The organism is Lysinibacillus sp. IITD104, assembly GCF_036698265.2.
GTDB lineage: Bacteria > Bacillota > Bacilli > Bacillales_A > Planococcaceae > Lysinibacillus > Lysinibacillus boronitolerans.
In genome coordinates, this window is the sequence record NZ_JBAHYH020000001.1 from 464,323 (window position 1) to 510,777 (window position 46,455).

At 36.4% G+C, this 46,455-nt stretch carries 43 protein-coding genes (1 of these 43 only partly in view); 33 read left to right on the top strand and 10 right to left on the bottom strand.

The annotated features are described in order from the left end of the window. The 5 genes from V1L66_RS02405 to V1L66_RS02425 form a co-directional block, all read left to right on the top strand. Window positions 1-941, top strand: partial view of an AI-2E family transporter gene (locus V1L66_RS02405; protein WP_333004732.1) — the 3' portion only. It extends 157 nt beyond the left edge of the window; the window shows 941 of its 1,098 coding nt (coding positions 158-1,098); its start codon lies beyond the left edge, outside the window; the stop codon is at window positions 939-941. Between the two features lie 11 nt (window positions 942-952). After that, the gene (locus tag V1L66_RS02410) at window positions 953-1,576 is read left to right on the top strand and encodes an NUDIX domain-containing protein (RefSeq protein ID WP_036079462.1); all 624 of its coding nucleotides are present in this window, start codon (window positions 953-955) and stop codon (window positions 1,574-1,576) included. A 133-nt stretch (window positions 1,577-1,709) separates the two neighbouring features. Further along, the gene (locus tag V1L66_RS02415) at window positions 1,710-2,174 is read left to right on the top strand and encodes a hypothetical protein (protein ID WP_036079460.1); all 465 of its coding nucleotides are present in this window, start codon (window positions 1,710-1,712) and stop codon (window positions 2,172-2,174) included. Between the two features lie 22 nt (window positions 2,175-2,196). Then, the gene (locus V1L66_RS02420) at window positions 2,197-2,388 is read left to right on the top strand and encodes a hypothetical protein (protein WP_004231917.1); all 192 of its coding nucleotides are present in this window, start codon (window positions 2,197-2,199) and stop codon (window positions 2,386-2,388) included. Window positions 2,389-2,405: 17 nt separating this feature from the next. Continuing rightward, complete coding sequence (locus V1L66_RS02425) at window positions 2,406-3,014, top strand: alpha/beta hydrolase (RefSeq protein ID WP_036079458.1); 609 nt, start codon at window positions 2,406-2,408, stop codon at window positions 3,012-3,014. Between the two features lie 46 nt (window positions 3,015-3,060). On the opposite strand, the gene V1L66_RS02430 is transcribed toward V1L66_RS02425, so the two are convergent. The 3 genes from V1L66_RS02430 to V1L66_RS02440 all read right to left on the bottom strand — a co-directional run bounded on the left by V1L66_RS02430 (window position 3,061) and on the right by V1L66_RS02440 (window position 6,936). Next, entirely contained in the window at window positions 3,061-5,172 is a 2,112-nt protein-coding gene (locus V1L66_RS02430; protein ID WP_333004734.1) for an MMPL family transporter, read from the bottom strand. A 105-nt stretch (window positions 5,173-5,277) separates the two neighbouring features. Further along, window positions 5,278-6,294, bottom strand: a complete 1,017-nt coding sequence (locus V1L66_RS02435) for an inorganic phosphate transporter (protein ID WP_036079454.1) — start codon at window positions 6,292-6,294, stop codon at window positions 5,278-5,280. A 21-nt stretch (window positions 6,295-6,315) separates the two neighbouring features. After that, window positions 6,316-6,936, bottom strand: a complete 621-nt coding sequence (locus V1L66_RS02440; protein WP_004231927.1) for a DUF47 domain-containing protein — start codon at window positions 6,934-6,936, stop codon at window positions 6,316-6,318. A 425-nt stretch (window positions 6,937-7,361) separates the two neighbouring features. Between V1L66_RS02440 and V1L66_RS02445 the strand changes: the two genes are divergently transcribed. Then, window positions 7,362-8,048, top strand: coding sequence for an ABC transporter ATP-binding protein (locus V1L66_RS02445; RefSeq protein WP_004231931.1), 687 nt, complete (start codon window positions 7,362-7,364; stop codon window positions 8,046-8,048). A 1-nt stretch (window position 8,049) separates the two neighbouring features. After that, complete coding sequence (locus V1L66_RS02450; protein ID WP_333004736.1) at window positions 8,050-9,369, top strand: FtsX-like permease family protein; 1,320 nt, start codon at window positions 8,050-8,052, stop codon at window positions 9,367-9,369. Between the two features lie 34 nt (window positions 9,370-9,403). Here the strand turns inward: V1L66_RS02450 and V1L66_RS02455 are convergent, their stop codons facing one another. Continuing rightward, window positions 9,404-10,564 carry an SAM-dependent methyltransferase gene (locus V1L66_RS02455; protein WP_312123947.1) on the bottom strand — a complete coding sequence of 387 codons (1,161 nt, stop codon included), beginning with the start codon at window positions 10,562-10,564 and terminating at the stop codon, window positions 9,404-9,406. A 198-nt stretch (window positions 10,565-10,762) separates the two neighbouring features. On the opposite strand from V1L66_RS02455, the gene putP reads away from it, so the two are divergent. The 12 genes from putP to V1L66_RS02515 all read left to right on the top strand — a co-directional run bounded on the left by putP (window position 10,763) and on the right by V1L66_RS02515 (window position 24,319). Next, complete coding sequence (gene putP, locus V1L66_RS02460) at window positions 10,763-12,250, top strand: sodium/proline symporter PutP (RefSeq protein WP_016995390.1); 1,488 nt, start codon at window positions 10,763-10,765, stop codon at window positions 12,248-12,250. A gap of 133 nt (window positions 12,251-12,383) precedes the next feature. After that, window positions 12,384-13,670 carry a GTPase HflX gene (hflX, locus tag V1L66_RS02465; protein WP_016995391.1) on the top strand — a complete coding sequence of 429 codons (1,287 nt, stop codon included), beginning with the start codon at window positions 12,384-12,386 and terminating at the stop codon, window positions 13,668-13,670. 412 nt (window positions 13,671-14,082) lie between these two features. Next, the gene (locus tag V1L66_RS02470) at window positions 14,083-15,570 is read left to right on the top strand and encodes a peptide MFS transporter (RefSeq protein ID WP_036079448.1); all 1,488 of its coding nucleotides are present in this window, start codon (window positions 14,083-14,085) and stop codon (window positions 15,568-15,570) included. Window positions 15,571-15,777: 207 nt separating this feature from the next. Continuing rightward, window positions 15,778-16,923 (top strand): M20 peptidase aminoacylase family protein, encoded by a 1,146-nt coding sequence (locus V1L66_RS02475; protein ID WP_016995394.1) that lies wholly within the window; start codon window positions 15,778-15,780, stop codon window positions 16,921-16,923. After that, complete coding sequence (locus V1L66_RS02480; protein ID WP_036079445.1) at window positions 16,923-17,747, top strand: GNAT family N-acetyltransferase; 825 nt, start codon at window positions 16,923-16,925, stop codon at window positions 17,745-17,747. Before V1L66_RS02475 ends, V1L66_RS02480 begins: the two co-directional genes overlap by 1 nt. A 21-nt stretch (window positions 17,748-17,768) precedes the next feature. Beyond that, window positions 17,769-18,875 carry an o-succinylbenzoate synthase gene (gene menC / locus V1L66_RS02485; RefSeq protein WP_312123948.1) on the top strand — a complete coding sequence of 369 codons (1,107 nt, stop codon included), beginning with the start codon at window positions 17,769-17,771 and terminating at the stop codon, window positions 18,873-18,875. A 51-nt stretch (window positions 18,876-18,926) separates the two neighbouring features. Continuing rightward, entirely contained in the window at window positions 18,927-19,979 is a 1,053-nt protein-coding gene (locus V1L66_RS02490; protein WP_016995398.1) for a hypothetical protein, read from the top strand. Between the two features lie 285 nt (window positions 19,980-20,264). Next, the gene (locus tag V1L66_RS02495; RefSeq protein ID WP_016995399.1) at window positions 20,265-21,215 is read left to right on the top strand and encodes an ABC transporter permease; all 951 of its coding nucleotides are present in this window, start codon (window positions 20,265-20,267) and stop codon (window positions 21,213-21,215) included. Further along, window positions 21,208-22,161 carry an iron chelate uptake ABC transporter family permease subunit gene (locus V1L66_RS02500; RefSeq protein ID WP_016995400.1) on the top strand — a complete coding sequence of 318 codons (954 nt, stop codon included), beginning with the start codon at window positions 21,208-21,210 and terminating at the stop codon, window positions 22,159-22,161. Before V1L66_RS02495 ends, V1L66_RS02500 begins: the two co-directional genes overlap by 8 nt. Beyond that, the gene (locus V1L66_RS02505; protein WP_016995401.1) at window positions 22,158-22,919 is read left to right on the top strand and encodes an ABC transporter ATP-binding protein; all 762 of its coding nucleotides are present in this window, start codon (window positions 22,158-22,160) and stop codon (window positions 22,917-22,919) included. The genes V1L66_RS02500 and V1L66_RS02505 overlap by 4 nt, the downstream gene beginning before the upstream one ends. A gap of 64 nt (window positions 22,920-22,983) precedes the next feature. Beyond that, window positions 22,984-24,003 carry a siderophore ABC transporter substrate-binding protein gene (locus V1L66_RS02510; protein WP_333006627.1) on the top strand — a complete coding sequence of 340 codons (1,020 nt, stop codon included), beginning with the start codon at window positions 22,984-22,986 and terminating at the stop codon, window positions 24,001-24,003. Window position 24,004: 1 nt separating this feature from the next. Then, complete coding sequence (locus V1L66_RS02515; protein ID WP_312123950.1) at window positions 24,005-24,319, top strand: antibiotic biosynthesis monooxygenase; 315 nt, start codon at window positions 24,005-24,007, stop codon at window positions 24,317-24,319. Window positions 24,320-24,972: 653 nt separating this feature from the next. On the opposite strand, the gene V1L66_RS02520 is transcribed toward V1L66_RS02515, so the two are convergent. Then, a complete protein-coding gene (locus tag V1L66_RS02520; protein ID WP_016992693.1) occupies window positions 24,973-25,518 on the bottom strand; it encodes a hypothetical protein in 546 nt (181 codons plus the stop codon). Window positions 25,519-25,858: 340 nt separating this feature from the next. Here V1L66_RS02520 and V1L66_RS02525 point away from each other — a divergent pair, with 340 nt between their 5' ends. The 8 genes from V1L66_RS02525 to zupT all read left to right on the top strand — a co-directional run bounded on the left by V1L66_RS02525 (window position 25,859) and on the right by zupT (window position 32,978). Further along, window positions 25,859-26,761 (top strand): polyprenyl synthetase family protein, encoded by a 903-nt coding sequence (locus V1L66_RS02525; protein ID WP_036079437.1) that lies wholly within the window; start codon window positions 25,859-25,861, stop codon window positions 26,759-26,761. Window positions 26,762-26,773: 12 nt separating this feature from the next. Beyond that, window positions 26,774-26,932 carry a competence pheromone ComX gene (gene comX, locus V1L66_RS02530; protein WP_016994779.1) on the top strand — a complete coding sequence of 53 codons (159 nt, stop codon included), beginning with the start codon at window positions 26,774-26,776 and terminating at the stop codon, window positions 26,930-26,932. 17 nt (window positions 26,933-26,949) lie between these two features. Next, on the top strand, window positions 26,950-29,226 hold the full coding sequence (locus V1L66_RS02535; RefSeq protein ID WP_333006628.1) for an ATP-binding protein: 2,277 nt from the start codon (window positions 26,950-26,952) through the stop codon (window positions 29,224-29,226). Next, entirely contained in the window at window positions 29,210-29,821 is a 612-nt protein-coding gene (locus V1L66_RS02540; RefSeq protein ID WP_238543007.1) for a response regulator transcription factor, read from the top strand. Before V1L66_RS02535 ends, V1L66_RS02540 begins: the two co-directional genes overlap by 17 nt. Before the next feature lie 423 nt (window positions 29,822-30,244). Beyond that, a complete protein-coding gene (locus tag V1L66_RS02545) occupies window positions 30,245-31,144 on the top strand; it encodes a hypothetical protein (RefSeq protein ID WP_036079426.1) in 900 nt (299 codons plus the stop codon). Window positions 31,145-31,183: 39 nt separating this feature from the next. Then, window positions 31,184-31,315, top strand: coding sequence for a hypothetical protein (locus V1L66_RS02550; protein WP_333006629.1), 132 nt, complete (start codon window positions 31,184-31,186; stop codon window positions 31,313-31,315). 85 nt (window positions 31,316-31,400) lie between these two features. Then, window positions 31,401-32,009, top strand: a complete 609-nt coding sequence (locus V1L66_RS02555) for a phosphatase PAP2 family protein (protein ID WP_016992735.1) — start codon at window positions 31,401-31,403, stop codon at window positions 32,007-32,009. 159 nt (window positions 32,010-32,168) lie between these two features. Continuing rightward, window positions 32,169-32,978, top strand: a complete 810-nt coding sequence (gene zupT, locus V1L66_RS02560) for a zinc transporter ZupT (protein WP_016992734.1) — start codon at window positions 32,169-32,171, stop codon at window positions 32,976-32,978. A 55-nt stretch (window positions 32,979-33,033) separates the two neighbouring features. On the opposite strand, the gene V1L66_RS02565 is transcribed toward zupT, so the two are convergent. The 3 genes from V1L66_RS02565 to thrC form a co-directional block, all read right to left on the bottom strand. Next, a complete protein-coding gene (locus V1L66_RS02565; protein ID WP_333006630.1) occupies window positions 33,034-33,720 on the bottom strand; it encodes a 2-hydroxy-3-keto-5-methylthiopentenyl-1-phosphate phosphatase in 687 nt (228 codons plus the stop codon). 99 nt (window positions 33,721-33,819) lie between these two features. Further along, window positions 33,820-34,734 carry a homoserine kinase gene (gene thrB, locus V1L66_RS02570; RefSeq protein ID WP_016992732.1) on the bottom strand — a complete coding sequence of 305 codons (915 nt, stop codon included), beginning with the start codon at window positions 34,732-34,734 and terminating at the stop codon, window positions 33,820-33,822. Continuing rightward, window positions 34,731-35,783 (bottom strand): threonine synthase, encoded by a 1,053-nt coding sequence (gene thrC / locus V1L66_RS02575; RefSeq protein WP_016992731.1) that lies wholly within the window; start codon window positions 35,781-35,783, stop codon window positions 34,731-34,733. The genes thrB and thrC overlap by 4 nt, the downstream gene beginning before the upstream one ends. Window positions 35,784-35,987: 204 nt before the next feature. Between thrC and V1L66_RS02580 the strand changes: the two genes are divergently transcribed. Both V1L66_RS02580 and V1L66_RS02585 read left to right on the top strand, forming a co-directional pair. After that, window positions 35,988-37,217 (top strand): MFS transporter, encoded by a 1,230-nt coding sequence (locus tag V1L66_RS02580; protein WP_052125401.1) that lies wholly within the window; start codon window positions 35,988-35,990, stop codon window positions 37,215-37,217. Between the two features lie 317 nt (window positions 37,218-37,534). Beyond that, window positions 37,535-38,401, top strand: a complete 867-nt coding sequence (locus tag V1L66_RS02585; protein WP_016992730.1) for a MurR/RpiR family transcriptional regulator — start codon at window positions 37,535-37,537, stop codon at window positions 38,399-38,401. 110 nt (window positions 38,402-38,511) lie between these two features. On the opposite strand, the gene V1L66_RS02590 is transcribed toward V1L66_RS02585, so the two are convergent. Further along, on the bottom strand, window positions 38,512-39,315 hold the full coding sequence (locus V1L66_RS02590; protein ID WP_312126223.1) for a GNAT family N-acetyltransferase: 804 nt from the start codon (window positions 39,313-39,315) through the stop codon (window positions 38,512-38,514). 465 nt (window positions 39,316-39,780) lie between these two features. Between V1L66_RS02590 and V1L66_RS02595 the strand changes: the two genes are divergently transcribed. Next, window positions 39,781-40,707, top strand: coding sequence for a manganese-dependent inorganic pyrophosphatase (locus V1L66_RS02595; RefSeq protein ID WP_016992728.1), 927 nt, complete (start codon window positions 39,781-39,783; stop codon window positions 40,705-40,707). A gap of 38 nt (window positions 40,708-40,745) precedes the next feature. Here V1L66_RS02595 and V1L66_RS02600 read toward each other — a convergent pair whose 3' ends face one another. After that, window positions 40,746-42,125, bottom strand: a complete 1,380-nt coding sequence (locus tag V1L66_RS02600) for an FAD-dependent oxidoreductase (protein WP_016992727.1) — start codon at window positions 42,123-42,125, stop codon at window positions 40,746-40,748. 125 nt (window positions 42,126-42,250) lie between these two features. Between V1L66_RS02600 and V1L66_RS02605 the strand changes: the two genes are divergently transcribed. The 3 genes from V1L66_RS02605 (at window position 42,251) to V1L66_RS02615 (ending at window position 46,426) form a co-directional block, all read left to right on the top strand. Further along, window positions 42,251-42,958, top strand: coding sequence for a DsbA family protein (locus V1L66_RS02605; RefSeq protein ID WP_016992726.1), 708 nt, complete (start codon window positions 42,251-42,253; stop codon window positions 42,956-42,958). A gap of 178 nt (window positions 42,959-43,136) precedes the next feature. Next, window positions 43,137-43,763: an FMN-dependent NADH-azoreductase gene (locus V1L66_RS02610; RefSeq protein ID WP_258860758.1), complete on the top strand. Its 627-nt coding sequence runs from the start codon at window positions 43,137-43,139 to the stop codon at window positions 43,761-43,763. A 302-nt stretch (window positions 43,764-44,065) separates the two neighbouring features. Then, a complete protein-coding gene (locus tag V1L66_RS02615) occupies window positions 44,066-46,426 on the top strand; it encodes a bifunctional 2',3'-cyclic-nucleotide 2'-phosphodiesterase/3'-nucleotidase (RefSeq protein WP_016992724.1) in 2,361 nt (786 codons plus the stop codon). The last annotated feature ends 29 nt before the right edge of the window (window positions 46,427-46,455 follow it).

Sequence of the window (46,455 nt, forward strand, 5' to 3'; positions counted from 1 at the left end):
ATTATGTAACTGAGCCAATTCAGAGGTTTTTAGAAAAACGTGGATTTCCTCGATGGGGAAGTATATTGACGATTGTGTTCGGACTAATAGCAATGGTAGGTATTTTTGGCTGGATAATTGGTAACCCAATTGCCGAGCAGGTCAATAAATTAGTGAAGAATGCTCCTATGATTAGTACGAGTATTAGCACGAGCATTCAGCAACTGACAGACTATGTAACGCAAAATAAGGATAACTTCCCTCAGCAATTAAATGATGTTATCGAAAAAATGGCGAATTCGGTACAAGATATTGCAGTAGTGGCGAGTAAAGGATTTGTGTCCTTTTTACAATCCATTGTATCTGTGTCGTTATTAGCCATTTTAATTCCATTCTTCTTTATTTTTATGCTGAAGGATCATGAGAAGTTTGCTCCATCCATCTATAAATACTTCAGTGGTGAACGTCAGCAATGGGTAAAGAAAACGTTAAGTGAAATTGATGATGTATTACGTACCTACATTCAGGGCCAACTGCAAATTAGCTTTTTATTAGCACTAATAATGTATGTAGGCTATTTAATTATCGGATTAGACTATTCGCTATTACTAGTGATTTTTGCATTCTTTATGAATATGATTCCATTTATTGGGCCTTGGATTGCCTTTGCGCCAGCCCTGATTGTGGCAGTTATTCAAGATCCAATTTTAGTGGTGTGGGTTTCGGTTGTGACGCTGGTCGCTCAGCAAATAGACAGCAACTTTATTACACCGAATGTCATGGGGAAATCACTTGATATCCATCCCCTTACCGTTATTACAATTATTTTAGCGGCAGGTAATATAGCAGGTTTTATTGGCATTATTATCGCTGTACCATTTTATGCAGTCTTAAAGGTTATCGTATCCAATATTTATGATCAACGTAATGCGATTAAGAAAAAAGCGACGAAGTCAGTATAGGAGTCGAAACAATGGAACAAGAAATTGTAAAGGTATTTAATGAACAGCATGAGCAAATTGGGACAGCTACGAGAGCGGAAGTACATGAAAAAGGGCTTTGGCATGAGACTTTTCATTGCTGGCTTGTCAATGAAGACTATATTTATTTTCAAGTACGTAGTTCACAGAAAAAGGATTATCCAGGGTTGCTTGATATTACAGCAGCAGGGCATCTTTTAGCGATTGAGACTGTAGAGTCAGGTATTCGAGAAGTAAAAGAAGAATTGGGACTCAATATTGATGTCCATGAGGTAGTCAAAATGGGCATGACCTCTTGTAGTATCGTTTCTGAAAATATGATCGACAATGAATTTTGCCATGTCTACATATATCCTTTCAAGCATGATTGGGATTCCTTTGCTTTGCAGTATGAGGAAGTATCAGGTGTAGTAAGAGCGAGGCTAAATGAGGCGGAGGCTTTCTTCTTGGGGGAAACGACGACGCTTAATATTGAAGGATATGAATATTTCCCAGATGGTCAACGTGTGAGAATTGTCAGACCAGTTGGTACTGCACAATTTGTTCCTTATCGGGAATTGTATGTTGCACAGGTGATAAAATTCACACGTGAAAAAATATTTAATCAAACCTCATAAGTTTAAATAGGATAAGCTATAAAATTAGCTTGTCCTATTTTCTTGTGCAAAATGATTTAGAAACAACACGATATAATAGGAAAAAATGAGTTATACTGTTAGATAGATTGTAAAGAAAAGGAGCATTTTTTATATGCTAACATTTGAACAAAAACAAGCGATTATTGAATCGTTTTCTGAGCTAACAAAAAAAGAAATTTCTTTAAAGCGCCTAAATTATCATTACATGGACAGTCTTTACGAAAAGACGATTGTAGTGGAGAAATTACATCCAAATGGCAATGGCTTTGTCTTTGTGGGAGATTTATTGCGCTATGAGAATGAGGCTAACGATAAAGGATTAGTTAATATCCGCGATTATGATGAACTACAGCTTCGTGAAATTATTGAAGACGCTATCCAATATTTATCTGAAGAAGTAGAAGAGCAGGAGCCAATTGTAGAGATTTGGAATAGCCGAGATGGTAGTCAGTTACAGCTAGCTTTTGAGCAGCGTTCTTGGAACGTGTATCATGGAGACAATCTTGAAGAGGCATTTGGTACGTATGAGGCAGCAAAGGAATATTTACTAGAAGAAGGCTTTCGTACAAAGAAATAAGAAATACGGGGGATCATGATAGATGAACGGAAAGAAATTAGTGGGAATTGTTATTGTTGTTGTGATTGCGGCATGTTTATTTTCAGTTTATACCATTACTAATTTTTATAAAAATCACGAAGAACAGCCAAATCGTGAAAATCGTGAAATTAATAAGTCAAAGAGCTTGAATTTAATTTTGCCACAGGCTACAATTATCTCGAATTCAAGATAATTGAGAGGTGACTGTCAGTGCAACATATTTATTATAAAGGTACAGACGAAACGAAGCCGACATTATTATTACTACATGGTACAGGTGGTAATGAGGAAAGTCTTATTGGGCTGGCAAAAGAAATAGATGAAACAGCTAATATTTTAAGTGTTCGTGGGAATGTACTTGAGCATGGAATGCCACGATTTTTCCGCCGATTAGCGGAGGGTGTCTTTGATATGGAAGATTTAATCTTTCGTACAAAGGAACTTTATGAATTTTTACAGACGTCAGCACAGCAATATGGCTTTGATCGCCAACGAATTGTAGCAATAGGGTATTCGAATGGTGCTAATATTGCAGCAAGCTTATTATTCCACTACGATGATGCGTTAGCAGGAGCTATTTTACATCATCCAATGGTACCAAGACGTGGTATTGAATTACCGCAGCTCTCTCCAACACCTGTGTTTATCGGTGCGGGTACGAATGATCCAATGTGTACAGCACAGGAATCTGAGGATTTAGAAACCCTTTTAAGTACTGCAGGTGCAACGGTAACGACGAAATGGTTTAATTTTGGTCATCAACTAACAATGCCTGAAGTTCAAGCAGCAAAAGAATGGTATAACAGCATCTATGCTTAATTGAAAAATCCACCTCACTTATAAAAGGAGGTGGATTTTCATTATGTTATTTACTTTTCTTTGAGAAAGGAAGCCACCAGTTCCAGTCGCCAAATAGCTTCATGAGACTAGGCACAAGCATAAGACGAATAATCGTTGCATCAATTGCAACAGCAATGGCGATACCAACCCCAATTTGCTTCACAGGCATCACATCAGTAAAAGCAAACGCACCTGTAATAACAATCATAATAAGCGCTGCCGATGTAATTATTCGGCTAGTAGAGGTTAAGCCATCAATTGTTGCACGCGTATTGTCGGAGCCCTTTAAATATTCCTCTTGGATACGAGAAATTAAAAAGACTTCGTAATCCATACTTAAGCCAAATACAAGACAAAAAACAATAACTGGAATGATCAGTACAATGGAGCCTGCTTCAATACCAAAATGTCCATATTGGAAAATATAAACGAGTATACCGAATGCGGATGAAAGCCCAATAATGTTCATGATTATTGCCTTTAACGGAATTAAGATAGAACGGAATGCCAACATTAAAATAAAGAATGTGGAAACGATAATAATCGCTATAGCCAAAAAAATTTTATTAGCAATTTCATCAAAAATTTCTTGGTTGAATTTAGCTGGTCCTCCAAGTCTAAAATCTACGCCTAAGTCTTTGTCCATCCATGTTCGGGCAAATTTTTGAGCTGTAGAGGAAGAACCCGCTGCATCAATTGTGATTGGGACAAATAGCTGTGTATCCTTTGAAAAAGTACTTATAACAGGCTTTAATTGTTCTGCAACCTGTGGAATAGCTAAAGAAGCAGAGAGCTCCTCTGGTGTTTGAATGTTAGCAGCTGTATATATAGTTGAAACATTAGTCACTAATGGGTCCTGTAATAGCTTTTCTTGAATCGTATAAATTAGCTCTCTACCCTCAGTGTCCTCCCAGCCATTTTTTCGTTCAGCTAACAAATATAATGTAGAGGATTCACCTAATCCAAAGGTTTCATCTAATTTATCGTATGCTACACGTGCATCATATTTTGTTGGTAGGGAGTCCACCTGTGGTATGGTTAATCGGATATCCTTTAAAGGGATCATGCCAATGCCTAGTAACAATAATGCTGAAATCACTATAGCTACTGGATGCTTCATGACAAAACCTGCAAAGCCGCGCCAACGATTTGCTCCACCTGGTTTAACGCGTATTAAGCGCCATTTATTAAGTTTATCTCCTAATAGCATCATGGTGGCAGGAAGGAATGTTAAGCCAGAAAGAACGGCTAACAGGACGACTATAGTGCCTCCTAGCGCAATATTGTGAAAAATTTCTACATCAATGACAATCATCGCACCTAAGCCAATCATGACACATACTGCGGAGAAAATGATAGAACGGCCTGCTGTCTGAATAGCAGTTTGAATAGCTTGTGCAATAGAAGTATGTGCGCGTTCTTCTCGGTAACGATTAATAAACAGCAACGCAAAATCAATACTTAAAGCCAGCCCAAGCATCGGGACAATATTTAAGACGAAAATAGATAGATTTACATTAGCACTAAGCAGCGTCATCATACCAAATGCCGTAACCACTGTCACAACACCAATGATGATTGGTAGAATAGAGGCAACAACTGTACCGAACGCTAATAAGAGAACCACGATGGCAATTGGCAATCCAATGGCTTCAGCTGATGCTAAATCCTTTTGACTAGCAGTATTTATGTCAGCAGAAATAACAGGACCTCCAGTAATACTAACACCGTCTTTTTCAATTAATGAGCGGAATTCCTCAACAATGTCCGGAAGGTTTTCTACATCGTTCTTTATGTGAACCATAGCATAGGCAATACCATCTTTCCGTAAAGAGGAGTCTTCTAAAGGTGATTGAATAGAATGAATCTCTTTTTTGCTATCTAATTTTTTTAAAGTGTCTTCAATTTTCTGATCATCAGCTGGATCAAAGACAACCAATATCGTATTAGATGGTAAATCAAATTTTTCTGCTAGCTCGTTGGTAACATAGGTATGATCTGCTTCGACAAAAAAACCATCACCTTGAAGTTTACCTGGAAGCTGTAAAGCAAAGTACGCCATTGCTAGAAAAATAATAAGCCATATGACTACGATTGCTTTCGCATGTGCTGTAATATAAGCTGAAAAAGTTTTCATAGTTGTTTATACATCCCCCTTTTCAATTAGTGTAAAGGATGTGTCACATTTTGTCGTGTGACAAAGTAAAGACTCCCATCCACTTTTTGGACAGGAGTCTTATTATTAAAAGAATAATGATAATACAAAATATATAACAGATGCCATAACAGCTGAAATTGGCATCGTAATCACCCAAGTAGTAACAATCTTTCGAGCCATGCCCCAGTTCACCCCACGTACACGCTGTGCTGAACCAACACCCATAATGGATGAAGAAATGACATGTGTTGTTGATACCGGTAAGTGGATTAGCGTAGCACCAAAAATAACAGTAGCAGAAGCTAAATCTGCAGCAACACCATTCACAGGGCGGATTTTCATGATCTTACCGCCAACCGTTTTAATGATTTTATAACCACCAATTGAGGTACCTAGCCCCATTGCTGTAGCTGCAGCAGCACGTACCCAGAAAGGAATTTCATCTCCAGTATGCAAGCCACCAGCGATTAATGCCATTGTCATAATCCCCATTGCTTTTTGGGCATCATTTGTACCATGGGTGAATGATTGGATGGCAGCAGTAAAAATTTGCATTGTACGGAAACCTTTATTCGTTCGATATAAATTTAAATTTTTAAACCATAATTTAAAAAGTGTCATCATGATAAAGCCTGCACAAATAGCAAGTAATGGTGAAAGCACTAACGCCATGATGATTTTAGTAAAGCCGCTATAGTTTAACACATTGAAACCAGCGGATGCGATAGCAGCACCAGCGATAGACCCAATCAATGTATGTGAAGAGCTTGAGGGAATACCGAAATACCATGTCAACAAATTCCAAATTATAGCTGAAATTAATGCTGCTAAAATAACGACTGAGCCTGTTGTGTCTCCTTCAAAAGCATTTAAAGCAAAAGGATCTACAATATCTTTTGTTAGAGCTTTTGCCACTCCTACAAAGGTGATAGCACCGATAAAGTTCATCGTTGCGGCCATAATGATTGCCGTGCGTGGCGGCAATGCTCTAGTAGAAACCGAAGTTGCAATAGCATTTGCTGTATCATGGAAGCCATTGATAAAGTCAAATGTTAGGGCAAAGATGACGACCAGTACGGTTAATATAATGATTGTGTTCATTGTAAAGTGCCCATCTCCTAATTATGCGTTACGCATGATAATTGTTTCCATAGTATTTGCTACGTTTTGACAATGATCAGCGATATCTTCAAGTTGTTCATAAATATCCTTAAATTTAATGAGGCGGATTGGATCCTTTTCATTTAAAAATAACTTCTTAATAGAAGTACGTTGTACCTCATCACATTCACGTTCATAGTCTTTAATAAGAATTGCGTGTGGACGCATGCCAATTAGATTCTTTTTCTTTAACTCTTCTGTCGCTTTGACTATTTCATCAGCACTTTTCGAAATAAACCCTAAGAAAATGCGCATAGATTCATCAATCTCAGTGAGCGAAAACATTTCAAAGTGTGCAATACAGTGTTCTGTTCCATCTAAAACATCATCCATACGAATGGCAAGCTCTAAAATATCCTCACGTTCAATTGGTGTCATGAAAGATTTATTTAACATGACAATCAGTTCATGAATAAGCTTATCACCAGCAGTTTCGTAATTTTTCATTGTAATGCTAATCTCTTTTAGGTCAGCCACACTGTTAATACGAAAATCATTTGCGTAATGTACAGCCTCTCTCATATTTTCAGCAATTTTATGCAATGCAATAAAGAAAGGGTCTTGTTTTTTTGAGTTAAGCATGTGAATCGAATCCTCCTGGATATAAATAAATTAATCGACCTCTAAACTTTACTATCATAACAAAATCTTTAATTTATCTACATAAAAATTTACTATTCGACACGAAAATTTACATTGCTGTAATATACAATTCGTTCACAAAATGTGAGATGATCCTGCTGTATTTATTTTTATGAGTACAGATAAAACCTTGTGATAACGGGAAATTCTTCTATCGTGATGACTTATTAGTACAGATTAAGACACGAAAAATGATAGAAGATAATATGAATAGCGCATCCGAATTGTAAAGGTATTGTAAATTCGTTTGATAACCAGAAGAGTACCTTCTTATTCTTAAGAATATCTTCATTTTTATCCTCCCTCTTTATTAAGAATTGTTTTCTACAATGGAAAATGAAGAAGAAAGGAGCGTTTATTAACTAATGATTCAAGTTGAAAACTTACAACATACATTTTTAATTGGAAAACGAGGGAAGGAAAAGCAAGTGCCTGTATTGAAAGGCGTGAACTTCGAGGTGAATAAAGGGGAAATTGTTGCTATTGTAGGCAAAAGTGGCTCAGGAAAATCGACCTTATTACAAGTTCTAGCTGGTTTTATGAAGGCTGAACAGGGCTCTATTAAAGTAAATGGAAAGGAAACAGCCCATCTAACTGAAACAGAAAGTGCTGCCTTTCGTTTACGTCAATTCGGTTTTATTTTTCAAAACTTTCAATTGATGCCTGGTTTAACGGCTTTCGAAAATATTGAATTACCTTTAAAGCTACAGGGTTTGCGTAAGGCTATGCGCAAAGAAAAAGTAAAGAAATTAATGGATAAGGTTGGTTTGACAGAAGTAGCAGACCATTATCCCAATGAATTGTCAGGTGGACAGCAACAGCGTGTCAGCATTGCACGAGCCCTTATTACGAATCCTCCCATATTACTTGCAGATGAGCCGACAGGGAGTCTCGATTCAGAAACCGAGCAGGATATCTTATTGCTTATTCAAAGTTTAAATCGTGAATTAGGGCTTACTTTTGTTATTATCACACACGATGAAGAAGTGGCTACTATCGCACATAGACGCTTCCGCATGTACGATGGAGAACTGGTAAAGGAGGAAGCTTAACATGTTATTTAAGGATCAATTAGATTTTGTAACACAACATATCAAGAAAAATAAGCTTCGTGTGTTTATGACGATACTGGCTGCAACGATGGGCTGTGCCTTTCTAATCGTGCTAGCATCTGTTGGTTTTGGATTACAGGAATCTTTACGCAATGAAATTCTTTCAAACGAAACAGTTACAAAAATTCAAGTATATGGTGATAAGCAATTAACTGAAGAACAAGTACAAGAAATTAAAAAAATGGAACATGTAGAAACAGTGCTTGAAACAATTAGTGTCAATGCCTCCGCGCAATCATTTTTTGAGGATCGTGATACAACTTCTAATTTAATATTGTCAGATATGCAGGACTTTGAACAGGTAAATGGAAAGCTTGCAAAAGGCCGCTATCCAACAAAATCTAATGAAATTGTTGTAGGCTATCATTTTGCTCAAACATTATTGAATGATACAGAACGTGACGTCATTGCAGAAAAAAGTAAAAAGGCTGAAGCTGAGGGCACGTATTATGATGGCAGTGAAGAAGGCTATAAAGAGTCTTTGCTTGGAAAAAACATAGACCTGTCCTTAGTTCCTCACACAGGTACAAATAATGAAACGCAAAAAATGAGTTATACAATTGTTGGCGTAATGGAGAAACCTTCTTATGATTGGATGGTTGATAACGCTATTCATATGGATAAAGAGCAAAAGGCAGTATTAGCTGAAAATTTATCTACAGATAGTAACATGGCAGAGGATGAGCTGTTTTACTCCGAATTTAATATTTATGCGGATACTTTAGAAAACGTTAAGCCGATTTTAGAGAAGTTAAAAGATAAGGGCTATAGTGTATTTTCAGTAACGGAGCAATTAGAACAAATGAATGTATTTTTCCTTGTATTAAAAATTGGCTTAATCTTTGTAGGCACAATTGCTGTGTTGATTGCTTCTATCGGTATTTTTAATACAATGACAATGGCTGTCACAGAGCGGACACGCGAAATTGGTGTGTTAAAGGCGATTGGGGCAAGTCCAAAGCTTATTCAACGGTTATTTTTAATGGAAAGCACATTTATCGGTATTTTTGGTACGCTAATTGCTGTTGTCATCTCGTATGCTATTAGCTTTGCGGCTAATGCAGCATTACCATTAATTCTTAAGGCGGCAACAGGGGAGGAAGCGTTTGCAACAAATGATATAACATTTTCTCTTATTCCATGGCAACTAGTCATTATTGCAGCGGCCATTAGTGTTGGTGTAGCGATGATTTCAGGTTATCGCCCAGCACGCAAAGCAACTAAAATCGATGTTATTCAAGCTTTACGACAAGAGTTATAATGAAAATTTATTTGGAAAGAAGTACATCTGTATGTTATAAATACTCTTTTAACTCATTCGCTAAAAATGGCGTTGCATTCAATAAATTTAAGAAGGCTTCATAGCTGGTACGTTGTTCTTTAGTTGGTTTTTTACCTGTTTGATATGCTCGAATTAATATGTTTTTAGGTGTATTCTCCATATCGATAAACTCTAAAAGCTGTGCTTCATAGCCAACAAGCGATAAAATTTCAGCTCGAATAGCATCTGTAGCAAGTGCCGCAAATCGCTCTCGAACAAGTCCATGTTGCAACATAATATCGAGAGCAGGTGTATTTAATTGACGATTTAACTCATGCTGACAGCAAGGCACACTTAGAATGACACTTGCTCCCCATTTCACAGCACGAGCCAAGGCCATATCTGTTGCTACATCGCATGCATGGAGTGTCACTACCATGTCTACAGCACTTTCATCATTATAATCATTGATATCTCCTACAAGAAATTCTAGCTGATCATAGCCTAGATCCTGTGCTATTCTTGAGCATTCTTCAATAACCTCTTTTTTTAAATCTAAACCTGTAACACGAATGTCTAAGCCTTTTTCAATTTTTAAATAATGATACAAAGCAAAGGTTAAGTAGGATTTACCTGAGCCAAAATCTAATATCCGTACCTGTCGATCCTGAGGTAAGTATGTTAAGGCATCATCAATAAACTCAATAAAGCGGTTAATCTGTTTAAATTTATCATACTTTTGTTTTTTAACCTTTCCTTCTTCTGTTTGTACCCCCAGTCTTATTAAAAATGGATAGGGTTGATCATCAGATAGTAAATAATTTTTTTTACGATTATGGCTTAAATGGACTTGTTTAGGTGAAGCCGTTTTATCTGATTTCCAAAGGACTTTGTTCTTTTTTGACAATTGCACTTGTACCGTCTCATCTACGAAATCAATATGGGCTTGACGATACTCTTCAAAAAACGCGTCGAGCTTGGAAGGAAAATGAGCCAATAGAATATTTTCATGTTTTAAAATCCGTTCATATTGGTATTCAATTTGTATATGGTACTGATTCTTTAACATTAATGGTTTTAATTTTATTCGTTTTATTTCGTTTGATTTCATACGTGGTTGACTGATTGTAGCTGTCACAAGCTGTTGTTGCAATATTTGCTCAGTGAGCAGAGCTTTCATTTCTTCAAATGTCATACATTTTCGCCTACTTTATTGTGTAATAGATGGCACTAGTTTAACACATTTTATAATAGACAATGGATACTTTGGTATTCGGAATTAATTTAATAAAAATTCCGAGTATTTATAGGTAGAATTGTATATTCATGGTATCTTAAATATAGTAATTCTTTTTGAATTAGTGATACTAAGGATTAATAAGGAGGAGAAAATATGTCGGATAACATGTATCAATTATTAGCGATTGTTATTTATATGGTCGCCATGCTAGCGATTGGCTGGTATGCATTTGTTAAAACCTCGAATTTAACAGATTATATGCTTGGCGGTCGTTCCTTAGGTCCAGCGGTTACTGCGCTAAGTGCGGGTGCTGCGGATATGTCTGGCTGGCTCCTAATGGGCTTACCAGGTGCGATATTTTTATCAGGTCTTGTGGAAGCTTGGATTGCAATTGGATTAACAATAGGAGCTTACCTAAACTGGCTACTTGTGGCACCGCGTTTACGGGTATATACACAGGTTACAAATGATTCCATTACTATTCCAAGTTATTTGGATAATCGATTACGTGATCATACAAAGCTTATTAGGATTGCTTCAGGTATCATCATCCTCATATTCTTTACATTTTATGTATCGTCAGGGATGGTAGCAGGGGGCAAGTTTTTTGAGAGCTCATTTGGCTATGATTATCACACAGGGCTATTAATCGTTTCAGGTGTAACAGTTGCCTATACATTATTTGGTGGATTTTTAGCTGTAAGTTATACAGACTTTTTACAGGGACTTATCATGTTTTTAGCACTTATTACTGTACCGCTATTTGGTTTATTTGTAACAGGTGGTATAGGTGAAACCATTTCATCTATTAAATCTGTTGATCCAGATCTTCTAAATTTATTACCGGCCACTGCGACAGCAGCAGGGATCATTTCGTCGGTTGCTTGGGGATTAGGCTATTTTGGACAGCCTCATATTATTGTCCGCTTTATGGCGATTAGTTCCGTTAAAGAAACGAAGCAAGCACGACGCATAGGTATTGGCTGGATGATGTTAAGCTTATTTGGAGCTATTGGAACTGCCTTGGTGGGTGTAGCTTATTATCAGCAAAATGCTGGAGAGCTAAAAGACGCTGAAACAGTATTTATTGTACTTGGACAGATTTTATTCCATCCATTTATAGCAGGGATTATGCTGGCGGCTATTTTAGCAGCTGTTATGAGTACAATTTCATCCCAATTAATCGTAACTTCTTCAGCACTTGTAGAAGATATTTATAAAGCATTATTTAATAAAACAGCAGACGATAAGCATTATGTTTTTGTGGGACGTATGGCTGTATTAGTTGTTGCGATTATTGCAGCAATCCTAGCATGGAATCCAGACAGTTCCATCTTAAGCTTAGTTGGTTTTGCTTGGGCAGGTTTCGGTGCCGCATTCGGACCTGTTATTTTACTTTCTTTATATTGGAGAAAGTTAACGAACTATGGAGCACTTAGTGGGATGGTAACAGGAGCTGTAACTGCGTTTATTTGGGGTAAAGTAGATGCTTTATCAAGTGCGTTGTACGAAATTGTTCCGGGCTTCCTTGTTTGTTTAATTGTTGCGGTTGTTGTCAGTATGCTGACATATAGACCTAATAAAGAAATTGAAGAAGAGTTCACACGCTCAGAAGCATTGCTAAAAGAAGAAAGAAAATAGTTGAGATGCGCCTTTCTGTGAGGCGCATTTTTTAGAAAGGTTAACAATGATCTTCAAATACGAAAAAGAGTATTTTATGGTAAGATGAAGAAAATTTATCGTAGCGATACCGGGCTTTGGTGGGAGGTTTCTAATGGATAGAATTAAGGAAGTTGATGTATTAATTGAAAAGGCCATCCTAGTTGGCGTGAATTTACGAAATGACGAGCATTTTGACTATTCTATGGAAGAGTTACAAAATTTAGCTGAGGCTTTGCGGGTAGAAGTGGTTGGGACGGTCACGCAAAATTTGGAACGTGTAACACCTTCCCATTATGTGGGTACAGGTAAAATAGAAGAAATCAAAAATTTTTATGAAGAAGCACAAGCAAACCTTGTTATATTTAACGATGAACTGTCTCCTTCGCAAATCCGTAATTTAGAGCGTGATTTAGCAACGAAGGTCATTGATCGAACAATGCTGATTTTAGATATTTTTGGAAGACGTGCAAAAACACGTGAAGCCCAAATGCAGGTGGAGTTAGCACAGCTTCAATATATGCTACCTCGCTTAGTGGGTTTGCATGCCTCTTTAAGCCGTCAGGGTGGAGGTACTGGGGGAGGCTTTAAAAACCGTGGTGCTGGTGAAACAAAGCTGGAACTGGATCGACGAAAAATTGAAGATCAAATTGCTAAAATTAAAAAGGATCTTGAGCACGTGAAGGAGCAGCGAGAAACGCAGCGTAAACAGCGTCGTAAAAACGCTCTTCCAGTTGTATCGATTGTTGGCTATACAAATGCTGGAAAATCAACGATTATGAATCAACTGCTTACACAAATAGGACAAGAAGAGCATAAACAAGTCTTTGAGAAGGATATGCTTTTTGCAACTCTTGAAACTTCTGTACGTCAGATTGAACTACCTGATAAAAAGACATTTTTACTGACAGACACTGTAGGCTTTGTGAGTAAATTACCTCACCATTTAGTGAAGGCATTTCGCTCCACTTTGGAAGAGGCGCGAGATGCGGACCTTTTACTCCATGTGGTAGATGTTTCAAACGCTGAGCATGGATTTATGATGGATGTGACGAACGAAACACTAAAAGCAGTTGGTGTTGAGGACATTCCCACAATCTATGTATACAATAAAGCAGATATAGCAACTGTTCCATACCCTGTAGTGAGTGGAGATAATATTTGGATTTCAGCAAAGCAGGGGATTGGTTTAGAAGAATTAATACAATTAATTCGTCAACACATCTTCTCGCATTATGTAACGGTTGACATGTTAATACCTTATGATCAAGGGAACGTTGTCTCTTATTTAAATGAAAATGCCTCTGTTTTTAATACATCCTATGAAGAGGGTGGGACATTATTGTCTCTTGAAGTAAAAGCAGCAGATTACGCAAAGTATCAGCACTATGTTGTTAATTAAAAATTAAGGACTTCCCAAAGCATGCCAAAAGATTTTTGGCATGCTTTTTGTCATTAGAGGGAATAGTAGAATCTAGAGCAATGTGAAGGGTGTATCTAAAAGGTTATAGAAAAAGAGTATAAATTTGTAAGTAAAGTAATAAATCTGAATTTTATATATTTTAGAATAATTCATTGTATGTGTAATAATTTTTTGGATATAAAGTGTGAGAAAACTTAGATATATCAAAGGATTTAATAATTTAGATAGTAATCAATCGGAATTTATAGAAAAATGACAAATTTTCAACATTTTTTAAAACTCTTGATAAAGTTTATAAAACGCTTTAGTATGATGAAACAAAGTTTTTTTATCCTTATTTTAGGGTAATGATGTTTTTGGAGAATAATTTTATATTGGGAGAGGGTATTGTATGTCTAGTAAAGATGAAGTTGTAAAATCTGTCCCTCAAAATGGCTTTGTTGGACACCCTAAAGGGCTCTTTACTTTGTTTTTCACAGAATTTTGGGAACGTTTCTCGTACTATGGTATGCGAGCAATTCTCATCTTCTTTATGTATTACGAATTACATGAGGGTGGCTTAGGTCTAGACCGCGGAACTGCGAACTCTATTATGGCCATCTACGGCTCACTTGTTTATATGTCTGGTATTATAGGTGGATGGATTGCCGACCGAGTTTTAGGAACACGAAAAACCATTTTTTATGGTGGCGTGTTAATAATGATTGGTCACTTACTGCTAGCATTGCCTGGTGGTGTGAGCATGTTATTTGCTTCGATGGCATTTATCGTTATGGGTACTGGTTTATTAAAGCCAAACGTTTCAAGTATTGTTGGGGACATTTATGCTGAAACAGATAGCCGCCGTGATGCAGGTTTTTCTATTTTCTATATGGGTATTAATATGGGAGCATTCATTGCACCATTTATTGTCGGAACAATTGGACAAAAATATAGCTTCCACCTTGGCTTTGGTTTAGCTGGTCTGGGTATGTTTATTGGTTTAATTGTTTATAAATTAACAGAGAAAAAATATTTAGGCTTAGCGGGCTTACAAGTAAATAACCCACTAAAGCCTGAAGAACGTAAAAAAGTCTTTACACAATTCGGAGTTGCAGCTTTACTGATTATCATCTTAGGTGCTATTGGTATTAAAACTGGTACATTAACAATGAATGTATTTAGTTTTATCATCACAGCTCTTGGTGTATTAATTCCAACTGCATTCTTTATTTATATGTATCGCAGTAAAAAAACAACAAAAGATGAAAAGTCTCGTTTACTTGCTTATATTCCTTTATTTTTATCAGCGGTAATGTTCTGGGCTATTCAAGAACAGGGCGCAACAATTTTAGCGACTTATGCAGATGAGCGTACACAGCTAAGTATTGGTGGTATTCAGCTTCAATCTTCTTGGTTCCAGTCGTTAAACCCATTATTTGTTATTACAATGGCACCATTATTTGCGATGCTATGGCTTAAATGGGGAGACAAGCAGCCAACAACACCACGTAAGTTCTCATATGCATTGTTCTTTGCAGGTCTCTCATTTTTAGTGATGATGATTCCAGCACACCTATCTGGTGGAAATACATTAGTGAGTCCTTTATGGTTAGTATTGTCATTCTTCTTAGTAGTTGTTGGTGAGTTATTATTATCACCAGTTGGTCTATCTGCTACAACGAAATTGGCACCACAGGCCTTCGCAGCACAAACGATGTCTTTATGGTTTTTAACAAGTGCAGCAGCACAAGCAATTAATGCACAATTAGTTAAGGTCTATGAAGTTGTAAGCGAATTCACATACTTTGGTTTCTTAGGTACCTTATCTATTGTAGTCGGAATTATTATATTAATTCTTTCACCGATTATTTCAAAAGCGATGAAGGGTATTAATTAAATGAAAGATGCAAGTACAGTTTTCTTAATAGCTGTACTTGCATCTTTTTTTGCTATCTAAATAAAAGTCTACCTAAGAAACTGAGAGCGAAATATATTATCGTAAGTAGTTATTATTTTATTGAATGTGGGTAAAGTTTCTATGTAGAAAATTAACATTTTCGTTATAATAATTTTAATAATATGAAAATTTAAGGGGTTGGAATCCATGAAGGAAGAGTTAGATTATTTGAGGCCAAGATTAATGGAGATTTTTACGTATTTACATGCGAATCCAGAAATCAGCTGGCATGAGGTAGAAACCACCAATTATATAGTGGAGCTATTAACGCAAGAAGGTTTTTCTCCTAGACGATTTAAAAATTCCACAGGATTATATGTTGATGTAGGCAACGGTGACCCCAAAGTAGGATTAAGAACAGATATAGATGCTTTATGGCAAGAAGTAGATGGCCATTTCCGTGCGAATCATTCATGTGGACATGATGGGCATATGACGATGGCCATTGGTACACTATTACTTTTAAAAGAACTACAGCTATCTATTAATGGTACAATTCGTGTTATTTTCCAACCTGCTGAAGAAAAAGGGACTGGAGCATTATCCGTAATAGAAGAAGGCGTTATTGATGACTTAGATTATTTATTTGGTGTCCATGTAAGACCTGTTCATGAGCTAGAGGACGGCACTTATTGTGCGGCCTTATATCATGGTGCCTCTCGTTTACTTGAAGGCGAGATTATCGGAGAGGATGCCCATGCTGCAAGGCCACACCTTGGTATTAATGCAATTGAAGTAGGTGCAACAATTATCGAAGATTTGCGAACCATTCATACAGATCCTATGGTTCCTGTATCTGTAAAGATGACGAAATTCCATGCAGGGGGAGATTCGGGCAATATTATTCCAGGTAATGCCTCATTTACGATTGATATTCGTGCACAACAAAACAAAGTGATGGACGATTTAGCACAAGGTGTAAAGCGTGTGATAGATTCTTCTAAATTATTGCATAAGGTACAAATTGAATTACGTACAGTTGCCAATATCGTAGCTGCTGAAGTTGATACAAGTGCTCAATATTTGATGGAGCAGGCAATTATACAGGCTGCTGGATTATCAAATTTAAGAAAGCCCGTTCATACACCTGGTGGAGAGGATTTTCACCATTATGCTGTACAACGGCCACATTTAAAAACAACCATGCTAGGCTTGGGTTGTGGATTAACACCAGGGTTGCATCATCCGAAAATGAAATTTAAACAAGCAAGACTTGTCACAGGAGTGGAGATACTTACAAGAGCAGTTTTATTAGCTTTGGAGACAGGGCATAAAAAGGAGGCGTCAGCATAATGTTAGAGCAAGTACGTATTCACAAAGTAATGACACCGAAAGAAATTGCAGAGATCCAAAAATTAAATGCTGAAATATGGGGCAGCCAAGCAATTCCCTCCCATCAATTACTAGCTGCTGTACAAAATGGGGGAATCGTATTAGGAGCGTATTTAGATGAAAAGCTAATTGGCTTTAACTATTGCTTCGTTGGCTATCAGAATAGAGAAATGTACTTACATTCGCACATGATTGGTGTAGAAAAAGCATATCGTGAACAAGGTGTGGGTGAATTATTGAAGCATGCCCAACAAGAATATGCCAAAGAGCATGGTTTTCAACTTGTCCGCTGGTTAATTGAACCGTTAGAAGCACGTTTGGCGAATCTAGCATTTCTAAAATTGAACGCCACTAGTTATCAATATGAAAATGATTATTATGGTCCGCTTCGAGATGACTTTAATGAAGGACTACCTTCAGATAGATTAGTCGTTGAATGGTGGATTGAGCACGATCAAATGGCAGATAGCCTTGATGAATTAGAAGAAGTAGCGCAGGAAATTGTACCTTGGACATTAACAGTCGACGGATTACCGGTTCTAGATGTAGAAAATACATTTCAGTTGGAACAATCCTTTTATAAGGACGCCTATCTCTTACCAATCCCTCAATCACTACAGAAAATGAAAGTGGAAAGTCCAAAACTTGCAGAGGACTGGCGTTATAAAGTTCGCACAATCCTAACAACCTTATTTAACCAAGATTATGCCATTGTACGCATGAAGAAACATCCAGAATATGTTCATAGCTATCTGTTAGTCAGACGCTCCTTATTAGCTTTATAATCATGATAGGGAGTGAACATTGTGAGATTAGAAAAGATTACATTAAGGCATTTAAAAATGCCTATGAAAGCACCATTTACAACGAGTTTTGGCACTGTTGATGAAAAGGAACTGCTATTAATTGAGGCAAAAGATAAATCAGGGATCACAGGATGGGGAGAAACGGTTGCCTTTGTAGCACCATGGTATACAGAAGAGACATTAAAAACAACTTGGCACATGCTACAAGATTTTTTGATACCCATCTTGTTACATAAAGAGATCGGGCATCCAGATGAGGTGACCTCATTATTTGCACCTATTCGTCGAAACTGCATGGCGAAAGCTTCAATTGAGGGTGCTGTATGGGATATCTATGCTCAGCAAACAAAGCAATCACTTGCACAGGCGTTAGGTGGTCAAAAAAAACGTATTGAAGTGGGAGTCAGCGTGGGTATTCAACCATCTATCGCGCAGTTGATAGCATTAATAAAAGATCATATTGAAAAAGGCTACAAAAGAGTGAAGATTAAGATAAAGCCTGGAGAGGATGTCGAGGTAGTACGGGCAATTCGTGCGGAACTGCCAAATTTACCCTTGATGGTAGATGCAAACTCTGCTTATACGTTAGATGATATAGAAATACTACAGCAGCTTGATGACTTTAATTTATTAATGATTGAACAACCATTAGCTACTGATGATATTGTCGATCATGCAACATTGCAGAAAAAGTTAAAAACGCCTATTTGCTTAGATGAAAGCATCACATCATATGAGGATGCCAGACGAGCAATAGAACTTGGAAGCTGTGGTGTTATAAATATCAAGATTGGACGAGTAGGTGGTTTAACGGAAGCGAAACGAGTTCATGATCTGTGTAAAGCGAACCATATTCCAGTTTGGTGTGGAGGAATGTTAGAGGCAGGGATTGGACGAGCACATAATATTGCCTTAACATCTCTTAGTCATTTTTTATTACCTGGCGATACAGCAGGCTCTAGTCATTATTGGTATGAGGATATCATTGATCCAGAAGTAAACGTCAAAGATGGCTATATTGAGGTACCCCAGTCGGTAGGTATTGGTTTTAGGCCTAATATGGCTGTTATTGATAAATTAACGATTAGCAAAGAAATCTATCAATAAGGCAGTACGTAGTCAATCATTTAGTATATAGGAAAATGAGGAGAGAACTGATTGAAAAAAAGCTTGCAAATCGGTGGTGCCTATGTGGGGATTATCGTTGGAGCAGGATTTGCATCAGGGCAGGAGATTGTCCTTTATTTTACAAGCTATGGCTTTAAAGGCATATATGGAGCATTGTTAGCTATGGTTGGTTTTTCAATTGTTGGAATGTGTGTTGCTCAAGTGAGCTCTAGGCTTCGCACAGCATCCCATAAGGATTTGATTTATCAAATTTCAGGGAATGCTATGGGCTTTATATTGGATTTAGTTTTATCACTCTTTTTATTTGGTGTAGCTGTCATCATGTTTGCTGGGGCTGGTGCAACATTCCAGCAAATGTTTGGACTGCCTATCTGGCTAGGGAGTATTTGTATGATCTTGCTTACAGTAGCCACAGTCATGATGGATGTGAAAAGCATCATTAATATCATTGCACTTGCTACACCGTATCTACTAACCGTTGTGTCCATCATCGCTATCTATGCTATTGCAACAATGGATTTTACCTTTGCAGAGCAAGCTGTTATTGCTCAACAGACTCAAATAAGTGAGAAAAGTTGGTGGGTAACGGCTTTACTATACATGTCGTTCAATGTAGGGGTTAGCTTCTCTTTATTGACTGTTATGTGTGGTTCCATACGCAATCATAAGGTAGCTGGCATGGGTGGTATAATTGGTGGGATTTTGTTAGGTGCTTTAATTTTACTTGTGAATTTCTCCCTTTTAGCAAAGATGAATATCATTGTTGGACTAGACATTCCGATGCTAGCGTTAGCTAATGAAATTCATCCGATTGTTGGAGTATTAATGACTATTTCTCTTTTGGGAATGATTTATAATACGGCAGTAGGGATGCTATATTCCTTTATGGTAAGATTTTTTGAGCCTAGTAGAGCAAGCTTTAGGGTTGCAGTCATATTTATAGGTGGTCTCGGTTTTTTAGCAAGCCTTGTAGGATTTACAACGCTAGTAGCTAAACTATATGCAGTGATGGGCTATGTAGGGCTAGTATTAATCATATTCATTATTTCTGCATGGTTAAGAGGCACTAAGAAAATTATTTAATATAAAAATGGTAATTGAGTGATAGACTTTATTCTCAATTACCTTTTTATTTGGATAAAAACATTGTAGAAATAGTGAATTATTTCGGTTCAATTGATTTGCGATAATGCTGATATTTCGTTAATTTGGCATATTTTTTAGTTAATCATAAATAAAACGAGAATAATTCTCATTTGTTGGTTGACTGAGAATAAAATCATGCTTATAATGGAAATCGTGAGTAATGATAATCATTTTCACTAATAAGTGAGTTACGCACAAAAATGAAATCTACCGGGGATTACTATGAAAATAAGATATCTTTTAACAGCAACTGTTTTGCTGTCTATTGTGTCGCTATTTATCGGAGTAGTTGATATTAAGCCTAGCGACCTATTAGACTTCCAATCGGAAGAAACTAGACTATTTTTAATTAGTCGTGTACCTAGACTTGTTGCCATCTTGCTAGCAGGTGCAGGTATGAGTATTGCTGGTTTAATTATGCAAAGCTTAAGTAGGAATAAATTCGTATCACCAACAACAGCTGGTACATTAGATGCCACACGGTTGGGTGTATTGATTTCAATGATGTTCTTTACGAATGTTACGTATTTCCAAAAAATTTCCTTCGCTTTCATATTTGCTTTAGCCGGCACATTACTATTTATGCAAATATTAAACCGAATTAAGTTTAAAGATGCGATTTTTATACCGCTTATTGGCTTAATGTTTGGGAATATATTGTCCTCTGTTACAACATTCTTTGCGTATAAGGCGAATATTATCCAGAACATTTCCGCATGGTTACAAGGAGATTTCTCATTAATCATGAAAGGCCGTTACGAACTGTTATACGTAAGTGTACCAATACTCATTTTGGCTTACATTTACGCAAATCGTTTTACAGTGGCTGGGATGGGAGAGGATTTTGCAAAAAATCTTGGTCTATCCTATAAATTTGTAGTCAATTTAGGCTTAGTGTTGGTAGCCCTTATCTCCACGACAGTGGTGTTAACAGTCGGTATCATTCCGTTCCTTGGTTTGATTATTCCGAACATTATTTCCCTGTTTAAAGGTGATAATTTGGCGAAAACCTTGCCGCATACAGCATTACTTGGTATGTCATTCTTATTATTCTGTGATATTTTAGGACGAGTACTGATTTTCCCTTATGAAATACCAATAAGTATGACTGTTGGTGTAATTGGAAGTGCCATCTTCCTATTCATGTTGTTTAGGGGGAGAGCATATGCGTAATCGTACAAAAATGTTCATTTTACTAGGTCTCGCTGTTATAGCAGTTGTCCTATATTTATTTTGGGAACTAAATGGTAATTATCACTATGCTTTTCCACGCCGTGTCATAAAGGTAGTGGCAATGGCATTAACAGGTATAGCGATTGCCTATTCAACAGTAGTTTTCCAAACAATCACACATAATCGTATTTTAACGCCAAGTGTCATGGGTTTAGATGCTTTGTATATGTTAATTCAAACATGCATCTACTTTTTCTTTGGCTCTACATCCATATTAGTTATTAATATTTACTATAATTTTACGCTTGCAATTGGGGCGATGATTCTATTCGCTTTAATTTTTTACCGAGTATTGTTTAAAGAAGGAAAGCGCCCGATTTATTTTTTACTGCTTGTTGGAATGATTGTTGGTACGTTTTTAGGAAGTATTACTACGTTCTTCCAGGTATTAATAGATCCGAATGAATTTTTAGGCTTACAAAGTAAAATGTTTGCAAGTTTCAATAATGTTAATTCAGATTTAGTTTGGCTAGCAGGCGTTATCATATTAATAACATTTGTCTACGGTGCTCGTCATATGAATCAATTAGACGTCATGTCCCTTGGACGAGACACAGCAATTAATTTAGGTGTACCTTACGATAAGCTGGTGCAACGTATGTTAATTTTAGCTTCAATCTTGATTGCGGTTTCGACGGCGCTCGTTGGTCCAATCACATTCTTTGGTTTAATCGTTGCAAATTTATCGTATCAGTATTTTAGAACATACAAGCATTCCATCTTAATTACTGGCTCCTGTGTAATGAGTATTGTGGCTTTAGTCGGTGGGCAGTGGATGGTTGAACGTTTATTTAGTTTCACTACTACACTTAGTGTCATTATTAATTTTGTGGGTGGGGTCTACTTCATCTACTTATTATTAAGAGAAAGTAGGTCAGCAGGATGATACAAGTCAAAGAAATTACGAAGTTTTTTGGTAAAAAACCTGTCGTTCAAGATGTAAGTGTTGATATTGTTTCAGGAAAAATCACATCGTTTATTGGACCGAATGGTGCAGGGAAGTCCACGCTACTTTCTATGGTGAGCCGTTTACTGAATGCAGATACTGGCGAAGTACTACTCGATAAGGCAGATGTACGTAGCTGGAAATCGGATGATTTTGCTAAACGCGTATCGATTTTAAAGCAATCTAACTTTATGAATGTTCGTCTAACGATCCGCGAGCTTGTATCCTTTGGCCGCTTCCCTTACTCAAAAGGGCACTTAAAGCCAGAAGACGAAGAAAAAGTTGACGAAGCTATCCGCTATATGAATTTAGAAGATATGCAACACAATTATTTAGATGAACTTTCAGGTGGTCAACGTCAGCGTGCTTTTATTGCAATGGTTATTGCTCAGGATACGGAATATATCTTACTGGATGAACCATTAAACAACCTAGATATGAAGCATTCGGTCCAGATTATGAAGATTTTACGTAAGCTGGTTGATGAGCTAGGCAAAACAGTGGTTATCGTTTTACATGATATTAATTTTGCCTCTGTTTACTCTGATTATATTGTTGCATTAAAAGATGGTCGTGTTGTTAAAAATGGTCCTACAAATGACATTATTAACTCACATGCATTGAAGGAAATTTATGATATGGATATACCTGTTCAAGAGCAAGATGGTTGTCGAATTTGTGTTTATTTTAATTCGTAAAAATAGTTCCAGGTGGATGGACCATCTAACTATCAAATAACTTAATTAAAGGAGAAATTTCATAATGAAAAAATGGAAATTACTTACAGTTTTAATGGCAATGATGCTACTAGTATTAGCAGCTTGTGGTTCGAAAGACGAAGCAAAAGAAGATGATAAAGGTACGTCAACAGACAAACCGGCAGAAGAACAAAACGAGGCATCTTCAGCCTATCCACTGACTATTCCAGGTAGCACAATTGAAGGACGCGATGGTAATACTACGTTTGAAGAAGTAACACTTGATAAAATACCAGAAAAAGTTGTTGTTTTTGATAATGGTTTCCTAGATACTCTAGATGCATTAGGTGTTAATCCTACTGCAGTAGTACAAGATTCATTACCATCTTACTTAAGTAAATATAAAGATAGTGCTTATGTAAACGCAGGTACATTATTCGAGCCTGATTATGAAAAATTATCTGAAATTAACCCAGATATTATTTTTATCTCTGGTCGTGCGTCAGCAGCATATGCTGAATTATCTAAAATTGCACCAACAGTTTACATTGGTGTAGATAACAAAAACTTCCTAGAATCATTTAAAGCTAATACAGAATTAGCTGGTAAAATTTTTGGTAAAGAAAAAGAAGCAGCAGATGCGATCGCTGCATATGAAGCAAAAGTTGAAGAAGTAAAAGGCAAAGCAACTGCATCAGAAGAGAAAGCTTTAATCGTATTAGGTAGTGAAGGCGCGTTATCAGCATATGGTTCTGGTTCACGTTTCGGTGTTATCCATGATGTATTTGGTGTGAAAGCTGCAGATGAGAAAGTTAAAGTTGGAACACATGGTGATAATGTAAGTTTTGAATATGTTCGTGATACGAACCCTGATATTCTCTTTGTAGTTGACCGTGATGCAGTAGTAAATGAAAACGGCGAGTCAGGTACTAAAGCTGCAGTTGAAAACGAAATCGTAAGTGCAACTAATGCTGTGAAGAACGGTAAAGTGTTCTACCTAGATCCAGAAGTTTGGTACCTTTCAGGTGGCGGTTTACAATCTGAAACACTAAAAGTTGAAGATGTATTAAAGGCGTTTAACTAATATGTTTGTACAAATTAAACGTATTGTTGTGAAGGAAGGGAATTCGGATAAATTGGTGGAACGTTTTGGTGCTAATCCAAACGGACCATCATTACTTGAACAACAACCTGGTTTCATTGATAAACAGGTACTTGTTAAGAAAGTTCGCCGTGGTGATGAAGAAGTGCTTGTGATGGTTCGTTGGGAATCAGAAGAAGCATGGAAAAATTGGGAGAAGAGTCCTGAGCATATTGCAGGCCATAAGGCAAGCGCAGGTAAACCGAAGCCTGATCATATCATTGAAAGCGGACAAGAAGTTTATTATGTAAAAGGTTAATCATCTAAGGGTGTCTCAAGGGATTGAGACACCTTTTCTTGTTGTTGAAAAAAGAATGTCACTAGCAGAAAAAGCCCTTTTAGCAAGGTGAGGGGTTGATTTCCGTTCCGCCAGCGTCCTTTCCAGGGGGCGTCCGATGAGCCGCTTCACTCACTTGCGCTCGCTCCAGGGTCTCCTCAGTGACGCTAAATCCCCTAGGAGTGACGCTGGCTCCACTCCAATCAACCATTCTGCAAAGTGTCTTTACTTTTTTCATAGTAGCATAACAATCAAATAGCCCATTATCTGTATTCTTAGAGGGGATAAGCTCTTATTTTCAATGTGGAGAAGTGATGCGTGACAACACCTCTTCATAAAGAGTAATGAACACCTTCACTTTATTTGAAAACCTTTGCTAAAAAGCGGTTTTTAGTGGTGGGCTACTGGACTACCATGGAATAGCGAGACAGGCAAAACTTTAAACGGAGCAGTAGCTGAGGAAGCGAATCGGCGCTCGCCTACGGGAAAGCAAGTAGCCTGCAACGGAAATTCATTTTCATCTTTTATAATAATGCTATTGATTGCTTTGTTTATCAACACTATGTAGAGATGTCGTTTTATTACTCAAAAAGCAGGTCACAATCAGTGTGACCTGCTTAGCTAAGTGGATAGGTTTAATGTTTAATAGATGGCTTTCTCCATTTACTAAATGTCGAATCCATATTAAAGGATATCGTGTTCTCATTAATGGACAAGCCTGAAATACTTGTATTACAAAGTTCATCCAAACTATCTGGGTGATTGTTATTATTAGATGCGTTGGCCGCCATTGCTAGCCCTCTAGCATTAATAATTGTGTCGTGTGGCGTTACATACACTATAGGGGAATCTATATTTAATCCAAAAGTGAAAGGATTGACTAATGACATACTAGAAATACTTTCGTTTGATATTCTAATAATTCCATATTGCTCAATATAATAATCTCGTTTTTGTTGAAATGTATCCTCAAATCCAGGAATATCACTAATATATTTTGAGTAGGGTGAAATGTTTTTATACGCAGCCAATGTTTCTTGATAGGCTTTTAATTCCGATTGTATAATGATTTTTTCAATTTGTCGTTGATCATTGCTTGGCTGTTTAATTGTAATTTCTTCAGTTGAGACAGAGATATTACATGAAAAAGTAGCCGTAAGTATGAAAACTGTTTCATTCATTTTAAGTCACTCCCAGTACAAAAAGATTTCATGTGCATCAATCTATCCTGACTTTAAAAATAAGATTTTATGGCTAATCTAAGCGTAACATCTGTTAGAACGCCATTTCAATGGTAAGTTTACGCCACTTTAATGGCGGTACTTGGTTCTCTACCGCCATTTTTTTAGTAATTATTAACAAAATTCTGGCGTGGTTTGCTTGAATAACGCCATTTTTTGGCGGTCTTTCACTTCATAGAGGAAATAATGGTATTTAATGTATTATAGAATTATACTACTAGTATTAATTCCCACTAATCTATATAATATCTAGTAATATACTAGATGGGAGAGAGGACTATTGAAGGATTTAGATGCACATATCGATGAATCATTAGACATCCTTATAGAAAATGAATTATTACTTGGCCCTGAGCTCAAGTTAATGCTAAAAAGCTTTAAAGAAGAAAAAACATCAGTAGGTTTTTCCTTTGGTAAATTGTGTTTTTGGCATTATGAAGCATTTTCAAGTAGTATAAATCAAGATATCTACAAGGTAGCTGCTGCAATTGAACTTCTTATACTATCTTTTGATATTATTGATGATCTGCAGGATAAGGATTCAGACTATATTTGGAACAAAACACCTGAATTATCATTAAACGTTGCTTTAGCTATGCTGGTCATGGCATCTAAAACAATAGATGAAACCTCTTTTGTCCATAAAAGAGCGGCTATAAAGCTACTTGAGGAATACGCTTTAAAAAGTATAAATGGACAGCAATTAGACTTGCTAAATAGTTGTCGTGATGAAGATTCCTATGTACAAATGATTACCTTGAAATCTGGCTCATTAACAGCAATGGGTTGCTTGATTGGTGAAGTACTTGCAAAAGGAGAAATATCTCAAGAAGTAGAGGAATATGGGAAATACATAGGCATCATCCAACAAATTAAAAATGATATTCAAAGCTTAAAGGCGTGGGGTCCTAAAAATGATTTGCTAAATAAAAGGTATTCTCTGCCTATTATTTATCTTTTATCACAGAAAAATGATGTTTCAAAATCTGTTTCTAGCTATTATAATGATGATATAGTTACAGATTTGGATAATAATGCAACAGAAGACGCGTTGACAAATGGTGGGGCAATACGTTATGCCATTACGATAAAAAACGTCTACAAGTTTAAAGCATTGAATTATCTTGAAAATGTAGCTATAAATGAGATAGGTAGAGAATACCTACAAAAACTATTGAAATGAGGAGAGATAAGAATGATTAATGTAATCCAATATTTAGAGCAAAATCCAAGCCTAGTTGCACTATTAAGAGAACAAAAAGCCTCATTAGTTGGAGTTTCATCTGTAGAACAAAAAGCAATTTTAGAAGCGTTTAACGGTGAAATGAATACAGAAAGTGATATTTGGAACTAAGAAAGTTGCGAAGTAGGTTGTTTTGGCCCGCTATAATTCTCTATTTAATTATTGGTTTTTATTTAAATTATGTGAATTATAGCGAGCCTTATATACAGATTGGATTAGAAGAAGAGAATGGCAGATGGGTCATTTCTCAACTATATTATAAAGACTGGGCAGAGGGTCAAAATATTTCTGTTGGTGATGCAATTTTAACTGTAGATACTGAACCCATCAACGAATTAAAACAACTGAGGTATAAATCAAAAATTTTATCTGCTAATGAAATAACAATACTGAAGCCCGATGGAGATCTAATCAATATACATATTAAGCATTTGGATATCCCTCAACAATTTATCTATGTTTTAATCATTCCAGCTTGTTATTATTTATTAACATTATTCGTTGCATTTTATTTACATTTTAAACAAAGAAATACAAAATTAGCTGATTTACTAATTCTCTTTATGTTAACGGTTTCTTTGGCTTATGTAAGCAGTGGTGTCTCTGGTAGAATGGATACGATTGGCATTATCGTAAATCGAAGTAGTATGCTGTTATGTTTAGTTATACTGTTACATTTTTTGAGAAATTATTACTCATTTGTGAAAACTAATTGGGTGTTTACAAATAATATCAAGCTCTTTTATATACTTCCTTTCATAGCTTTTATATTAGGCTGTGTGGGCACTATTTATCCTGCTTCAAATGATATTCTTTCCAATGTTATATTGGCTATTTTCTTTATTCTCCTTGTGATCATCCTTAGTATTTTATTAATAAGCTATTTTAAGTACAGCTCACCTCAGTTGAAAATTTTATTAAATAGTATACTAATACCGTTTCTTCCATTTCTTTTTTTATATGCACTCCCAAAAATACTTTTTCATACGTATATACTTTCATCTGAGATAAGCTCGTTATTTTTATTGCTTATACCTTTTAGCTTTATTTTTACGCAATTAGCAGAGAGATTATTTGATATTGAATACCATATTACAAGATTACGTTATTATGTTATATTCTCTTTAATCTTTACTGTATGGTTCACAGTGGGACTATATCTTATTGCAGGGCATTATTTAACAATGACTGTCATGTCAGGAGTAGCTTTCTTTACATTTGCTTCATTAGTTATACTTTTTTACGTAAAAGAGAAGGTTGATTATCGCAAGCGGAAAATTTTATTCTCCACAAAAGGGGACTATATTCATCAGCTATATACAGCCGTAGATAAAATTGGAAAAACAATTAAAATTAACGAACTTTTAGAGAAGTTTGCTTACGAGGTTTCCATGCATCTGGAGTTAGAGGATGTTTTTGTCTTAACATATAACTATGACAAAAATGAATTCATAACAAATGCTGGAGAAAGTATTACGATTGATCCTGACATAATGGAAGAAATCAGATTAGGTGAAATACGAAAGATTGACAAAGTTTATATAGCATTTCTCCATCAGGATGCACATTTTAAAAGAGCTTTAGTGCTAGGGCATAATAATACGATTCAATTAAAAGATGAGGAGCTTTTATGGCTTGAATTGCTCTTATTATATGTAAATAATTTTATTGAAAATACTAAGATGGTGGAAGAACTGCTAGAGGAACTGAAGCATATGAAGCAAGCTGATGATGGTCAGTTACCATGGCTAAATAAGCTATTATGGCTAAGGTTTGAAGAAGAAAAATACCAGTTAGCTCAAGAGTTACATGACACCAATTTACAGGAGCAACTTCATATTGCCCGCGAGGTGGATGTCCTAGTAAATGCAAAAAATACAACGGATATTCAAGAAAAGCTTGCAAAAATTCATAAACAAATGGTTGCCTCCTTACATGAATTACGTACTTATTGTGAAAACCTCAAACCTCCGTTACTAGATACATTAGGTTTAAATGCTGCATTAGAAAAGTTGATTCGGAAAGTCCAAGAAAGAGCTAACTTCGCGCTTATTTACACAATTGATCGACTTTATTTAGAGGATGAGCGCATGAATTTAATGATTTATCGTTTATTCCAAGAGCTACTTAATAATGCGTTAAAGCATTCCTATGCAACTTCTGTTGAAATTCATTTAAAAGAAATGAACGATGGTTTCGAAATCATTTATAAAGATGATGGTGTAGGCTGTAATGTAGAGGACATTATAGTAGCAGAATCGATGGGCATTCAAGGCATGCAGGAGCGTGTAAAAGCGTTTAATGGGCAATTTGCTATTGACTCGAATATCAATGAAGGGATGTTTATTAGAATCATGGTGAAAGAAGGGAGTGAAACACTTGATTACGATGCTCATAGTGGATGATCACCCTATAGTGTTAGAGGGAACTAAAAATTTATTTCAAGAGAATGAAGATATTATCATCGATACGGAAAGTGATGCAACTTGTGTCATTCAAAGGATAAAGAATAAACCGTACGATATCTATCTAATAGATATCAATATGCCATTAGAAAATGGAATTAACCTAGCCCGTAATATCAAAGCTATTCAGTCAAATGCTTCTGTTATTCTTTACACAGGCGATGATATTACGGATTATTATCCACTCATTTTAGAAAGAAAAATAGAAGGCATTTTAGCTAAAACAGCTTCGAAAGAGCAAATATTAAGAACAGTAAGGGCAATTGCAAACGGCGAAATTGTTTTACCTAAAAATTTCTTAGATTTTCTGGATGATAAATTTAAACTGCAAGGTGCTAAAAACATTCACTTAAATGAAAAGGAAAAGAAAATTTTAAGACTCATTGCAGAGGGCCATACAAATAAAGCAATCGCTATTGAATTAAATATTCCTCAACGAACAACGGAGAGATATTTAACTCAACTCTTTTCTTTGTTAAATGTAGACTCACGAACAGAAGCTGTAAATCTTGCTGAGAGAATGAATTTACTCTAAACAACTTCTATGCTATACTGTTGGTATATTTTTCAATTAATAGGGAGCATTATGGGAATTGAATAGCCTATATTTTCCCTCAGTTAAATAAATCCAAATTTCTGTGTTAAATAGCCTATGAAATATAAAAGACACCGCCAAAAAAGTGGCGGTGTTTTTTTATAACCGCCAAATCACGCCAAAAATTTGTCTGAATCACGCCAGAAAATTGGCGTAAACCCGAAGTTGAAATAACGGTATAACTACTGGTACGCTTAAATTAACAGTGGTTAAGTAGATTTGCTTTAGTAAGTAATATATAAATCATTTTATTAAAATAAGCAGCCTGACTATCTATGAATAAAGTAGCGTTAGTAGATTGTAGAATGTTACTAGCTAGTCAATATACTTCACCATAAAACTTTATAAAGGTAGGCGTGTATTGTGAAAGTAGAACTTGAAAATTTGTTTTCCATAGATGAAACTAGTCAAGATCAAGTTATTAACGTTTATAATCGTCATGGTATTGCTATTGGTGCGCCTGAATTGAGAAAAAGAAACTTAAAAACAAAATTTAATCCTATCTTTACATTAAATGAAGATGTAACATACGAGCAGGTAACAGCTTTATATGAGTCTTTAGAGCGTGAATTTGGAATCGTTTCGATTGGAGAACGTTTTTATTTTGAATTCTCGGATATAGAGTATGAACGTGCACCATTATTTACTTTAAATTCAACAGGTAATTCACCAGAAATGTTCTTAGAAGATAAGGGGACACTATTTTCTTTAAGTACACATTGTAAGTGTTGTGGGCTCATGGATAAAGAGCAGTTATCACCAATAGTCATTGATACTACGCAGATGAAAGACCGTCATTTAGTGCATGTAAATGGTTATTGGGTAGCTTCTGAGGAATTAGTATCATTAATGCAAAGAGAAAAGCTAGAAGGCTATGAGCTTTTAGAGGTAATCCATCAAGGACCTGCAGAAGGCAAACAGCCAGCTTATCAAATTATTCCTGTACAAATGCTACCTGAGTGTAGTAAGGACAGAGTTAAATTATACTTTGCAACTGAGCAACCTCCATGCAGTTGTGGCTTAAACGGAGTCATTAATGGACCTGATATTTATCACCATGAAGATTTGAAAAATCTAAAAGGCGATGTTTTTTACTCAGCCGAGTGTAGTCATGATGGAAGATATCTATATAGAAAAACATTGTTTAGCAAACGATTTAGAGAAACTATTATAAAATATGGTATTTCGCGTGAAGTTAGAGGAGAAAAGGATGCAAACTTTGGTCCAAAAGATTGGCTATTTGATCCAGTGCTAATCAAGTAGGACAAATTTGGAATAGTAAAGAATAAGGGAGTGTTTAAGGTGTTTAGAAGAATACTACCTATAGTAGCCATATTATTCATTGTTGCATTGGCCGTTTCCAATTATTTTAACAAACACGAAGAAGAATCTATCACCATTTATCAAGAGGTCAATGGCGTAAACCTTTCTTAAAATGAATGCCTATTTTTCATTCAAAAAAGATCGATTTGTGTTATGATGTGAAGAATATAGCATGAATGTTTTTTGAGGTGAAAAAATGAAAAAATGGGCATATCCTTTAGCAGTTTTAACGTTAATTGTCTTTATTGTATTAAGAGTCACTTATCAAAGTGAGTTTCTGAAAACATTTGATGCAAAGATGGCAGAGCTTCTTTTTGGTAATCGTTTTATTGAGATCTTTCATTATATTGGTGAGCCCAAATTTGTTGTTGCTGTTGCAGTAGTTTTAATGGCGTATTTAGCTTGGAAGGTAAAAAATTATCGAGGTATGCTATTTGTTGTACTAACTTTTGCAGTAGGCAATGTTCTGAACCAATTACTAAAAAAATGGGTGCAACGTCCACGACCTGAAATTGAGGAACAGCTGACATCCTTTAGTTTTCCATCGGGACATTCGATGACAGGTATTCTTTATTTATTTACACTTGCTTATATTTTAGCGGAGAATAGTAGTAAAGGACGTAAAATCCTTCTATGGCTTGGAGCAACGATTTTGATGGTGCTTATTGGTTTATCACGTATTGCAGGAGCTCGACATTTTGCTACAGATGTACTTGCTGGTTGGAGCATCGGCTATACTTGGTTTATCATCTGTGTCATCTGGTACGAACGCCGTAAACGCTTATTTCAATCAAATCATAAATAAAAAGACAGGCAGTATCTATTTCACAGGATAGATACTGCTTTTTTTACGTTTAATTGAGACATTGTAAAGAATGATATTTGCCTTATAAAAAAGAATTGCGTAAAGGAAACTTCTACGCTAAGATGAGTACAATAAGAAAAAGAGCAAAGGAAGAAGGGTATGGACGGAAATGTTTTACTGGCATTAGGATTAACTCTTTTTGCCGGACTTGCAACAGGTGTAGGTAGTTTAATAGCATTTTTTACATCAAGAACAAATACAAAATTTTTATCCTTAGCATTGGGTTTTTCAGCAGGGGTAATGATCTATGTATCTCTTGTAGAAATATTTGTGAAAGCTAAAGATGCTTTAACCAATGCATTAGGTACAACAAATGGCTATTGGATGACAATCCTTGGATTTTTCGGTGGGATGTTATTTATTGCCTTGATTGATAAATTCATTCCGAAGGCTACTAATCCTCATGAAGTAAAGCTAGTAGAGGATGTTAATGCTATCAAACCACAGGTTAATGAAGAACATTTGATGAAGATGGGCGTTTTTACGGCTCTGGCGATTGGCATTCATAATTTTCCAGAGGGGATCGCTACATTTATGTCAGCTATTAATGACCCGAATGTAGGGATTGCTATTGCCATTGCAGTTGCTATTCACAATATTCCAGAAGGCATTGCTGTATCTGTTCCTATTTTCTTTGCAACAGGTAATCGAAGGAAAGCCTTTAAATTATCTTTTTTATCAGGATTGGCAGAGCCTGTTGGTGCATTAGTAGCCTTTTTGCTCCTTATGCCCTTTTTAACGGATGTCATGTTTGGTATCGTTTTTGCTGGGGTCGCAGGGATAATGGTCTTTATTTCACTAGATGAATTGCTACCGGCTGCACAAAGATATGATGAAACACATTTATCGATGTATGGTTTAGTAGGGGGAATGGCGGTCATGGCCATTAGCCTAGTATTATTAGCATAAGTAAGTAGGAAAAGGGAGACATCTTTGTAAAAGTGGCTCCTTTTTCTTTTTTCTATTAACGTGTAAGAACAGCTTTTTTTGACTCCACTAGCTCTTGTATTATTTTGAGACAATCATGAAATGTGGTAAAAGGTCTATATGGAACATGAAGCTCTTCACAGCGTTGGATAAGATGATCTCTAGCTAAAACAATATCTGCTAGTTTAGCTGCTTCAAAATCTGATAGAGAATCACCAATTACAATTTTATAATGATCTTCCTTAGCAAGCTTCCGCATCACGCTTGGCTTACAGCAGCCGCAACCTTGTGTGCTATATTTCGCGCATTCCTCATCACAGCTATTGGGGTAGATTAATTCTATTTGTTCACCAGAAAAATCAGCTCTATTACAGTAGATGCCTGAAAAGGGACCAAATTTTTCAACTAAAGGCTCGATGAAAAAATCAACTCCGCCACTTACAATATAAAATGGAATATGGTTGTTTTGAGCATAGCGTGCAAAATCTCCAAATCCCTCACGTATGACTGCTGAATCCATTAGATATTGAATGATTTCATCTTTTTGGTGAGTAGAAAGTAGATGAAACATTGCTGATAGCCCATCTTTAAATGAAATGGTTTGTTCCATCATCGCTTGGGCAATTTTCTCAGATTCTTCTGGTACAAATTCAGTCATAAGTGAAAAGATGTTATCTGTTTCTGTTATCGTGCCATCGAAATCACAGAATATAATGGGTTTCAAGGCAATCCCTCCTTAGAAAAGCACATTTAAAAAGTTTAATTCTATCCTTCTATATTATTAGTTTTATACGTACTTACTTTCAAGAAAAAACGCCTACTATTATAGTAGACGTTTCATACATTCATTGACTTGTATACCATGTTCATCAGCTTTTGTTAAAATAATTTGATGCTCAGGGAATTGCTTTGTCATTAATTGAACGAAGTCAGGCGCAATAGCGGAAGGAATAATAGAAATCAATGTTGGTCCAGCGCCACTTAGAGCAGTACCATATGCACCGTTCGATTTTGCTGCCATACGAATTTCCTCATAAGCAGGAATTAGCTTTGCACGAAACGGTTCATGGAATAAATCTGCCTCCATATAACGTCCAGCACGTTCAAAATCTCGTGCCATTAAAGAAGCAGCTAACATATTCGCATTTGCTGAAGCATGAACAGCATAGGAGCGATTAAATTGCTCTGGTAAAACAGAACGGGATTCGCTCGTTTTTAATTCAACATCTGGTACATATACAACAAAGGAGGCATCGATATCATTGATGTGGAATGTATCGACTATGCCTTTGTCATCCATTGAAGAAATCGTTAATCCTCCTAAAACTGAAGCAGTTGCGTTATCTGGATGTCCTTCAATTTGTGAAGAGAGATTGAGTTTATCTTGAATTGTTAATCCAAGCTCGCATACTTGATTTGCAAGTTCGATACCTGCAACAATAACTGCTGCACTGCTGCCAAGTCCACGTGCCAACGGAAGTTCACTAGCCATCTCTACACGACAAGCAGGAAGCTGTTGACCATATAGATCTGCAGTTTTTTTAGCAATAACGTATAGTAAGTGTTCTTCAAGCTCAAACTCTTTAGGACCATTATCATCAAGATGAATAATTTCCCATTGTTCTTGTAGGGTAACAGAAAGCTTTAAGTAAAGAGACAAGCCAAGTCCTATTGAATCAAAGCCTGGACCTAAATTGGCTGTGCTTCCAGGAACTGAGATTTGCCAAATTTTACTCATAGTACACCCTCAATATATGCACGAATTTCTTCTTCATCGTTTTTAAGAGATACGACCTCTACAGTGGATACATTCATGGCTGTATCAGGATCTTTTAGTCCATTCCCTGTAAAGATTGTTACAACTTTAGCGCCCTGAGGGATTTTTCCGTTTTCAACAGATTTTATAACACCTGCTAAAGAAGCAGCAGAGCCTGGTTCAACAAAAATGCCTTCTGTACTTGCGATTAATTTGTAGGCTGCTACAATTTCTTCATCAGTCACGGAATCAATGATACCACCAGATTCATCGCGAGCCGCTTCTGCCAAATTCCAGCTCGCAGGATTGCCAATTCGAATGGCAGTTGCTACTGTCTCAGGATTCGCAATTGGCTCTCCTTTAACGATTGCTGCAGCACCTTCAGCTTCAAAGCCATACATTTTTGGTAGACCACAATTTTTAGCAGCGTGATATTCTTTAAACCCTTTCCAATATGCAGTAATATTACCTGCATTACCAACAGGTATACACAGATAATCCGGTGCTGAACCTAACGCATCTACAATTTCAAACGATGCCGTTTTTTGACCTTCGATACGGTACGGATTCACAGAGTTAACAAGCGCAACTGGTGTTGTTTCACTTACTTGGCGAACGATATTAAGAGCATCATCAAAGTTTCCGTCAATTTCGATGATTTTTGCCCCGTACATTGTTGCTTGTGCTAGCTTTCCAAGAGCCACTTTACCTTTTGGAATAACAACGATTGATTGAATACCTGCACGCGTTGCATAAGCAGCTGCAGCAGCAGAAGTGTTTCCTGTAGAGGCACAAATAACGCATTGGCTTCCATCCTCGATAGCCTTTGCAACAGCAAATACCATTCCTCGGTCTTTAAATGAGCCAGTAGGGTTTGCACCTTCAATTTTTCCGTAAAGCTCAATGCCTAGTTTCTTAGATAAATTCACTAAATGTATAAGAGGCGTATTGCCTTCGTTTAAAGTTAAAGCTGGTGTATTTTCAGTTACGGGTAAAAATTGTTTATATTCTTCAATAAGGCCTTTCCACATAACGTAACGATCTCCTTTTGTTCTTATAGAAAGAACAGTTGTTTTTGTATAAAAGACATTTTAACGCAAATAGCACTATTATTTCAATAGCATTTCATTAATTGTCGAAACAATTCGGTAATTTGAATAGTACTTGTCACTTTCTTGAAACAACTGTATAGTAATCTTGTAATGTAAAGTCATGTGTAAAGACAGGTGGTTGAGATGACAATAAATACAGCAGTAACAAATAAACCTCAGCAATCCATTTCCAGAAATAAGCTATTGGGTGTGGCGGGGGTAGGGTGGCTCTTCGATGCAATGGACGTTGGTATATTATCCTTTGTTATTGCAGCATTGGCTGCTGAGTGGGGACTTTCACCAAGTCAGTCTGGTTGGATTGGTAGTATAAATTCTATCGGGATGGCTGTAGGAGCTCTCTTTTTCGGTGTATTTGCTGATAAAGTAGGGCGCAAGCAAATTTTTATGTGGACACTTGTCCTTTTTTCTATTGCAAGTGGTTTGTCCGCTTTTACAACAACATTGACTGCATTTTTAATTTTACGTTTTTTAGTAGGGATGGGGCTAGGAGGAGAATTACCTGTAGCTTCAACGCTTGTATCTGAAAGTGTAGCTGCCAAAGAAAGAGGGCGCGTGGTTGTATTACTTGAAAGCTTTTGGGCAGCAGGCTGGTTAATTGCAGCACTTATTTCGTATTTTGTGATTCCTACATGGGGATGGCGAGTAGCACTTATTCTAACGGCACTTCCAGCGTTTTATGCTATTTATCTTCGTTGGCATTTGCCTGATTCACCTCAATTTACTGTGAAGGAAGAAGCAAAAAAACGGAGCATTGGCCAAAATATGAAAGAGGTTTGGTCGAAAAAGTATGCTCGTTCTACGTTTATGCTGTGGTTATTATGGTTTACGGTTGTATTTTCGTATTATGGCATGTTTTTATGGTTGCCAAGTGTAATGGTAGGGAAGGGCTTTGACATGATCACGAGCTTTAAATATGTTTTGATTATGACTTTAGCTCAATTACCAGGTTACTTTACAGCTGCATGGTTTATAGAAAAGTTTGGACGTAAATTTGTCCTTGTTTCCTATCTAATTGGGACTGCAGCGAGTGCATATATTTTTGGAAATGCAGATACTTTAGCTGTATTGCTAACTTCAGGAATGTTTTTATCTTTCTTTAACTTAGGGGCTTGGGGAGCATTATATGCTTATACACCTGAACAATATCCTTCGATTATTCGTGGAACAGGTGCTGGCATGGCAGCAGCAGTTGGACGAATTGGTGGAATTTTCGGCCCGTTGCTCGTTGGGTTTTTATTAACGGCAGGCTATGATATAGGTTTTATTTTCGCCATTTTCTGTGGAGCAATTATTATCGGTGTTGTAGGTGTCATCTTCCTTGGGAAAGAAACGAAGCAGCTTGAATTAGAATAATATGAAATAGAATGTCCTGGATCAGAGGAATTGATCCAGGACATTTTTGTCTCATTTCGCTTAAATTATACATAAAAATGAGCATTTATTAATTTTTATTCGATTTTACTAATTTATTTGTTAAAATGACAAATCAATATAAATCGGTTATAGAGTAAATCAAATTGTTTTATTAGCAGGTTAATGCGATGAAGATTTTTCAGAAAAGTCATTGTATTCAAATTGTAATCGTGATACTGTATTTTTAATCGAATTTTGAGTCAATAGGAAACAATCTCCCGTTCGTGATAAGGTCATTGAAAGAAAGGTTGTTAGGAATGAGTATTCATGAGGATATAAAGAAAAGGTTTGTAAGGCTGTCAAAGGGCCAGCGTAAAGTAGCACAATTTGTAATGGATAATCCCACAACAGTAATTGCTAATGGAGCAGCAGAGGTTGGCAGATTGGCTAATGTAAGTGAATCAACAGTGATTCGATTTTGTTATGCTATGGATTTGTCAGGGTATGTAGAACTGCAAGAGGAAATTAGAGGCTATATTTTGTCTCAAGATGTAGGTGCAAATCTACAGCCTACATATACTGCTAAGAAGCTGACTAATTCTAGCTTTGGTAAGGTGATGCAACGAGATAGCCAAAATATTCAAGAAACAATTCAATTGATTAACGATCAGCAGATCCAAAAATGCTCAAAATGGATGCATGAAGCAGACAATATCTATATTCTAGGTACTCGTCATAATGCATCTGTTGCAAATTGGCTATCTAATACATTGAAAACATTTCGTGCTAATATTAAGCAGCTTCGTTTAGACTCGGATGATCTAGTGAATCAAATAAACAGTATGGGCGAACATACAACATTAATTGTACTATCTTTTGATAAACAGATTATGGATATTAAAACGATCGTTGAAATTGCAAAGGTAAAGAAAGTGAAAATTATTGCCATTACAGGTTCTGCATTTTCGCCTATTCGAGAATATACCAGTGCGTTATTTACCCTCGGCACCAAAAATCATTCTTCTCTAGACATCGCCCCAGTCTTGATTTCATTTTTGCATGCCTTGATAGAGGAAATGATAAGCCAGGATAAAGACCACTATGAAAAATATCAGCAATCGTATGAGCAAGTAGAAAGTAATGTGTTATTCTTAGATGCAATTAGAGAAAAGCAGGTTTTTTAATGTAAATACGCATGGATAGTTTGTTGAACACACTATCTATGCGTATTTTTTTGGAATTTTCTATATAAAAAAGATGTCCAAATAGTATTTAGACATCTAGGAAAAGTGAATTATAGAATTTTACTCAAGCTATATTCATTAATATAAGTATTATTTAATTTAATGGCATTTTTTCGAATGCCCTCCTGATGAAATCCTAGCTTTGTAAAGAGATGTAAAGCTACATTGTTATGCTCCATAACAGATAACTCTAAACGGGAAATATCATGTTGTTTAGACCAATTTTCAACAGCTTTCATCAGTGCGGAGCCAATACCTTTTTGTTGATGCTCTGCTTTCACAGCTAAACGAATAGAGGCAACATGTCTAGCCTTCGATTGTTTATATCCATGAATAACTGCATAACCTGCAAAAATCCCGTTGAGTACACAAAGTAGTATTGTACGGTTTTTTAGTTGCTTCCAATAGGTTAAATTTTTACGAAGTTGTTGGACAGTGAGATCTAGCTCATTTTGAACATTATACATGAAGTCAGTTTCTTGAAATATCTCCTCTTGTAAATGAATGAACGATCTAGCATCAGATGCTTCAATTCCTCGTATTATGTATGCAGATGAATTTTCCTCAGTGTTTGAAGTGTTGGTTTCGCTCGACTTCATTTGTGTACGTGAGAAAGATACACTAGTACCTAGTTTAACATCAATGACATAATAACCGGCATTTGTCCAAGATAAATAATGTGAGAGAGGGGGCTTAGTTTTTTTCCACCAGCTTTTATTTAAGTAGGCAGCGTTCGGTAATGCTTGTCCCATAATGTTTTCTAATTCACTAAAGGATAAAGTAATTTCTTGTTGTAAAGCTACATCAAAATAGTTAGCTAAAGGAATGTACTTTTTTTCTATCTTCTTCGTCATCGTAATCCCCATTTCCTGAATATCCAAAAATATAGACTACCTGATGATAGCATAAAATTATGATGACTTAAATATGAAAACCCAACTAAATATCTATATAAACTAATTATTTTATAAAAAAGAGGCATTTTTACTATTGAATGTTAAAAATAGGTTGGTAAAAATAGAGAATTTTGCAGAAGTAATTAGTCCTATTAAAAGTATACAGAGTAATGCAAGCTAGTTATAATGTAGATATCTTATTTGAAAAGTATGTATTGGGAGCACTGCCATTATATTTGTATATTGAATTTTAGGTAATACATTTTGATCGTGATTGAGCACTGTATGATATATCGAAGTGAGGTCAGTGGCATTTATACGGTGGCGAAATTATTCCAAAGTTTCACTTTATCACTTGTCAGGCTTTAAGGTATGATAAAATAAAATATAAATGTAAGTGCCATTTTAGGAGGAATTAATTCAATGAGTAAAGTATTAGTTTTTGGACATAAAAACCCAGATACAGACACAATCACGTCTGCGATTGTATATGCCTATTTAAAACAGCAAATTGGTAAAGAAGCTGAGGCAGTACGTCTTGGAGATGTTAATAATGAAACTCAGTTTGCATTAGATAAATTTGGCTTTGAAGCGCCTCGTTTAATTTCTTCTGTTGTAGGAGAAGCGGACAAGGTTATCCTTGTTGACCACAATGAATTCCAGCAATCAGCTGACGGTATTGAGGAAGTACAAATTACTGAGGTAATCGACCATCACCGTATTGCAAACTTCCAAACAGCTGATCCATTATACTATCGTGCTGAGCCAGTGGGTTGTACAGCTACAATTCTAAACAAAATCTTCAAGGAAAACGGAGTAGCGATACCAGCCAATATTGCTGGCTTAATGTTATCAGCAATAGTTTCTGATACACTACTTTTCAAATCGCCAACTTGCACAGAGCAAGATGTAAAAGCTGGCGAGGAGCTAGCAAAAATTGCTGGTGTGGATACTGCAGAGTATGGCTTAGCAATGCTAAAAGCAGGTGCTGATTTATCTGATAAATCATTAGAAGATTTATTATCGTTAGATGCAAAAGAGTTCCAATTTGGTGAGTATAAATCTGTTGTAGCTCAAGTGAATGCAGTTGATATTAATGATGTGCTTAATCGTCAAGAAGAGTTAGAAATTCTACTCAATAAAAATGTTGCAGAAAATGGCCTAGATCTATTCTTCTTCGTTGTGACTGACATTTTAAATAATGATTCAACAGCTGTTGCAATTGGGCAAGTAGCAGAAGCGGCAGCAAAAGGATTCGGTGCTGACCTTATCAATAACCGTGTTGTATTACCAGGTATTGTTTCTCGTAAGAAACAAATTGTACCAGTATTAACAGAAGCTCTAAAATAAAAATAAGAAAGAGGTTGTCTATTAAGACAGCCTCTTTTTTAATCAAGTTTTAATGGCTGGACAGCAGGGCCTTCAAGCACCTCACCCTTAGCGTTAAAACGGGAACCATGACAAGGACAATCCCAGGTTTCATCAGCTTCATTCCATTTCGTTTTGCAGCCTAAATGAGTACAGGTTGGAGCAGTGGCATTCTTCATATATCCAGCTATATATTCCTTGGCAACAAAGCCTCCTACTTTTAGCATTTGCATGAATTGGGCACCGAATTTTGTACGTGATGGTGAATAAAGAGCGATAGCACCATCCTCGATCTTTGCGCCTGTTAAAAGAGAGGATAGGATATCACCTGCGACAAAGGAATTGGAGATTCCCCATTTACGATAGCCAGTGGCAATTAGTACGTTAGGTAAGGAGTTTGTAATTCTTCCAACATAAGGGACAATATCCGGTGTTTCTATATCCTGGGCTGACCAGCGATAAAGTGGCTGTTGTTCAAAATGCTCCTTCATTTCATTGGAAATGGCCTCATAATAAGGCTCGGTATGAACGGTCTCACCAGCAATGTGATTCGCCCCTCCTAATACTAAATAATTTTCCTGATTAATCGTGGCAGTCCGTATCGAACGAGAAGGAAAATCAACTGATAAATATTGACCTTGCATGGTCTCAGAGGTTTTGCTTGCAACCATATAGGAACGACTATTGGATAATTTAAAAAGTTTGAGTCCTTTAAAAGCTTCAATGGGATAGTGTGAACACAAAATAAGCTTATTATATTGAACCGACATATTTTTTTCGGTATGTAAGTTATTTTGTGGTATGTTTAATTGCTGAACACGGGTATTCGCATAAAGTTTTGCTCCCATCTTCTGTGCCTCTTTAACAAGAAAATTACTTACTTCAACAGGATTTATTTGTGCTTGTTGTGACATGCTTAGCGCTTTTGTAATAGGGAATGGTAGCTCCGTGTCAGAGGTAAGGTTTGACTTAATATTTAAAACCTTATAGGCATTCCATTCTTTTAATAATTGTGCATAGCCTTCTTTGGTTTGACAGTATAACAGTGAATCAACCGAACGAACGCTGTCTGGTGGGAGTAATTGTCTAGCTTTGTCAATCGCTTGTTGATTAAGTTGATAATAAAGCTGTGCCTCTTCTAAAGATAGTTTTTCTAAAAGATTTGCATAGACAATGCTATGCTGGGCTGTTAGTTTTCCTGTTGAATGCCCTGTCGTACCGTGACCAAAATGGGTATTTCCTTCAAGAAGAACTACATCCACACCTGCTTTTGCTAAAGTATAGGCGGTATATAAACCAGTTAAGCCACCACCGATTATACATACATCACATGTTGTTGAGGAAGAAAGGGAAGATAACGAGACTGACTCAGTTGTAGCAAGCCAAAGAGATTGTGTCATATAGAAACCTCACATCGTTTTTGTATTCAGTATGTAGAAGAAATTGAAAATTTATGCAGTGAGGCATTAAAATTGCCTTGTGATTTCAACTATCGCTACAATGTAGCAAAAGGAGTGAACAAGAAATGAAAATTGAAATTTGGTCTGACTATGTATGCCCATTTTGTTATATTGGTAAAAAACAATTAGAGAAAGCGATTGAGGATACTGGCTATGCTGGGCAGGTGGAGCTTGTCTATAAAAGCTACCAACTAGATCCAACTACTCCAGTAGATTCGCATAGCACTGTCTATGAATCATTGGCAAAGAAATATGGAATGTCATTAGAGAAGGCAAAAGAAATGACTGTCGGCGTAACGGAGCGTGCGAAAGAAGTCGGCTTAAACTATGATTTTAGCAATTTGATGGAAGAGAATACGCTAAAAGCACATCGGCTCGTAAAATGGGCTGAACAACAGGGAGATGTTACAGCACTTGTGGAGTCACTTTTACACAGTCATTTTATTGAAGGCAAGCGTATCGGCCAAGACGATGTTTTATTAGAGATAGCCGAGAAAGTAGGGCTACAGCGTGAAGAAGTTGCAAAGGTTCTTGCCGATGATGTTTATAAAAATGAAGTAGAAGCAGATATTCAAGAAGGTCTACAGCTTGGAGTTCGTGGGGTACCGTTCTTTGTGCTAAACCGTAAGTATGGTATTTCAGGTGCACAACCGCAGGAGGTATTTGAGGATACATTGCGTAAAGTTGCTGAGGAAGAGGGCTTACAACCAACGCTAAAGATGGCTGGCACAGGTGATGGGGGTATATGCACAGACGATAACTGTAAATTTTAGTTTACTAGAGAGAGGAGTAAAGCTTTAAACTCCTCTTGTTAGGATAGCTGGAAGATATAATATTTCAGTCAAAAGTCTGAGGCAAGTAACATTGACAATTTAAATGAAATTTTTTAAGATAAATATATATCTTGAATTCGAGATATTAGATTCTGATATTTAAGGGAGATTTTATATAATGAACGTTTTAGTAGTAAAAGCTAACAACCGTCCAGACGGTATTTCAACAAAAATGTATGATACTTTCATGGAAAATGTACAAGTTGCCAATGTGACAACTTTTGACGTATTTGCAGAAGATATGCCTTATTTTGGACAAGACCTTTTCAATGCTTTCGGTAAAGTACAAAATGGTGGAGAGTTAACAGACATCGAATCACGTCTATTAGCTGCAAAACAAAAAGCAATGGATGCATTAACTGCAGCTGATTTAGTTGTATTTGCATTCCCATTATGGAACCTAACAATTCCAGCACCTTTACAAACATTTATTGACTATGTATATCAAGCAGGCTTCACGTTCAAATATGGAGAAAACGGTCAATTAATTAGCTTAATGACTGACAAAAAAGCAATTATTTTAAATGCTCGTGGTGGCTACTATTCAGCACCAGAAGCTCAACCAATGGAAATGTCAGTAAACTACATTAAAAACGTAGTAGGCGGCGTATTCGGTATGGAAATTATTGAAGAAGTAATTATTGAAGGTCATAATGCTTCACCTGATAAAGCGCAAGAAATTATTGCAAATGGCCTAGAAGAAGTGAAAAAAGTTGCTCAATCACTACAAACTGTGAATGCATAAAAATTATTTTTTAATAAAAGTTCTCTCATTTTTGGGAGGACTTTTTTATTTTATGAACAGATGTATGGGGTGGTATGGAGGTCGGACATATTGACATTAACTTATTATTTAGAATTTACATTTACTAACATTCTATTAGATAGAAAAATGAAAAATGATAGCAATCTGTGATTTTGAGGGAAAGTAATTAACCATTCTTTTAAAAATACATATAATCAGGACTATTTATTCAGTAAAAATTAATATGGTTTTAATATAATAGGATTTGTAGGAAAATAATAGATTATCAGGGAGGTTGTTGTATGAATAAGAAATTAATAACTAATTTCTTAGTGATGTTACTAGTCCTTTTCGCGTTTATACCATTTGGAGTTTCTGCTGATGCTGCTTCCAATGATGTAACACGTGCAGATTATGTAAAGGAATTGGTAGAAAGCTTAGATGTAGAGATAGGTGATGGATCTTCTCTAGCCTTTAAAGATGTTTCCAAGGATTTAGCACCTTATGTAGAAAAAGCTGTTCAATTAAAACTAATTAAAGGTAAAACAGCAACGACATTTGGTCCAGATGACAAATTAACACGTCAACAAGCATTTGTTATTTCTGCTCGCGGACTAGTTAGTGAAAACGCTTCCCTAACAGTTTTAGAGCAATTTAAGGATGCAGATCAAATTGCAGCGGCATATAAACAAGATTTAGCGAATGCTGTTGCAGCAAACATTTTACAAGCATTTGAGGATAACACTATTCGCCCTCGTGACTATGTGACAAAGGAACAGATGGAGAGTATTGTAGAACGCTTTGTAGCAGAATACAAAGCACCTTCAACTGGCGTATCAGTAAATCTTCAAATTTTAGGCACAACAGATATTCATACCAATTTAGCTAACTACAATTACTATTTAGATGCTCCATCATCAGAGCTTGGTTTGGCTAATACAGCGACATTAATTGAGCAAGCAAGAGCTAAAAATCCAAACACATTACTTTTTGATAATGGTGATTTAATTCAAGGGACACCACTTGGCTCATATAAAGCATTAGAAAGTGTATTAAAGCCAGGTGAAGTTCATCCAGCTATTGCTGCACTTAATGCATTAAAATACGATGGTGGAACTTTAGGGAATCATGAATTTAACTATGGTCTAGACTTTTTAGATGAAGTATTAAACGATGCAAAGTATCCAGTCGTAAATGCTAATACTTATGATGCAAAAACAAAAGAGCGTATGTTTACACCTTATGTCATTCTTGATAAAGAAGTGGTAGATAGTTCAGGCAAAAAGCATACACTTAAAGTTGGTGTAACAGGGATTGTTCCAACGAAAATTGTTGAATGGGATGCCATTCATTTAGCAGGTAAAGTGGAAATGCAAGAGCCAGTAGAAGCTGTGAAAGAGGTAGTACCAGAAATGCAAAAGGCTGGAGCAGACGTGATTGTCGTTCTGTCACATTCAGGTATCGGTGAAGATACTTATGTGAAGGGTGCTGAAAATGTTGGTTACCAATTAGCAGAAATTGATGGTATTGATGCTTTAATTACAGGGCACTCTCATTTAACATTCCCTGGTGACTATAAGGATTTGAAAGATGTTGACCAAGAGAAGGGTACAATTCACGGTGTTCCTACTGTTATGGCAGGTAGCTATGGTAGTCATCTTGGTGTAATTGATTTAAAACTAGAACAACAAGGATCAGAGTGGGTAGTGGTAGATGGTAAAGGTTCATTGCAATCGATCAAGCAAGAAGGTTTACAACCATCCACAACGGTTTTAGAGGCTATTAAAGAGGCACATGATGGCACATTATCATATATCCGTCAGCCTGTTGGAGAAACAACTGCACCAATCCATAGTTATTTTTCAATGGTGCAAGATGATCCATCCATTCAAATTGTCACGCAAGCTCAAAAATGGTTTATCGAACAAGAGCTAAAGGGTACGGCTGATGAAAAGACACCAATTCTTTCAGCTGGAGCACCTTTCAAAGCAGGCTCTCGTAATAATCCATTAGATTATACAAATATTCCTGTAGGGCCACTTGCTATTAAAAATATGGCCGACATTTATCATTATGACAATACTGTTGCTACGATTAAAGTGACAGGCGCACAAGCAATCGAGTGGTTAGAGATGGCTGCTGGTATTTTTGCAACAATTGATCCAACTAAATCAGAAGAGCAAAATATTATCGATGCAGAAGCACGTTCTTATAACTTTGATGTGTTAGATGGCTTAACATATCAAATTGATGTCACATCGCCAGCAAAATATGACCGCCGCGGTAATCTTACTGATGAAAAGGCAAATCGTATTAAGAATGTACAATATAATGGTAAACCAATCGATTTAAAACAAGAATTCATCATCATCACAAACAATTACCGTGTTGGTGGATCATATGGGGCGACATTTAAAAATGCTGACGGCTCTAACATAACAAACTATGCATATGAAAATCGCCAAGCTGTTGTAGATTATATTATGGCGAATAAAACAATTAACCCAGCTGCGGATAATAACTGGTCATTTGTACCGTTCCCAGCCAATACAAAGGTTATCTACCTATCTGCAAAAGATGCACAAAAGTTCATTCCAGCAGGTAGTGGTATTGAATATTTAGAAGATACAGAAGCTGGATTTGCTAAATATTTAATTAAATAAAAGAATAGGAAAAGGAGAGTAACGATAAT

Bases quoted from the DNA above. Each gene is read 5' to 3' on its own strand.
- V1L66_RS02540 (WP_238543007.1), top strand. From the start codon at position 29,210: ATGCTCATAGTGGATGATCACCCTATAGTGTTAGAGGGAACTAAAAAT.
- putP (WP_016995390.1), top strand. From the start codon at position 10,763: ATGTCGGATAACATGTATCAATTATTAGCGATTGTTATTTATATGGTC.
- V1L66_RS02580 (WP_052125401.1), top strand. From the start codon at position 35,988: ATGACAATAAATACAGCAGTAACAAATAAACCTCAGCAATCCATTTCC.
- V1L66_RS02415 (WP_036079460.1), top strand. From the start codon at position 1,710: ATGCTAACATTTGAACAAAAACAAGCGATTATTGAATCGTTTTCTGAG.
- V1L66_RS02420 (WP_004231917.1), top strand. From the start codon at position 2,197: ATGAACGGAAAGAAATTAGTGGGAATTGTTATTGTTGTTGTGATTGCG.
- V1L66_RS02500 (WP_016995400.1), top strand. From the start codon at position 21,208: ATGCGTAATCGTACAAAAATGTTCATTTTACTAGGTCTCGCTGTTATA.
- V1L66_RS02590 (WP_312126223.1), bottom strand. From the start codon at position 39,315: ATGACGAAGAAGATAGAAAAAAAGTACATTCCTTTAGCTAACTATTTT.
- V1L66_RS02605 (WP_016992726.1), top strand. From the start codon at position 42,251: ATGAAAATTGAAATTTGGTCTGACTATGTATGCCCATTTTGTTATATT.
- V1L66_RS02450 (WP_333004736.1), top strand. From the start codon at position 8,050: ATGTTATTTAAGGATCAATTAGATTTTGTAACACAACATATCAAGAAA.
- V1L66_RS02480 (WP_036079445.1), top strand. From the start codon at position 16,923: ATGTTAGAGCAAGTACGTATTCACAAAGTAATGACACCGAAAGAAATT.
- V1L66_RS02515 (WP_312123950.1), top strand. From the start codon at position 24,005: ATGTTTGTACAAATTAAACGTATTGTTGTGAAGGAAGGGAATTCGGAT.
- thrC (WP_016992731.1), bottom strand. From the start codon at position 35,783: ATGTGGAAAGGCCTTATTGAAGAATATAAACAATTTTTACCCGTAACT.
- V1L66_RS02470 (WP_036079448.1), top strand. From the start codon at position 14,083: ATGTCTAGTAAAGATGAAGTTGTAAAATCTGTCCCTCAAAATGGCTTT.
- V1L66_RS02435 (WP_036079454.1), bottom strand. From the start codon at position 6,294: ATGAACACAATCATTATATTAACCGTACTGGTCGTCATCTTTGCCCTA.
- V1L66_RS02615 (WP_016992724.1), top strand. From the start codon at position 44,066: ATGAATAAGAAATTAATAACTAATTTCTTAGTGATGTTACTAGTCCTT.
- V1L66_RS02600 (WP_016992727.1), bottom strand. From the start codon at position 42,125: ATGACACAATCTCTTTGGCTTGCTACAACTGAGTCAGTCTCGTTATCT.
- zupT (WP_016992734.1), top strand. From the start codon at position 32,169: ATGGACGGAAATGTTTTACTGGCATTAGGATTAACTCTTTTTGCCGGA.
- V1L66_RS02610 (WP_258860758.1), top strand. From the start codon at position 43,137: ATGAACGTTTTAGTAGTAAAAGCTAACAACCGTCCAGACGGTATTTCA.
- V1L66_RS02595 (WP_016992728.1), top strand. From the start codon at position 39,781: ATGAGTAAAGTATTAGTTTTTGGACATAAAAACCCAGATACAGACACA.
- V1L66_RS02585 (WP_016992730.1), top strand. From the start codon at position 37,535: ATGAGTATTCATGAGGATATAAAGAAAAGGTTTGTAAGGCTGTCAAAG.
- comX (WP_016994779.1), top strand. From the start codon at position 26,774: ATGATTAATGTAATCCAATATTTAGAGCAAAATCCAAGCCTAGTTGCA.
- hflX (WP_016995391.1), top strand. From the start codon at position 12,384: ATGGATAGAATTAAGGAAGTTGATGTATTAATTGAAAAGGCCATCCTA.
- V1L66_RS02510 (WP_333006627.1), top strand. From the start codon at position 22,984: ATGAAAAAATGGAAATTACTTACAGTTTTAATGGCAATGATGCTACTA.
- V1L66_RS02495 (WP_016995399.1), top strand. From the start codon at position 20,265: ATGAAAATAAGATATCTTTTAACAGCAACTGTTTTGCTGTCTATTGTG.
- V1L66_RS02455 (WP_312123947.1), bottom strand. From the start codon at position 10,564: ATGACATTTGAAGAAATGAAAGCTCTGCTCACTGAGCAAATATTGCAA.
- V1L66_RS02520 (WP_016992693.1), bottom strand. From the start codon at position 25,518: ATGAATGAAACAGTTTTCATACTTACGGCTACTTTTTCATGTAATATC.
- V1L66_RS02430 (WP_333004734.1), bottom strand. From the start codon at position 5,172: ATGAAAACTTTTTCAGCTTATATTACAGCACATGCGAAAGCAATCGTA.
- V1L66_RS02445 (WP_004231931.1), top strand. From the start codon at position 7,362: ATGATTCAAGTTGAAAACTTACAACATACATTTTTAATTGGAAAACGA.
- V1L66_RS02410 (WP_036079462.1), top strand. From the start codon at position 953: ATGGAACAAGAAATTGTAAAGGTATTTAATGAACAGCATGAGCAAATT.
- V1L66_RS02475 (WP_016995394.1), top strand. From the start codon at position 15,778: ATGAAGGAAGAGTTAGATTATTTGAGGCCAAGATTAATGGAGATTTTT.
- V1L66_RS02555 (WP_016992735.1), top strand. From the start codon at position 31,401: ATGAAAAAATGGGCATATCCTTTAGCAGTTTTAACGTTAATTGTCTTT.
- V1L66_RS02440 (WP_004231927.1), bottom strand. From the start codon at position 6,936: ATGCTTAACTCAAAAAAACAAGACCCTTTCTTTATTGCATTGCATAAA.
- thrB (WP_016992732.1), bottom strand. From the start codon at position 34,734: ATGAGTAAAATTTGGCAAATCTCAGTTCCTGGAAGCACAGCCAATTTA.
- V1L66_RS02505 (WP_016995401.1), top strand. From the start codon at position 22,158: ATGATACAAGTCAAAGAAATTACGAAGTTTTTTGGTAAAAAACCTGTC.